At 60.6% G+C, this 51,485-nt stretch carries 41 protein-coding genes; 20 read left to right on the top strand and 21 right to left on the bottom strand.

Annotated elements, in window-relative coordinates; all coding sequences use genetic code 11:
* Nucleotides 1–126: 126 nt before the first annotated feature.
* The 4 genes from AC0L30_RS34370 to pgm form a co-directional block, all read right to left on the bottom strand.
* Nucleotides 127–1,107, bottom strand: a complete 981-nt coding sequence (locus AC0L30_RS34370; protein ID WP_007595256.1) for a PDR/VanB family oxidoreductase — start codon at nucleotides 1,105–1,107, stop codon at nucleotides 127–129.
* A gap of 11 nt (nucleotides 1,108–1,118) precedes the next feature.
* Nucleotides 1,119–1,871: a GntR family transcriptional regulator gene (locus tag AC0L30_RS34365; RefSeq protein ID WP_007595257.1), complete on the bottom strand. Its 753-nt coding sequence runs from the start codon at nucleotides 1,869–1,871 to the stop codon at nucleotides 1,119–1,121.
* Between the two features lie 6 nt (nucleotides 1,872–1,877).
* Entirely contained in the window at nucleotides 1,878–2,927 is a 1,050-nt protein-coding gene (locus AC0L30_RS34360; RefSeq protein WP_198957655.1) for an aromatic ring-hydroxylating dioxygenase subunit alpha, read from the bottom strand.
* Between the two features lie 292 nt (nucleotides 2,928–3,219).
* The gene (pgm, locus tag AC0L30_RS34355) at nucleotides 3,220–4,866 is read right to left on the bottom strand and encodes a phosphoglucomutase (alpha-D-glucose-1,6-bisphosphate-dependent) (RefSeq protein ID WP_473406216.1); all 1,647 of its coding nucleotides are present in this window, start codon (nucleotides 4,864–4,866) and stop codon (nucleotides 3,220–3,222) included.
* A 142-nt stretch (nucleotides 4,867–5,008) separates the two neighbouring features.
* Between pgm and AC0L30_RS34350 the strand changes: the two genes are divergently transcribed.
* Together AC0L30_RS34350 and AC0L30_RS34345 are read left to right on the top strand one after the other, a co-directional pair.
* Nucleotides 5,009–6,136 carry an alpha/beta hydrolase family protein gene (locus AC0L30_RS34350; RefSeq protein WP_473406215.1) on the top strand — a complete coding sequence of 376 codons (1,128 nt, stop codon included), beginning with the start codon at nucleotides 5,009–5,011 and terminating at the stop codon, nucleotides 6,134–6,136.
* A 98-nt stretch (nucleotides 6,137–6,234) separates the two neighbouring features.
* Nucleotides 6,235–7,023: a transglycosylase SLT domain-containing protein gene (locus AC0L30_RS34345; protein ID WP_473365943.1), complete on the top strand. Its 789-nt coding sequence runs from the start codon at nucleotides 6,235–6,237 to the stop codon at nucleotides 7,021–7,023.
* Between the two features lie 226 nt (nucleotides 7,024–7,249).
* On the opposite strand, the gene AC0L30_RS34340 is transcribed toward AC0L30_RS34345, so the two are convergent.
* Nucleotides 7,250–8,062 (bottom strand): response regulator transcription factor, encoded by an 813-nt coding sequence (locus AC0L30_RS34340; RefSeq protein WP_354127428.1) that lies wholly within the window; start codon nucleotides 8,060–8,062, stop codon nucleotides 7,250–7,252.
* A gap of 247 nt (nucleotides 8,063–8,309) precedes the next feature.
* Here AC0L30_RS34340 and AC0L30_RS34335 point away from each other — a divergent pair, with 247 nt between their 5' ends.
* Entirely contained in the window at nucleotides 8,310–9,158 is an 849-nt protein-coding gene (locus tag AC0L30_RS34335) for an MBL fold metallo-hydrolase (RefSeq protein ID WP_473256439.1), read from the top strand.
* Between the two features lie 30 nt (nucleotides 9,159–9,188).
* On the opposite strand, the gene AC0L30_RS34330 is transcribed toward AC0L30_RS34335, so the two are convergent.
* The 3 genes from AC0L30_RS34330 to AC0L30_RS34320 form a co-directional block, all read right to left on the bottom strand.
* Nucleotides 9,189–10,079 (bottom strand): aldose 1-epimerase family protein, encoded by an 891-nt coding sequence (locus AC0L30_RS34330; protein WP_473256440.1) that lies wholly within the window; start codon nucleotides 10,077–10,079, stop codon nucleotides 9,189–9,191.
* 74 nt (nucleotides 10,080–10,153) lie between these two features.
* Nucleotides 10,154–11,566 (bottom strand): mannose-1-phosphate guanylyltransferase/mannose-6-phosphate isomerase, encoded by a 1,413-nt coding sequence (locus AC0L30_RS34325; protein ID WP_473406214.1) that lies wholly within the window; start codon nucleotides 11,564–11,566, stop codon nucleotides 10,154–10,156.
* Nucleotides 11,567–11,590: 24 nt separating this feature from the next.
* On the bottom strand, nucleotides 11,591–12,598 hold the full coding sequence (locus AC0L30_RS34320) for an NAD-dependent epimerase/dehydratase family protein (RefSeq protein ID WP_473255855.1): 1,008 nt from the start codon (nucleotides 12,596–12,598) through the stop codon (nucleotides 11,591–11,593).
* Between the two features lie 379 nt (nucleotides 12,599–12,977).
* Between AC0L30_RS34320 and AC0L30_RS34315 the strand changes: the two genes are divergently transcribed.
* The 7 genes from AC0L30_RS34315 to AC0L30_RS34285 all read left to right on the top strand — a co-directional run bounded on the left by AC0L30_RS34315 (nucleotide 12,978) and on the right by AC0L30_RS34285 (nucleotide 25,342).
* Nucleotides 12,978–14,063, top strand: coding sequence for a glycosyltransferase family 4 protein (locus AC0L30_RS34315; RefSeq protein WP_473255856.1), 1,086 nt, complete (start codon nucleotides 12,978–12,980; stop codon nucleotides 14,061–14,063).
* 224 nt (nucleotides 14,064–14,287) lie between these two features.
* On the top strand, nucleotides 14,288–15,469 hold the full coding sequence (locus AC0L30_RS34310; protein ID WP_473406213.1) for a glycosyltransferase: 1,182 nt from the start codon (nucleotides 14,288–14,290) through the stop codon (nucleotides 15,467–15,469).
* Between the two features lie 223 nt (nucleotides 15,470–15,692).
* Nucleotides 15,693–16,850 carry a cellulase family glycosylhydrolase gene (locus AC0L30_RS34305; RefSeq protein WP_473365940.1) on the top strand — a complete coding sequence of 386 codons (1,158 nt, stop codon included), beginning with the start codon at nucleotides 15,693–15,695 and terminating at the stop codon, nucleotides 16,848–16,850.
* 27 nt (nucleotides 16,851–16,877) lie between these two features.
* The gene (locus AC0L30_RS34300; RefSeq protein ID WP_473255859.1) at nucleotides 16,878–18,152 is read left to right on the top strand and encodes a glycosyltransferase family 4 protein; all 1,275 of its coding nucleotides are present in this window, start codon (nucleotides 16,878–16,880) and stop codon (nucleotides 18,150–18,152) included.
* Nucleotides 18,149–19,540: a hypothetical protein gene (locus AC0L30_RS34295; protein ID WP_473406212.1), complete on the top strand. Its 1,392-nt coding sequence runs from the start codon at nucleotides 18,149–18,151 to the stop codon at nucleotides 19,538–19,540. The genes AC0L30_RS34300 and AC0L30_RS34295 overlap by 4 nt, the downstream gene beginning before the upstream one ends.
* A 517-nt stretch (nucleotides 19,541–20,057) precedes the next feature.
* Entirely contained in the window at nucleotides 20,058–23,969 is a 3,912-nt protein-coding gene (locus AC0L30_RS34290; RefSeq protein WP_473406211.1) for an RHS repeat domain-containing protein, read from the top strand.
* A 215-nt stretch (nucleotides 23,970–24,184) separates the two neighbouring features.
* Nucleotides 24,185–25,342 (top strand): acyltransferase family protein, encoded by a 1,158-nt coding sequence (locus AC0L30_RS34285; RefSeq protein WP_473406210.1) that lies wholly within the window; start codon nucleotides 24,185–24,187, stop codon nucleotides 25,340–25,342.
* A 16-nt stretch (nucleotides 25,343–25,358) separates the two neighbouring features.
* Here AC0L30_RS34285 and AC0L30_RS34280 read toward each other — a convergent pair whose 3' ends face one another.
* Complete coding sequence (locus AC0L30_RS34280; RefSeq protein WP_473406209.1) at nucleotides 25,359–26,501, bottom strand: polysaccharide pyruvyl transferase family protein; 1,143 nt, start codon at nucleotides 26,499–26,501, stop codon at nucleotides 25,359–25,361.
* A gap of 238 nt (nucleotides 26,502–26,739) precedes the next feature.
* Entirely contained in the window at nucleotides 26,740–28,197 is a 1,458-nt protein-coding gene (locus AC0L30_RS34275) for a lipopolysaccharide biosynthesis protein (RefSeq protein WP_473406208.1), read from the bottom strand.
* Between the two features lie 246 nt (nucleotides 28,198–28,443).
* Here AC0L30_RS34275 and AC0L30_RS34270 point away from each other — a divergent pair, with 246 nt between their 5' ends.
* The gene (locus AC0L30_RS34270; protein WP_473406207.1) at nucleotides 28,444–29,589 is read left to right on the top strand and encodes a glycosyltransferase family 4 protein; all 1,146 of its coding nucleotides are present in this window, start codon (nucleotides 28,444–28,446) and stop codon (nucleotides 29,587–29,589) included.
* Nucleotides 29,590–29,611: 22 nt separating this feature from the next.
* Here AC0L30_RS34270 and AC0L30_RS34265 read toward each other — a convergent pair whose 3' ends face one another.
* Genes AC0L30_RS34265 through AC0L30_RS34250 form a run of 4 tightly spaced genes read right to left on the bottom strand, consistent with a single transcriptional unit; the run spans nucleotide 29,612 to nucleotide 34,380 of the window.
* Entirely contained in the window at nucleotides 29,612–30,706 is a 1,095-nt protein-coding gene (locus tag AC0L30_RS34265; RefSeq protein WP_473406206.1) for an acyltransferase family protein, read from the bottom strand.
* Nucleotides 30,703–31,809, bottom strand: a complete 1,107-nt coding sequence (locus AC0L30_RS34260; protein ID WP_473255867.1) for an acyltransferase family protein — start codon at nucleotides 31,807–31,809, stop codon at nucleotides 30,703–30,705. The genes AC0L30_RS34265 and AC0L30_RS34260 overlap by 4 nt, the downstream gene beginning before the upstream one ends.
* An 8-nt stretch (nucleotides 31,810–31,817) precedes the next feature.
* Nucleotides 31,818–33,161 (bottom strand): hypothetical protein, encoded by a 1,344-nt coding sequence (locus AC0L30_RS34255; RefSeq protein WP_473255868.1) that lies wholly within the window; start codon nucleotides 33,159–33,161, stop codon nucleotides 31,818–31,820.
* A gap of 7 nt (nucleotides 33,162–33,168) precedes the next feature.
* Entirely contained in the window at nucleotides 33,169–34,380 is a 1,212-nt protein-coding gene (locus tag AC0L30_RS34250) for an acyltransferase family protein (RefSeq protein ID WP_473406205.1), read from the bottom strand.
* 721 nt (nucleotides 34,381–35,101) lie between these two features.
* Between AC0L30_RS34250 and AC0L30_RS34245 the strand changes: the two genes are divergently transcribed.
* From AC0L30_RS34245 to AC0L30_RS34235, 3 genes are all read left to right on the top strand, one after another.
* Nucleotides 35,102–35,512, top strand: coding sequence for a hypothetical protein (locus AC0L30_RS34245; protein WP_473406204.1), 411 nt, complete (start codon nucleotides 35,102–35,104; stop codon nucleotides 35,510–35,512).
* Between the two features lie 30 nt (nucleotides 35,513–35,542).
* The gene (locus AC0L30_RS34240; RefSeq protein WP_473406217.1) at nucleotides 35,543–37,774 is read left to right on the top strand and encodes a GNVR domain-containing protein; all 2,232 of its coding nucleotides are present in this window, start codon (nucleotides 35,543–35,545) and stop codon (nucleotides 37,772–37,774) included.
* 525 nt (nucleotides 37,775–38,299) lie between these two features.
* Nucleotides 38,300–38,593: a hypothetical protein gene (locus AC0L30_RS34235; RefSeq protein WP_204513783.1), complete on the top strand. Its 294-nt coding sequence runs from the start codon at nucleotides 38,300–38,302 to the stop codon at nucleotides 38,591–38,593.
* Nucleotides 38,594–38,632: 39 nt separating this feature from the next.
* Here AC0L30_RS34235 and AC0L30_RS34230 read toward each other — a convergent pair whose 3' ends face one another.
* Complete coding sequence (locus tag AC0L30_RS34230) at nucleotides 38,633–40,063, bottom strand: undecaprenyl-phosphate glucose phosphotransferase (RefSeq protein ID WP_473255871.1); 1,431 nt, start codon at nucleotides 40,061–40,063, stop codon at nucleotides 38,633–38,635.
* Nucleotides 40,064–40,656: 593 nt separating this feature from the next.
* On the opposite strand from AC0L30_RS34230, the gene AC0L30_RS34225 reads away from it, so the two are divergent.
* On the top strand, nucleotides 40,657–41,394 hold the full coding sequence (locus tag AC0L30_RS34225) for a metallophosphoesterase family protein (protein ID WP_473406203.1): 738 nt from the start codon (nucleotides 40,657–40,659) through the stop codon (nucleotides 41,392–41,394).
* Nucleotides 41,395–41,499: 105 nt separating this feature from the next.
* On the opposite strand, the gene AC0L30_RS34220 is transcribed toward AC0L30_RS34225, so the two are convergent.
* Nucleotides 41,500–41,763: a hypothetical protein gene (locus AC0L30_RS34220; protein WP_473406202.1), complete on the bottom strand. Its 264-nt coding sequence runs from the start codon at nucleotides 41,761–41,763 to the stop codon at nucleotides 41,500–41,502.
* A gap of 561 nt (nucleotides 41,764–42,324) precedes the next feature.
* Here AC0L30_RS34220 and AC0L30_RS34215 point away from each other — a divergent pair.
* Complete coding sequence (locus AC0L30_RS34215) at nucleotides 42,325–42,591, top strand: hypothetical protein (RefSeq protein ID WP_473365929.1); 267 nt, start codon at nucleotides 42,325–42,327, stop codon at nucleotides 42,589–42,591.
* A 773-nt stretch (nucleotides 42,592–43,364) separates the two neighbouring features.
* Here AC0L30_RS34215 and AC0L30_RS34210 read toward each other — a convergent pair.
* The 3 genes from AC0L30_RS34210 to AC0L30_RS34200 form a co-directional block, all read right to left on the bottom strand.
* Nucleotides 43,365–43,760, bottom strand: a complete 396-nt coding sequence (locus AC0L30_RS34210) for a hypothetical protein (RefSeq protein ID WP_473406201.1) — start codon at nucleotides 43,758–43,760, stop codon at nucleotides 43,365–43,367.
* A 504-nt stretch (nucleotides 43,761–44,264) separates the two neighbouring features.
* Complete coding sequence (locus AC0L30_RS34205; RefSeq protein WP_473406200.1) at nucleotides 44,265–45,179, bottom strand: amidohydrolase family protein; 915 nt, start codon at nucleotides 45,177–45,179, stop codon at nucleotides 44,265–44,267.
* A 289-nt stretch (nucleotides 45,180–45,468) separates the two neighbouring features.
* The gene (locus tag AC0L30_RS34200; protein ID WP_354127442.1) at nucleotides 45,469–45,957 is read right to left on the bottom strand and encodes a lipocalin-like domain-containing protein; all 489 of its coding nucleotides are present in this window, start codon (nucleotides 45,955–45,957) and stop codon (nucleotides 45,469–45,471) included.
* 275 nt (nucleotides 45,958–46,232) lie between these two features.
* Here AC0L30_RS34200 and AC0L30_RS34195 point away from each other — a divergent pair, with 275 nt between their 5' ends.
* A complete protein-coding gene (locus AC0L30_RS34195; protein ID WP_473406199.1) occupies nucleotides 46,233–48,023 on the top strand; it encodes an adenylate/guanylate cyclase domain-containing protein in 1,791 nt (596 codons plus the stop codon).
* A 105-nt stretch (nucleotides 48,024–48,128) separates the two neighbouring features.
* On the opposite strand, the gene AC0L30_RS34190 is transcribed toward AC0L30_RS34195, so the two are convergent.
* Entirely contained in the window at nucleotides 48,129–48,332 is a 204-nt protein-coding gene (locus AC0L30_RS34190) for a hypothetical protein (protein WP_473406198.1), read from the bottom strand.
* Between the two features lie 267 nt (nucleotides 48,333–48,599).
* Here AC0L30_RS34190 and AC0L30_RS34185 point away from each other — a divergent pair, with 267 nt between their 5' ends.
* The 3 genes from AC0L30_RS34185 (at nucleotide 48,600) to AC0L30_RS34175 (ending at nucleotide 50,726) form a co-directional block, all read left to right on the top strand.
* The gene (locus tag AC0L30_RS34185) at nucleotides 48,600–49,187 is read left to right on the top strand and encodes a phasin family protein (RefSeq protein ID WP_007595372.1); all 588 of its coding nucleotides are present in this window, start codon (nucleotides 48,600–48,602) and stop codon (nucleotides 49,185–49,187) included.
* A gap of 987 nt (nucleotides 49,188–50,174) precedes the next feature.
* The gene (locus AC0L30_RS34180; RefSeq protein WP_007595373.1) at nucleotides 50,175–50,468 is read left to right on the top strand and encodes a hypothetical protein; all 294 of its coding nucleotides are present in this window, start codon (nucleotides 50,175–50,177) and stop codon (nucleotides 50,466–50,468) included.
* Between the two features lie 27 nt (nucleotides 50,469–50,495).
* On the top strand, nucleotides 50,496–50,726 hold the full coding sequence (locus AC0L30_RS34175) for a hypothetical protein (RefSeq protein ID WP_007595374.1): 231 nt from the start codon (nucleotides 50,496–50,498) through the stop codon (nucleotides 50,724–50,726).
* Nucleotides 50,727–50,896: 170 nt separating this feature from the next.
* On the opposite strand, the gene AC0L30_RS34170 is transcribed toward AC0L30_RS34175, so the two are convergent.
* Nucleotides 50,897–51,328 carry a hypothetical protein gene (locus AC0L30_RS34170; RefSeq protein ID WP_245285917.1) on the bottom strand — a complete coding sequence of 144 codons (432 nt, stop codon included), beginning with the start codon at nucleotides 51,326–51,328 and terminating at the stop codon, nucleotides 50,897–50,899.
* Between the last annotated feature and the right edge of the window lie 157 nt (nucleotides 51,329–51,485).

Here is a 51,485-nt window from a genome sequence, read left to right as displayed (position 1 = left end):
CGCACAAAAAAATACCCCATATCGAGCCTCACTCCCGCTCGGCCAATTAAGCAAAGCCCTCGCAAGCGGGAGAGGTGGAGCCCGCGGCGCCTTCCATTCCGCCAGATGGATCCCGCTGCAATTCGTTTAGACCGGATCCGCACGCAGCAGCGTATCCACCGTGATGGTGCCCCGTGCGCGGGAGACGCAGGCGCAGATCTTCTGGTTGCTTTGCTTCTGATGGTCGCTGAAGAAGACGTCGCGATGGTCGATCTCGCCGTCGATGGCGACCACGTCGATGGCGCACAGGCCGCATTCGCCGCGCTTGCAGTCGTACATCACGTCGTGGCCGCTGGCGTTGAGGACATCAAGCATCGAGCGCTCGCGCGGGATCTCCAGCTCGACATCTGAGCCCTTCAGGCGCACGCGAAATGTCTCGGTCGGCAGCGTGCCGCTCGAACCAAAAGTCTCGTAGCGAAGATCGGGAAGCGGATGGCCGGCGCCGATCCAGGCGTGGCGCGCGGCATCCAGCATTCGCATCGGGCCGCAGAACAGCGCCAGCGCGTCCTTGGGCACCGAGGCGAACAGCGCGTCGAGATCGAGCCGCTTGCCCTCATCGCTGGCGTGAACGACCAGGCGATCACCAAGCACGGCGGCGAGATCGTCGAGATAGGCGGCTTCTTTGCGCGAGCGCACCGCGTAGTGCAGCGTAACATCGGCGCCGCGCCGGGCCAGCGCCTGCGCCGCACCTAGGATCGGCGTGATGCCGATGCCGCCGGCGATCAGGCAATAATGTTGACGCGCCCAATCGACTGCGAGCAGCGAGGCGGGCGTCGTGATGTCGAGCCGCGCGCCCGGCTGCAACGACCACATATAGCGCGAGCCGCCACGCGAATCCTCGGCGCGGCGCACCGCGATCCTTAGACCCTGCGACGACGCTTCCCCGACCAGCGAATAGGACCGCGTCTCCGGCTGCCCGTCGATGGTGACGCTGATATTGATGTGGCTGCCGACCGCATAGGCGGCGCCATCGAACTGGTCCGGCCGGATCAGGAATTCGCGGATACTGGGCGCGAGATCGCGCGTCGAGACGAGCGTCGCCGGAATCCAGGTTTCGATGAAGCGCATGGTGACGGCCCTCAATCGGTTGCGGACTTGATCAGCGCGAGCGCTGGCAGCAGGTCGAGATGGGTCCGGTTGCGCAGTGCGAGCCGCAAATTGCGCACCGCGAGCCGCGCATGCTCGCGCATGACCGCTTCGGCACGGGCGCCTTCGCGATTCTCGATGGCGTCGATCACGACGCGGTGGTGCTCCTGCCCGATGATCAGGATCTGCTGCGCCTCGGGCAGCGCCGACTGCGCCATCACGAAACCGCTTGGGGACGCAAACGGCAGCGACGAGGCGCGGTCGATCTGCCGGATCAGCGGCGGGCTACGCGACAATTCGGTGAGCAGGGCGTGGAAGCGCGCGTTCAGAGTGACATAGGACGAGAACGCATCGACCGAGATCGGGACCTGGCGCAACAACTCGTCGATCGCGGCGAGGCACTCCTTCAGCGGCTCGAGCTCGCGCGCGGAGACGCCGCGCTCGGCGGCAAAGCGCGCGGCGAGCCCTTCCAGCGTGCCGCGCAGCTCGATGGAATCAGAGATGTCGCGCTCGGAGAATGCCTTCACCATGAAGCCGCCGGAGGGAATCGCCTCCAAGAGGCCCTCCTCCTCCAGCCGCACCAGCGCCATGCGCACCGGGGTGCGCGAGGCGCCGGTCGTCTCCACCGCCTGCAGCTCGGAGATGCGCTCGCCGGGGCGCAATGAACCCGACAGGAGCTGGTCGCGCAGCGCGAGCTGCGCCTTCACGGTCTGCGAGACGGAGCGGTCGACCTCACGCTCGGCCATGTCGGCTTACTCCGCGGCCTGGAGATGCTGCGGCGGGTTTTCCTTTGCCACCATCTTGTCGATCAGCTTGCGCGTCCACATCGCACCGGCGTCGATGTTGAGATTGTAGAAGATGCGATCAGGGTTCTCGTCCATTGCGCGCTGCTGCGCCTCGAGGATCAGCTCGTCCTCGTGGAAGATGCCGGAGACGCCCTCGCGGATCTCGGTGGTGATGCGCTGCTCGCCGAGCTGATAATTGCGCACGAAGGCCCAGAAATAGTGGCAGGTCTTCTCGGTCTCCGGCGTGATGGTGTTGAGCACGAAGCCGTTGACGCCTTGCGAGCGGTCGCCTTCCGGCGCACCGGTGCCGGTCGGCGCCACGCCGACGTCGATGGCAATGGTGCACGGCGCCTCGAAGCGGATGATCTGCCAGCGGTCGACGAGCCCGGACTTGCCGAGTTGTTTCGCCCAGAACGGCGGCGCTTCGATGCCGCGCATCCAGCGCGTCACCGTAACAGTCTTCTCGCCATGGGTGACGTCGAACGGCGCCTCCGCGACCGCCTCGTTGCCGATGGACGAGCCGTGCACGAACGTCTCGTGGGTGAGGTCCATGAGATTGTCGAGCACGAGGCGGTAGTCGCAGTTGACGTGGATGGTCTTGCCGTCGCCGGCCCAGGCCGGGTCGTGATTCCAGTGCAGGTCGGGCACGAGCGCAGGATCGGCCAGCGCGGGATCGCCCATCCAGAGCCAGATGTAGCGATGACGCTCGACCACCGGATAGGCGCGCACGCAGGCCGACGGGTTGATGGTCTCCTGCGAGGGCATGAAGGTGCAGCGCCCTTGCGCATTGTATTTCAGGCCGTGATAGCCGCAGACGACCGTGTCGCCTTCGAGCCGGCCCTTGGACAGCGGCACCAGGCGGTGCCAGCAGGCATCCTCCAGCGCGGCGACCGAGCCATCGGCCTTGCGGTACATCACGACGTGCTTGCCGCAGATCGTCCGCGGCAGCAGCGCCGGCTTCACGTCGGCGTCCCAGGCGGCGGCATACCAGGCGTTCATCGGGAAGGGTTTTGTCACCGGTCTCACTCCCAAGGCTTATGAATACGTCATGTATACAATAGCGGAGGAATGGAATCGTTCAAGCGCGAATTGGGCGTATTATAATACCATAATACGGGATCATGTATACATATCTAACTCCGCTGTCATCACCCGCGAAGGCGGGGAATCCGGTACGCCGCGGCCGTCATTGGTTCACTCAACTGGCGCCACGGCGTACTGGATCACCCGCCTTCGCGGGTGATGACAGCTGTTGATGCGGCGAGTCCTCCCTTGGAGGAGCAGTGGCAGCGGCGCTTTGGCTCGTCGGCTATGCCCCGAACACCTTCGCCAACCCTGCCTGAGCCTCCTGCTGAATCGCCTTCAGGTGTTCGGGGCTGCGAAAACTCTCCGCGTAGATCTTGTAGACGTCCTCGGTGCCCGAGGGCCTCGCGGCGAACCATCCGAAATCGGTCTCGACCTTGATGCCACCGAACGGCTGGCCGTTGCCGGGCGCCTTGCTCAGGGTGGCGCGGACGGGATCGCCGGCGAGATCCTTCAGGCCGAGCTGCTCGGGCGTGACGGACTTCAGGATGTTTTTCTGCGGCGTGGTCGCGGCGACATCGATGCGCGCGTAATGGGGCACGCCGAACTCCGCGGTGAGGTCGTGGAAGAGCTGGCTCGGATCGCGGCCGGTCTTCGCCATGATCTCGGCCGCGAGCAGGCCGAGGATGATGCCGTCCTTGTCGGTGGTCCACACCGTGCCATCGCGGCGCAGAAACGAGGCGCCTGCACTCTCCTCGCCGCCGAAGCCGAAGCCGCCCGTGAGGAGACCGTCGACGAACCATTTGAACCCAACCGGCGTCTCGACCAGCTTGCGGCCGAGTTTTTTCGCGACGCGGTCGATGATGGAGCTCGACACCACGGTCTTGCCGATCGCGGCGTCCTTGCCCCAATTCGGGCGATGCGCGAACAGATAGGAGATCGCGGTCGCGAGATAATGGTTCGGATTCATCAGGCCGCCGGTGCGCGTCACGATGCCGTGGCGGTCCGCGTCGGTGTCGTTGGCAAAAGCGACGTCGAAGCGGTCGCGCATCGCGATCAGGCTCGCCATCGCGTAAGGCGAGGAGCAGTCCATGCGGATCTTGCCGTCCCAGTCCACCGTCATGAAGCGGAACGTCGGGTCGATCGCCTCATTCACCACGGTCGCCTTCAGGCCGTAGCGCTCGATGATCGGATGCCAGTAATGTACGGCGGCGCCGCCGAGCGGATCGATGCCGATATTGACGCCGGCGGATTTGACCAGGTCGAGATCGACCACGTTGCCGAGATCGGCGACATAGGGTGTGACGAAGTCATAGGCGTGGACGTTTGCGGATTTGCGTGCCCTGGCGTAGTCGATGCGGTTCACGCCTTTGAGGCCGTCGGCGAGATAGGCATTGGCGCGCCTCTCGATCACGGAGGTCGCGTCGGTGTCGGCCGGCCCACCATGCGGCGGATTGTATTTGTAGCCGCCGTCCTCGGGCGGATTGTGCGAGGGCGTGATGACGACGCCGTCGGCAAGGCCTGAGGTGCGGCCCTTGTTGTAGGTCAGGATCGCATGCGAGATCACCGGCGTCGGCGTGTAGCCGCCGTCCTTGTCGATCATGATGTCGACGCCGTTGGCCGCGAACACCTCGACGGCGCTGACCAGCGCCGGCTCGGCCAGCGCATGGGTGTCGATGCCGATAAAGAGCGGACCGGTCAGCCCCTTTTCACGTCGGTAATCACAGATTGCCTGCGTCGTCGCGAGGATATGGCCCTCGTTGAAGCTGGTCTTGAACGAGGTGCCGCGATGGCCGGAGGTACCGAACGCCACCCGCTGCGCGGGATCCGCGACATCAGGCTTGCCGGCGAAATAGGCCGTCACCAGCCGCGGAACGTTGGTGAGCGCGTCCGGCGAGGCCTGCTTGCCCGCCGCGGGATGAACATCAGCCACTGGATATACCTCGTCCTGTCGTAGAGATTGCGCAATACCATAGCATCGGCCAAGCCCGCGCCAAGAGCACAACACCCGCAATGGGGCGGCCGTTCCTGAGATCATGCTATGGTCTTTCGATCGGGGCTTTTCGAGTCGGGGCATGACGCTGTTTCAGAGGCTCTTGGTCGTTCTGATGGCGGGCATCGCGCCCGATGCGATGGCCGCGGAGTTCTACACCGAGGATTTGCGTATCCCGATGGTCGAGGCCGGACCGCAGGGGCTGGAGGCGTTCCTGGTCCGGCCGGCCGGGACCAGGCGCTATCCGCTCGCGCTGCTCAGCCACGGCTCGCCGCGCAGTTTCGACGATCGCGCGACGATGTCCGCGCACAAATATTATGGCATCGCTCTCGAATATGCCCGGCGCGGCTTTGCCGCGCTGATCGTGATGCGGCGCGGCTACGGCACCTCGCCCGGCGGGCGCGTCGACAGCATCGGCGGCTGCGCCAACGCCGCTTATCTGCCGGCCGCGGCGATCGCGGTGGCGGATTTGCGCGCGTCGATCGAGGCGATGGCGCGGAGGGCCGACGTCACCACGTCAGGCATGATCGCGGCCGGCCATTCCGCCGGCGGGTTCGCCACTGTCGCCTTGACCGCGCAGGCGCCAGCGGGTCTCGTCGCCGCGATCAGCTTTGCCGGCGGGCGCGGCTCGCGCGACGACGACGACGTCTGCAATCCCGACGGGCTGGTGCGGGCCTTCGCCACGTTCGGCAAAACCTCCCGCGTGCCGATGCTGTGGGTCTATGCCAGCAATGATTCCTACTTCGGTCCCGACCTCGCGCGCCGCCTCCATGACGGATTTCGCGCCAATGGCGGCAACGCGAAATTCATCGCGGCGCCGCCTTACGGCGACGATGGCCACTATCTCTATTCGGTCGTGAGCCGTCCGCAATGGACGCCCTATCTCGACGCCTTCCTGCGCGAGCGAGGTCTCGGCCACGATGTCCTGAGCCCGCCCGATCCGCTGCCGCCGCCGGGCCAGCTCAGCGAGGCCGCGCGCGCCGAGTTCGCGCGCTATCTCGCCAGCACGATGCCGCACAAGGCTTTTGCGGTGTCGCCGAACGGCGGTTACGGCTGGCGTTCGGGGCGGGCGACGGCCGACGACGCCCAGCGCGATTCACTTGCCGCCTGCACAAAATGGTCGTCTGCCTGCACCCTCTATGCAGTCGACGACAAATTGGCCGGGGCTGCGCCAAGCACATCAACCGACCAGAGCTCGCGGTCGCGATAGCTTCATTGCGCCGCCTGCCGCTCGCGCCGTCCGAGCCGGGCCGCACCCCGAGCCGCCAGAAAATCGGTTGTTAACTCGAAAGATATAATACGTGGTCCATGCTGCGGGATCGAACACACATCAACGCCCGCGCAACGTGGACACACGTTGCGATCGCTGTGCTTTGGTTGGCATCCACCTCCGTGCACGCCCAGAACGACGTGGAACCGGCGTTGGCGGCGGGCGGTCGCGATGCAGATCTCGGCGCTGGAGAGACGCCGGCGTCGCGGGCGGCGATCCGAAAAATCATCGAAAGAGAAACGGCCAAGACCAATCTGCCCGCCGACATAGCCGAGGCCGTCGTCTTCGTCGAAAGCGGATACAATCCGGGCACCATTGGCGCCGTCGGCGAGATCGGCCTCATGCAGGTTCGGCCCGAAACGGCAGCGATGCTCGGATTTCGGGGAAATAACGCAGAACTCGCAGAGCCCGACATCAACATCCACTACGGCGTTCTCTATCTGAGCCGCGCATGGCGCCTGGCCGGCGGGGACCTTTGCCGAGCCCTGATGAAATATCGAGCCGGTCACGACGAGGAGTCCATGACTCCGCGCTCCCAGGTCTATTGTCACCGCGCCCGCAATCGTCTTGTCTCTATGAACTCGACGAGTGTGGGAAGCCAGGCTGCCGCAATCCCAGATGTGGCACCGGCGCCAACTCCGGCGCCCACCATCTCGAAGTCAGCGCACAATCAAAAAACCCCGGCACAGCCGAAGGACGTTTACGCGCGTTACCGTCAAGGCACGGCGGTCGCGAGCAGGGCATATTGGGCAGCACAGGAAGCCCGGGTCCGCCTCATCAAGGCTCGCGTCGAAGCCAGGTGGAAACGGGTCGCATCACGCCAATAGAATTGCCTGCCCAGAGACGAGCAGCGGTTAGACGAACGACATTTTTGAAACCGAACTTTGAAACCGAACCTGAATAGAGATCATGCACAACAGTTTGAGAGTTTTATTCGCAATCGTCGCGACCGGCGCCGTGGCCTTGTCGGCCTTTCTCGCGATTCGGTTCCTGGTCGGTTTCAGTGGCTGAACCCGCTGGCGCCGCCGGCACCATGTCGTGCTGCGCCTCCGTCTAGAGCCGCTCGCTCAGCGCGAGCTTGTAGCCGACGCCGGTGACCGTGGTGATGACGGGCGTGCCGCTGCCGACGAGCTTGCGGCGCAGCCTCGCCACCAAGGCATCGACAGTGCGGATGTCGACCTCGGCCTGGCGATTGCTGACGACCTCGATCAGATAGTCGCGGCTAAGCGGCCTGCCGTCGGCGCCGACGAGCGCCGCGAGCAGGTCGAATTCGGCGCGTGTCAGCGCCACCGGCTTGCCGTCGCTGCCGAGCAGCTCGCGCCGCGTCAGGTCGATGATCCAGTCGCCGAAGGCGATCGAATTGTGGTTGCGCGCCGCCTTGCGGTCGATCGAGCGCCGCCGCAGCACGCTTCGCGCGCGCGCGAGCAGGTCGCGCAAATTGATCGGCTTGGTGACGTAGTGGTCGCCCGCGACCTCGAGGCCGAGGATGCGATCGACGTCGGTGTCGCGGCGGGTGACGAAGATGATGCCCGCATTGCTGGTCGCCTGGATCTCCTTGGCGAGATCGAAACCGTCGCCGTCGGGCAGTTGCACGTCGAGGAAGACGAGATCGGTCCGCATCCGCAGCGCCTGGCGGCATTCCGCGCAGGAGCCGGCGCCGACCACGTCGAAATTGTTCTCGCTGAAATAACCGACCAGCATCGTCCGCGTCACCGGATCGTCCTCGACGACGATCAGCCGCTCGCGGCCAGCGACACGCAATTCCTGAACTGCGGAATCAGCCACGATGTTGGATGTCCTGTGTGCTTGCGGGCCGACCTGGAAGCTCAGGTCGCCGAGCGCGCCGTCCTGTGAACGTACATTCACGACTGTTCGAGCCCCCTCGAATTGCCTGCTGCAATACTAGGCGCGTTAGCGCGCCCAAACAACATTGGTCACGATCTGGCCGCATTAAGTATGAATTGGCCCACACTTCTCATCCCGAGCATCATGTTCGGGAGCCCCGCACGAGCGGCTGTTGTGCGGGCTGACGCCCATCCCGCGGCCACTTGCCCCGCCAAGAGCTTCAAATCTACTGTGGCGTCCCGAAAAGTCTGCCCCAGGAGGTGGCGCCATGGAAGTCATCCTGCTCGGCACCGGCGGCCCGCGCCCGGACCCGCGCCGCATGGCGACGACCACGCTGATCAGGCTGGGCGAGGAAAACATCCTGATCGATGCAGGCCGCGGCGTCATGGTGCAGCTCAGCAAAGCGGGCGTGCCGCTCGGCTCCATCAACACGGTCTTTCTCACCCATCACCATTTCGACCACATCGGCGACCTCTACGATGTGATGCTCAATTCATGGTTGCACGGGCGCAAGGACGATCTGAGCATCTATGGACCGCCGGATACCGAACGGCTCGTCAATACGCTCGTCACGCAGGTCTACGACAAGGACATCGCCTGGCGCGATCAGGGCGAGCCGAGCTTCGGCGGCTGGAAACCTGTCGTCGCGACCGACATTATACCGGGCCCCGTTCTCGACACCGGGCGCTGGAAGATCAGCGCCGAACTCGTCTCGCATGGCGACGGCCTCGACATGTCGCCGGCCTTCCTCGCACGCTGGATGTGTCTCGGCTATCGCTTCGAGGCCGAGGGCAAGGTCATCGCAATTTCCGGCGACACGGTGCCCTGCCCCGGTCTCGAGCGGTTGGCTGAGGGGGCCGACCTGCTGGTCCAGTGCTGCTTCCTCGCCACGCCGGAGATCGACAACGAGCACCTGCGCCGGCTTGCGAAATTCACGATGGCCTGTGGCGATACGGTCGGCAAAGTCGCGGCCAAGGCCGGCGTCAAGAAGCTCGCGCTGACCCATCACCGGCCTCGCACCGACGATTCCATGCTGAACGCGCTGCTCGTGGACGTCAGGCGGGACTACTCGGGTCCTGTCGTGCTCGGCGAGGACCTCACCCGGATCGAGGTCTGAAAACTCGAGATGCGCGAAGACCGTCCGACTTCAGAACGATCCAACCTCAACCCGAAATGACAATTGCTCTTCCGTCCCAGGCGCGATGTGCATCAGGCCCGGCTTGTCAGTGAATTCGCCGTCGAAGCCGGCCGGACTGGCATAGCCGCGCCAGGGCTCGATGCAGAGGAACTGCGCGCCAGATGGTTTCGACCAGACGCCAAGCTCGCGAAAGCCGCGCCATGACATTTCCAACCACGGCCCGGTGGACGCGCCCCGCTCCGCGGCATAGCGGACCGAATTGCTCGCGATCCGATCGAAGATGATTGCATCGTCGACGAACAGGGATTCGGACAGAGGCAACACGGAGCCTTTGATCGGGCTCGGCTCCGGTGCCGGACGCAGCAGGCCGCCGTCGAGACGGCGGACGGGAGATGGCTCTGCGTTCGCGAAGCTCAGCGCGTAACTCTCCTTCGCCAGTCCCGGTTGGAGCGGCCAGTTGAAAGCGGGATGGCCGCCGAGCGAGGCCGGCAATATCTCCTTGCCGGTGTTCGCGACCACGAGTGAAAGATCGAGACCGGATTCGTCGAGCGCATAGGTTGCCGTCAGGCGGAACGCGAAGGGGTAGAGCGCGCGCGTCGTCTCGCTGTCTTCGAGCACCAGGACACAGCGACTTTCGCCACGTTCCGCCCACGCAAAGCGGCTGTCGCGCGCGAAGCCGTGCTGGGTCATCCGGTAAATCCTGCCCCGGTGCCGCAATTCGTCATTGGCGAGACGCCCGACGATCGGAAACAGCAGCGGCGCATGGCGCGGCCAAGCCGGCTCCGCCTGCCAGACGAACTCGATGCCGGCATCGCTCGCCAGCGAACACATCTCCGCGCCTTGCGCCTTGATGGTCGCGGTGAGCCCGCCGCTGCGGATCGTATGCGTGTCGTCGGTCATAACAGCCTGTTCAGATCATCGCAGTTCGCAGGACAATTTCTAAATGTTCGCGGAATGTTGGAGCGACACTCTGCTCAAGAGCGCTGATAGTCGTCTTCAATCCGGATGATGTCGTCTTCCCCGAGATAGCTTCCCGTCTGGACCTCGATCAGCTCCAGCATGATTTTACCGGGGTTCTCCATCCGGTGCACCGCGCCCATCGGGATATAGATCGACTCGTTCTCGTGCACGCTTTTGACGGTCTCGTTGACGGTGACGCGGGCGGTGCCGCGGACCACGATCCAGTGCTCGGCGCGATGATGGTGCTTCTGCAGCGACAGCCGTCCGCCCGGCTTCACCACGATGCGCTTGACCTGGTGGCGCTCGCCATTGTCGACCGACTGGTAGCTGCCCCAGGGCCGATGCACCTTGAGGTGCTCCTCGGTGACTTTCGGTGCGACCGCCTTGAGTTTTGTGACCAGCCGCTTCAGCCCGTTGGCATCCTTCTGGCGCGAGACGAGCACTGCATCCGCGGTCGCGACCACAATGAGATCGTCGACGCCTTCGAGCGCGACCAGCGCGGCATCGGTGGTGACGTTGCAGTTGCGGCTATCTTCGAACACGGCGGCGCCATGCGAAGCATTGCCTTGGGCGTCCTTGTCCGACAATTCCCACACCGCGTGCCAGGAGCCGACGTCGGACCAGCCGCACGACACCGGCACGACCGCCGCGCGCGCGGTCTTTTCCATCACCGCATAGTCGATCGAAATCGCCTTGGCGGCGCCGAACGCCTCGGGCTCCAGCGTCACGAAGCCGAGATCGCGGCCGGCATTGGTCACGGCATTGGAGATCGCCTCCACGCTTGCCGCGTCGACCTTGCGGTATTCGTCGAGCAGGACGGCGGCCGGGAACATGAAGTTGCCGCTGTTCCAGAGATAGCCCGAATTGACGTAGTCGGCCGCCTTCACCGCATCCGGCTTCTCGACGAAGCGCGCGACCGCGTGTACCTCGCCGGAGATGACCTCGCCCGGACTGATATAGCCGTATTCGGTCGCCGGCCGCTCCGGCTTGACGCCGAAGGTGACGATGCGCCCGGCGCTCGCGGCGGTGAGGCCTTGGCGGCACGCCGCGACGAACGCGGCATTGTCCTGCACCACGTGGTCGGCGGCGAGCGCGAGCACAATGGCTTCACTGGCGCGGTTCTGCGCGAACACCGCGCCGGCTGCGATCGCCGGGCCGGAATCGCGCCGCATCGGCTCGAGGATCACGTCGGCCTCGATGCCGATCTCGGCGAGCTGCTCCAGCACCATGAAGCGGTAGGAGGCATTGGTGATGACGATCGGGCGATCGAACAGCGAGGCCTCCGAGACGCGCAACAGCGTGTCCTGGAAGGTCGAGCGCGTGCCGAACAGCGGCAGGAACTGCTTGGGCCGCACCTCGCGCGAAGCCGGCCACAGCCGCGTTCCGGCACCGCCGCACATGATCAGGGGGATGATTTTTTGGGACACGTGTGAGCTACTCAAGAGAGGGGTTTATACGCGGTGATAATTTCGATACCATTCGACAAAGCGGCCCAAGCCATCCGCCAGCGGCGTCGAGGGCGTGAAGCCGACGTCGCGTTGCAGGGCCGAAATGTCGGCGCGCGTCTCGAGGACGTCGCCAGCTTGCATCGGCAAAAGCGCGCGGATCGCGGGCTTGCCGATGATCTTCTCCAGTGTCTCGACGAACTCAATCAAATTGACCGAGCAATTGTTGCCGATGTTGTAGACGCGATACGGCGCATAGCTCGACGAGATTTCCGGCTGCTCGGCGTTCCACGCGGGATTCGGCGTCGCGGGCCGATCGAGGGTGCGGATCACGCCCTCGACGATGTCGTCGACGTAGGTGAAATCGCGCCACATATTCCCATTATTGAAAAGCTTGATCGGCTCACCCGCAAAGATCGCGCGCGTGAAGAGCCAGGCGGCCATGTCGGGCCGGCCCCATGGACCATAGACAGTGAAGAAGCGAAGACCGGTCACCGGCAGCTTGTGAACATGTGCGAATGTGTGCGCCATCAGCTCGTTGGCCCTCTTGCTCGCGGCATAGAGGCTGACCGGATGATTGACCGAATGCTCGGTCGAATACGGCAAGGTGCGATTGGCGCCATACACGGAGCTCGACGAGGCGTAGACGAGATGCGCCAGACCGTGGCGCCGGCCGGCTTCGAGCACGGTGACGAAGCCATCACAATTGGCGCGGATGCTGGTGATTGGGTCGTCGATCGAGGCGCGCACGCCGGGCTGCGCCGCAAGGTGCACCACGCGGTCGGGCGAGACCTCGTCGAACACACGCGTCACCGCAGCGAAATCTGCAAGGTCGATCTCGTGGAACGTGAAAGCATCATGCTTGAGCATCTCGAGGCGAGCGCGCTTGAGCGCCGGATCATAGTAAGGAGTTACTGCGTCGATGCCGACAACTCGTTCCCCGCGCGCAAGCAAGCGCTCACAGACATGCATGCCGATGAAGCCGGCAGCGCCGGTAACCACCACGGGGGCCAAAATAAACTCCGTTGTCCGTCCTCATATACCGCATTGCCAGACTGAACCGGTAGAGGCAAGGGTTCAGCATTGGAGAACAGCCGCCTCGCATCGGCAAGCTTAATGCCGGGCGCTTCGGATGTCAGCCTTCCCAAGTTAACCAGAAGGGGCGCCCTTTGCCTGCCGACGAAACATCGGATGCGCGCCCATAAAGGGCTCCCGGCTGCCCGGCAAGATTTTCAACAAGTGTTCCCGGAGCGCCGAACGAACAGCGCGATCACACGACCGATGTCGTCATAATTCCGTGCCTTCGGGCTGCTTCTTTCCGTGCTCACATTTGGTTCGAAAGCACAAATCGCGACCCACGCTTTGTGGCATCGACAACCCGAACGGCACAAAATTGAAGCTTTTCATCAACGGCCGCTTTCTCTCGCAAAAGCTGACCGGCGTTCAGCGTTATGCCGCCGAACTGGTCAAAGCGATCGATGCCCTGCTTGCTTCCGACCAATTGCCCGTTGCCCTCAGAGGAGCCGAGTGGCAATTGCTCGTGCCGAGCGAGACGAGCGAAGCGATCAATCTCGCCCACATCAAGGTACGCAAGATCGGACGGTTGAGCGGACATGCCTGGGATCAGATTGAACTTGCGCGCGCTGCCACTGGAGGTCGCCTGATCAGTCTAGCCAATGCCGGACCTGTGTTTCATCGTGATCATATTGTCGTCATCCACGACGCACAGGTCTTCCGCCGGCCCGATTTCTTCAATTGGCGCTATCTGGCCGTCCACCGAACGATGGGGCGCCTGCTTGCGCGCCGGGCCACGATCGCAACCGTATCGGCCTTTTCTCGCAATGAACTGGCTGCAATGCTTGGCCTTTCGAAAACCGATATTCCGATATTCCCCAACAGCGCGGAGCATTTCGCGTCCACAACGCCTGATCCCGGTATTCTCGACCGACTAGGGCTTCAGCCAGGAAAATATTTTCTCTTTGTCGGCTCCAGAACCAAGAACAAGAATCTCGCCGTTGCAATCGAGGCGGCGCGGCTGCTCGAACGAAAGGACGTTCCGCTCGTCATTGTCGGCGGTGACAACAGCAAGGTATTTCAAGACAATCTGGGCGAGAGCGAATCGGGCCTGCTTCTGGCGGGACGTCTGGCGGACGGGGAGATTGCAGCTCTGTATGCACACGCTCTGGCGTTCGTTTTCCCCTCTCTTTACGAGGGCTTTGGTGTACCGCCACTTGAAGCCATGATCTTCGGCTGTCCGGTCATAGCCTCGACGGCTGACGCGGTGATGGAAACGTGCGGCGAAGCAGCTGCTTATTTTTGCGCCAACGACGCTCCAGCGCTGAAACAGCTTATGCTCGAAAGGTTGGCAGTCGGCGCAATCTCTGATCAGGAACGCAGAAAGCAACAGGATCGTCTTGCATTATACTCGTGGCAAGACTCGGCGCGAGCACTGTTGGATTTTCTCGCGTCGCGCGCATAGCGAGGCGCCGCCGGTTTGGCGGAGAGCGCTTAAATTCTGCGCGCGGCTGTCTCAAGCACGCTGCTGACAGCGGTTCGGCGTCCAACGGGTTCCATGCGCACGTTCGACTTCGACGGACGCGAGCTTCAGCATCGCGGCGCAACAACACCACACCGCTGCCCAAATCTCGCTATGGATTGGATGGATTGTGATCGCATCCATTGATGCTCAATTAAGGACGCGCCATGTCGATCTTCCCAACTCAATCCTCCGCAAGGCAGGCGGTGAAGGTGCTGCATGTCGCGGAAACCATCCGGGGTGGGATAGCGAGCTACCTGAACGAATTGCATCCGCAGCAACAAGCGAGCTTCGGCGCGGAGAACGTGCACTATATTGTGCCATCGGATCATCGCCACGACCTCGTTGGAATCGATGATAGCCAGATCACGACCTTCGACAGATCGGGCCGCAGCATCGCCGGACTATTTCAGATGCTGCGGGCGAGCATGCAGGCGCTCGACGCCTTCAAGCCTGACGTCATGCATCTCCATTCGTCGTTTGCCGGACTCGTTCTACGGCCCGCGTTGGCCGCTCGTTCTGAAGGTCCTCGCGTCGTCTATTGCCCGCATGGCTGGGCATTCTCGCGAGAGACCGGCCGCCTGAGCCATCTGGCGGCAAAAGCTGCAGAGACTCTTCTGGCCCGCACGTCGGATCGTATCATCTGCATTTCCGGCGATGAATTCAATGAAGCGGTTCGGGCGGGAATTCCGACTGACCGTCTGACCCTGGTGCACAATGGCATCTCCAAGAGCCGCCCACTGCCGCACGGCGTTGCGACAGATTGGACTTCAAAGAAGGCCAAGGTCCTTTTCATCGGCCGTCTTGATCGACAAAAGGGCTTCGACCTCCTGATCGAGGCCGCACGATCCCTCGAAGATGTCCTGGATGTTCGCATTGTCGGCGCCTCCGTGGTCAATAAGTTCGACGGAGCTGCGGTTCCCGCCAACGTCTCGCTGCTAGGCTGGCTGGATCGTCAGCAAATCGAGGCTCAGCTGGAGGCGGCCGATCTCGTCGTCATCCCGTCACGATGGGAGGCCTTCGGCCTCGTCGCTCTGGAAGCGATGCGCGCGGCCAAGCCCATCCTGGCCTTCCACAGCGGAGCGCTCCCTGAAATCGTCGTTGACGGAGTCACTGGCGTGCTTTGCGAGCCTGTCGCGGTTCAACCTCTCATCGACGGCTTCCGACGGATGCTCGATCTGGATCTCAAGGTCTTGGGACAACGCGGCTACGATCGCTTCAAGCAGTTTTATGACGTTCAGAAGACACACCGCCAATTGCATCAGGTCTATGTCGAACTCCTCGGCGATAACGAGAGTGGGGTCGAGCAGAGCGTGGCACTGCAATCGGACCTCTCGAAGCCTTTTTGAGGTGAGTCGCGGCAGGCCAGAAATGATGACGAGTATGATCTAGGCGATGGCAGACCACAGCACCTTGGGTCGCAACGGGCTGCTCTGGATCGCGAGCCTCATTGCGTCTGTTTCTCTGTCTGTCCCGGCATGCGCTCAACAGGCTCAGACGCTTGAAAGCAGATTCCTGTTGGGTATCGGCACCCACCAGGGACTGGGAGGGCCGGTCAGTTCTCGAGGCTACGTGCCCTCCGTGAACGTCAGCCAGATCAAGCAACTGGGCTTTAACGCCTTTCGCGACGATTTTCCCTGGTCTGATTTCGAATTGCCTGGCCGTCGGATGGGCTTCACGCCGCGGTTGGGCAGGCTCGACGCGCAGGTTCAGTCCGGCATCGCCCGGCCGCTCCTGATCCTTGCATTCGGTCATCACCTCGTGCCGAACTCGTCGCCGCCGACGACGGACGAAGCCCGGCAGCGGTTCGCGGACTATGCGGCAGCGGCCGCGCGATCGGTAGCGCCGCAGCGCCCGATCTTCGAACTCTGGAACGAGTGGAATCTGGCAGCCAAGAAGGACCCTTCATTCTCGGCGGAGAATTACCTGGCCCTCGCCAAGGCGGCGCGACCGGCGGTCAAGCAGGCGGTGCCGAATGCGCCTTTCGTCGTCGGCGCGATCGGCGACGATCCCGGTTGGACGTGGACGGAGAAGATGCTGCAAACCGGCATCCTTCAATACGCAGATGGCGCCTCGATTCATCTTTACAATTTCTGCATGGCGCCGGCGAAGCGCAATTCGACCGAGATTATCGACCGGCTCACGGCGTTCCATCGACTGGTCGGCCAAGCGAGCGGCAATCCCGACTTCCCCATTTACGTGACCGAGACTGGCTGGACCACGGCTTCGAACAAATGTGGTGTCAGCGAGCAGGCCCAGGCCGATAGCACGGCACAGCTCATCCTGTGGGCCTCGACAGCGGCGCGCTGGCTCAAGGGGATGTGGATCTATGAGCTCAAGAACAGTGGCCAGAATCCAGCCGAGCTGGAGGACAATTTTGGCCTCTACGGCTTCGACAATTCGCCCAAACCCGCAGCTTGCGCGGCGCGTGGCGCCTGGGCATTCATCCGTTCCACCCTAACCGCGGAACGTAGAAGCCTTGCCAACGGGGTGATGTCGATCGGAGCATCCTCGACCACCGGCGGCAAAGTCGCGGTCTGGTCCGAGGATCCGGATCGACGCTACGAGGTCCGCATCAGAGGCGATCTGCCGGGCGCGACTTTCGCGGCCCCCTGCGATGCAACCGCAAGGCCAGCCTCCGGGACCTGGCTGCCGGTTTCGAGCACGCCGGTCCTGATCTCCACCAACAATGACACCATTCCCGCACTGGATATACGGCCGGCACGGTAATCGGATCGGCACAAAGAGGTTGACGCGATGAAGATCCTTTTGACATCCACACTTTATCCGACCCCGCAGGCGCCGAAGATCGTCGGCGGAGCAGAGATCTTCGCGCGGAGATTTGCCGAGGGCCTGGCTCAGCGCGGCGACGAGGTCGAGGTGGTACGCGCCGCACCTGCGCCCGAGCAGGGGCGTGAACTATGCAACGGCATCAACGTCTATTCCGCACCGGTGCAAAACGTTTATGCGCCGTTCACGGAACGAAAGAACGTCGTGAAACGAAGCATCTGGCATGCGATCGACGATTGGCAGATCCAGGCCCCGATGATCGCGGAGCGCATTCGCGCCTTCAAGCCGGACGTTCTGCATTCCAATAATTTATCGGGCCTGACCACGGCGATCTGGCGGGTAGCTGCCAAACTCGGAGTTCCGGTCCTGCACACGCTTCATGATTACTATCTGACGTGTCCACGCTGCTCCCGCTTCGACAAGGGGCACTCCTGCGAACGCACATGTACGAGCTGTGGGATCCTGACGTACCACCGCAAGCGGGCCACCCATTGGCTCGATGCCGTGGTCGGCGTCAGCGCGCGCGTCCTTTCCATTCACACCGATATGGGCATGTTTGCCGAGACGCCAATCCGCACCGTCATTCGCAATGCCTCGACCGAGCCGCCGCGCTCACCCTACCCGCGGCCTGTCTGCACGACGGAAGTGACCTTCGGCTTCATCGGACGGATCACCGAGGAGAAGGGCATCGACAATCTCATGCGAGCGCTTGCCATGCTGCCGCCTGATCGGATCCGGATGATGATTGCCGGCCGCTTGAGCGATCAGGAACAACAGCGCCTGAGCGCACTGGCGCCGCATGCACGGGTCGAGTTCATGGGATTCGTATCTCCCGACGAGTTCTACAGGCAGGTCGACGTCGTGGTCGCGCCGTCCATCTGGCACGATCCTGGCCCGCTCGTCGTCGCGGACGCCAAGGCGGCAGGCAGACCGCTGCTCGGTACGCATTTTGGCGGCATGCCGGAGGCGATCGAGCATGGCATAACGGGGTGGTTGACCGAAGCGGATCCACAATCCCTGGCCAGGAGCATGCGCGAAATCGCTGCGGATCCGCACAAGATCGACGAGATCAGCCGTCGGCTTATCGCGGACACGAACAAGTGGATCTTTTCCGACGTATTGTCGTCGTACAAGAACCTGTATGAACAACTGCGTGAGCGACGGATGTCGTCCGTGCGCCCGGCAATAGCCGGGACGCCACAAGCGCATGCGGTGGCAAAGAGTAGCTTCATTCCGAGATGACACGTCTCTTCGCGATCGCCGGCTACGTTTACCAAAGCGCAGCAGCGATCATCCTGATCTTTGTGATCAGTCACCTGTTGCCTGCCGCCGACTACACCAATTATTCTCTCGCAATGGCCTCGAGCCAGTTGCTCTGCGTCCTCATGTTCGAGTGGCTGCAGCTCGCGGGACTGCGGTTTCTTGCGGCCGCCAAGGAGAGCGAGGCTGCTCGATTGAGATCGTCGCTCTTTGCAGCGGCGCTCATGAGCGCCGCTGCGCTCGTTGCAGTCGGGAGCTGCGCCTCCTTGATCAGCGGCCTCACGCCACGGCTGGTCGCCCTCGGCCTGAGCGTGGCCGTTCTTCAGGGCTCGACCGATTTGTATTTCTTGTCGGTACGCCTGTCGAACCGGCTGGGAACCGCCTCCTGCCTTCTTGCCTTGCGTGCGACGGCTCTTTTGGGCGGGGCCGTCTCGGGCGGAATGATCTCGGGCACGGCCGAAGCGACGCTGCTCGGCATCGCATCGGGTCACCTGCTTGGACTCCTTGCCGGTCTCGTCGCATATCGCACGCCGCTGGATCGCGTGTCGCCGCGAACAATGCTGGCTGACTGGAAAGACTTTTCGCGCTACGGCATGCTTGCGGCCGGCGCGTCCGTGATCCATTTGTCCGTGCCAGTTCTGCTCCGTATCATTGTCGTCGGGCGACTGGGCGCCACAGGAGCCGGTGCAGGATTTTCCATTGCGCTCGACCTGCTGCAACGTCCCTTCTGGGTCCTCAACGCGGCGATCCACACCGTGAGTTATCCTGAAGTGGTCAATGATTTCGAGCACGGGAGCGCCACGACATCGAGACAATCGACGCGGCACATGTTCGAGTTCATGATCTGCACAACTCTCGTCCTGCTGGGCGGGCTTGTCGCCTTCATTCCGGACGCGGCCCGCATCCTGGTTCCGCGGGAGAGCGTCGAGGGCTTCCTGGCGACAGGGCCGGCGGTTGCTGCTTTCTACTTCCTCCATACCCATTTGCAGGCAACAATCGCGGTCGTCCCCCACCTGGAAAAGCTCGCGACCAGGCTCGTCCTCATCGCTGCCGGGCAGCTTGCAATGGTTGCGGCGTTCTCCCTGGTTGCCGTCTGGGCCGGCCTGTCGCCACAAGCAGCCGTCACCTGCGCCTCGATCGCCACGCTCGCAGCGATCCTGGCCGGACTTGGACCTACCCTGAGATTCGAGGCGTTCCCGCGCTGGCCCCTGGTGCTTCAGGCGCTCATAGCCGCCATCCTGATCGGATCGTTAAGTCATGCGCCGAGCGAACCGGTGGCGTGGCTTGCCGGAAAAATCGTCATCGCCGCAATTGTCACGGGTGCGGTCGGCTGGCGCGGAAACTTTCTCCTCCTGGCGCGCCCAAGCTGATCTGTCGACCGGTCCCCTGGCAAATCCTCTTTTGGAGCTCAAGGCGCTACTGACGCTCTGCTGGTGTCCACGAAGTTCCTGCTATGGAACTCATCATCTGCTTCGCCCTGCAAAACGACAGACAACCAGCACGAGAATATCAAGCGATATACTCGCTTGTAAGCATAGCGTCCGCCGAAGCTATCGGACTGACCGTCAAAATTCTACTAGCGCATCCCCTCAGCCTGACAACGTCCCACACCGCATCCGCGCCGGCTTCACATGCATCATTGAAGCGCGACATGCGCATATATTCAGCAGTGAAACTCTGCGAATTCTTGGAAGCGCCATGTTCAGGTCATGCTGCGTCGGCACGACATCGTTATTGTCTTGAATCAGAGTCGACCTGTTCCTGCGAGGAACTGCTGATCGCTCTCGATTTGTAGCTCCGATTTTTATCTGAAATTCACACTCGATCGAGAAGGTTGAACGCAAATCCCTGCGAGCAATTTCGTTCGCGTAGAAATTCGAGTGTGAAATGTCGTCAGATCAAACCGTCCTCTCCGCAAGCGGCTTCATCAACTCCATCGGCGTCAACACGCATGCCGGCTTCGGGTGGACCGACTACAATAACCTCGCATTGATGGTCGATGACCTGAAGTACCTCGGCGTCACCCATCTCCGCGACGCGATGGGAACCAGCCCCGCCGCACAACCGGTCGTTGAAGGGCTGGCGGCGGCCGGCTACAAGTTCGACTTCCTGGTGTCATCCGCCCTGCCCCAGCTGGGCACCGCCGGCCTTCAGAAGTATATCGTGTCGCTCGAGAAGTTCGTGGCGAGCCATCCGGGCAGCATCAGCGCCATGGAGGGGCTCAACGAGGCCAATCACCAGCCCTTCAGCTACAATGGCAGCTCGAGCCTTGGCGCCGCGGCCCAGTTCCAAAGCGCGCTCTATCAGGCGGTCAAGGCAGACGGCACGCTTTCCAGCATTCCCGTCTTCAATCTGTCGCTCGCCTACAACGATCCCCAGGGCTACAGCCAGCTCGGCAACATGTCGGGCTCGGTCGATTTCGCCAATGCGCATGCCTATGTCAGCACCAGCTTGACGACCAGCAGCTCACTTGCTGCCACCTTGAGCGCCGTCTCGACCGCGGCGCCGGGAAAGCCCGTCGTGATTACGGAGACCGGCTACACCACCCAAGCCAACACCCAGTATCTCGGCGTCGACGAGACGGTGCAGGCCAAGTCGATCTTGAACACCCTGGTCGATGCCTACAAGGCTGGCGTGAGTGCGACCTATCTCTACGAGATGTTCGACCGCGACTCGTCTGCCAGCAACACCAATCCCGAAGCCAACTTCGGCTTATTCAACTCCGACGGAACGCCGAAGCTCGCCGCGACGGCAATTCACAACCTGACGAGCATTCTGGCCGATGACGGCAAGGGCGGCCTGCAGCCGACTAATCCATTGAACTACACGCTGAGCAACATGCCGGCCTTGGGCACCAGCATGGTGCTCGGCAAGAGCAATGGCGCCTACGAGCTTGTCGTCTGGGCGGAGCCGAAGCTCTGGAATGATGCGGCCGATGCCGAAATCTCCAATCCGACCCAGACGGTCACGGTGAATCTGGGCGGCATGCATCACTCGGTCAAGGTGTACGACACGCTGACCGGGACCACCGCGATCGCGAGCTACACCGACGTCAGCACGATTACGATTCCGGTCAGCGATCACCCGCTGATCATCGAGATCGACGCGCCCGCGACCACCCCGATTCCGCCTGACACCCGAACCAGTGTCAGCGGCACGGCTGCCGAGATCGTGCCGCAACTGTCCGACCTGAGCACGTCGACGGCGCTTAAAACCATTACGCTAACCGACTCGCATGTCCTGCCCGTCGCTTCGAAAGCGACGATGGATTATATGATCGCGCATTACGGTAGTGCGCTGTCCAAGATCCAGGGCGGCCATTCCTTCTCGGTCACGAACTCGGCCGCGACCTGGAGCAGCACGAAGACGTATGACGCCGGCGGCAACCTCCTGTCGAAAGCGGATACCGGCCTGAACGCAAGCGGACTGCCCATCTCGACCACGATCGTCTACACCGACGGGTCCAAAGACGCGATCGGCTACACCGGCGGCGTAAAGACCACCTCCGTCCATTCCGCGACCGACGGGACCAAGACCACCGACACTTACAACACGACCGGCGGGCTTCTCAGCGAAGTCGTGCAAAAGCCGGACGGCTATTATTCGACGACCCTCTACACCAACGGCGTGAAGACCACGGTCTATGTCAAGAACGCCGACCACACCCAGGACAACTATACCTACAACATCAAGGGCCAGAGCTACACGAGCCAGGTCCAGCACCTCGATTCGACCGGCAAGGTCACGTCCGTGGTCCGCAGCCATGCGGACGGCTCGCTCGATTCGACACAGGTCTACAACAGCGACGGCAGTCGCGTGATCACCACCTATAGCGCCACGGGGGTCAAGCTGGTCGAGACCGACTACCATGCTGATCGCAGCAAGGAGGTCTGGACCTACAACATCAAGGGCCAGAACTATGCGACCGAGCACGACGTTTACGATACGACCGGCTTTCTCACGACCCTGACCCGCCTCCACACCGATGGCAGCCTGGCGTTCAAGCTGGTGCAAACGACCGACGGCACCAAGACGACCGATTGGTACAATGCCGCCGGCGGCCTCACCAGTGAAAGCGTACAAAAGGCCAATGGTTTCAGCTCGACGACGCTCTACAGCAACGGCGTCAAGACCAACGCCTATGTCAAGAATGCCGACGGCAGCCAGGACAATTACGCTTATGGCGTCACTGGTCAGAGCTACAGCACGCTGATCCAGCACGTCGATCCATCCGGCAAGGTCACGGCCGTGACCCGCAAGCATGCCGACGGCACGCTCGACTATACGCAGGTCATCAACAATGACGGCAGCAGCGTCGTCACCAACTACGACGCAGCGGGAACGAGGACGAAGGAAACCGACTACAACGCCGATGGCAGCAAGGATATCTGGCTTCTCAACGTAACTGGCCAGACCTACACGACCGAGCACGACATCTACGATGCGGCTGGCTTCCTCACCTCGCTGGTTCGCACGCACGCCGATGGCAGCCTGGCCTTCAAGCTGCAGCAGGGCAGCGACGGCACCAAGGTCTCGGACTGGTACGACGCCAGCGGCATACTCACCAGTGAAGTCCTGGAGAAGACGAGCGGCTACAGCGCAACGACGATCTACACCAACGGCGTGAAGACCGCGGCCTACATCACCAATGCGGACCAGAGCCACGACAATTACAGCTACAATATAACAGGTCAGAGCTATACCACGCAGTACCAGCACCTCGACCCCTCCGGTGTCACGACCGAAGTGGTCCGCACGCATGCCGACGGGTCGCTCGACTACAGCCAGGTCGTCAATAGCGACGGCAGCAGCGTGGTGAGCAACTACAATGCCTCCGGCGTCAAGATGACGGAGACCGATTACCACGCCAACGGCTCGAAGGATGTGTTCCAGCTCAATATCGTGGGGCAGACCTACACGAACGAGCACGACAGCTACGATTCGACCGGCTTCCTCACCAACGTCGTGCGCACCCACGCCGATAGCAGCCTCGCCTTCACGCTTGTCCAGAGCTCAGACGGGACCAAAACCTCGGATTGGTACGACGCCAAGGGCGTTCTGACCAGCGAGGTGACGACGAAGATTGACGGCTATAGCTCCACGACCGCCTACGCCAACGGCGTCAAGACCGCGGCGTACATTACCAACGCCGATGGCACGTCGGACAATTGGAGCTACAACATCAAGGGGCAGTCCTACACCACGCAGCATCAGCACCTCGATGCCTCCGGGCATATCGTCGAGCTTACCCGGACCCACGCCGATGGCACCTTGGACTATACGCAGGTCACCAACAACGACGGCAGCAAGCTGACCGACATCTACGACGGCTCCGGTTCCAAGACCCAGGAGATCGCCAACAACGCCGACGGTTCGAAGGACGTCTTCCTGTTCAACTTCAACGGACAGGCCGGCACGACGCAGCACGAAAACTACAATTCGGCCAATGCACTCCAGTTCTTCGACGACACCAAAACCGACGGCACACACAACGTCACGGCGGTTGCGAGCGGCGTGACGATCCAGGGCGGGGCCAGCAATGACCTGTTCTCGGCGGCGCCGAGCTCGACCACAGTCGTCTACGATCACGGCCAAGACCAGATCGTCAACTTCCAGGCCGGCGACGCCACCACTCACGACGTGATCCAGATCTCGAAGCTCCTCGCCGCGGACTACGGCCATCTGCAAATCACGCAGTCCGGCGCAAACGCCCTGGTCACGCTTTCGACCAGCGACTCGATCCTCCTGAAGAACGTCAACGTCGCCAGCCTGACGAGCCACGATTTCCTGTTCGTCTGACCACGGCGAATTGTCCGCAGGATCGCATCAATATCTCAGGCGCCGGGACCAGCTCAGGCAAGTCCCGGCGCCGTTCAATAATTAGGCGGCTGCCTTGTCGCGAGGCAGAAGCCGCATAGTGGCTATTCGCCTGCCGTCGAACGCCGGCCCAGCGAACTTGCGTCACAATTGACCCGTAGGCAGAAGGTCGCCTCACGCAAGGAATTCGACACGCGATGGAAGCCAATGAAACAAGACGGTTCGTCGTTCTCGACTTCTATCGTTTCGTTGCCGCTCTCGGCGTTTTCATTTTCCATCTGAAGACCATCGACAGCGGCATCGCACCGGTCTGGAACGGATCTTATGGCCTTTTCGTGGACATGTTCTTCATCTTGTCCGGGTTCGTGATCTCCTATTCCTATCCGTCCGACGCGCGTGGTCTCAAAGCATATTCCCGGTTCATGATCCGCCGCATTGCGCGGATCTATCCGCTGCATTTTCTGACTTTACTCGTGTTCGTATTGCTGATCGGGTTCGGCCTGGACCGATCGGGAAGGTCGACGCCGCTGGACTTCCTGTACAACCTCGTGCTGCTTCAAGCCTGGGGCGTTACCGATCATTTGAGCTTCAACTCTCCGTCCTGGTCGATCAGCGCGGAATTCTTCTGCTATCTGATCTTTCCCCTGCTTATGCTGCTTGCACGCAAGGTCCATCCGCTGGTGCTGGCCGCCATCGTCGCGGCGCTCTATCTGGTCCTGGCCCACGGCCATCTGCCGATCTGGCAGGAACGATCGCAGATGTATGGAGCCAATTACGACTACGGGATGCTCCGTGCGCTGCCGAGCTTCTTGAATGGAATCCTGCTCGCCATATTGTTCAGGTTGTCGCATCCGTATCGGCACAAGCCGGTCGTCTTCGCCGGTATCGCCCTGTTCGGGATCTCCGTGCTTGTCCTGAACATCTTCGCCAAGCCGGATCTGGCCATCATTCTGTTCTCCTGCGCGATCCTGCTTACCGCCGTCGGGGAGAGCGCCTTCGTGCAAATTCCCGGTAGCCGCCTCCTCGGGCGACTCGGCAACACCTCATACTCGATCTACATGCTGCACGACGCCGTACTCATCGCCGTATTCAAGCCGTTGTGGACCGCGCTTGGGCTGCGCCCGGATCAATTTGGCCTCTTCGCCCTGGCCTGCTGCGCGATCCTGACCATCATCGCCGATCGCACCTATGCCTATTTCGAGAACCCGGCGCGGCGGCTGATCAATCGTGGGGCCGACATCGGATTTGGATCACCTCGCAAAGTGCAATCGTCCGCCAAGACGTCTGTCACCAACAAGACGTCCGTCACCAAGACGTCCGTGCGTTTCGACGAGACGGAGCAGGCCGCCAACTGACGTCCGCTCGCTTCCCTCAGGCGACCTTACCGCCGGACGCGGCGTCAACCGACATCAAACCATCGCCCCGCAGCGGAGCGATGTTGGCGCGCGACAGCTCCATGACGGCCGGCAACATATTGCGGACCTGCGCGCCAGCCGTCTTGTAGGCGCCAAGGAACCTCAGCAGAAACATCTCAAGATTGTCTCCCGCGAGAAGTTGCTCCGGTGAGAGAAGAAGCGATTCGCTCACACCGAAATGAGCGAACAGGCCCTGGAACTTGTCCTGGTATGTGATCGCCGCAACCGGCGTTCCCTGTCCGAGAGCCGCAATCGCCAGATGCATGCGGCCGGTGACGACGCCGTCCACCAGACCGACGACCGCCTTGATCTCGCTCGCTGACAGAACGTGCTCGACATGATGAATATGGTCGCCCAGCGCCGCGTGCAGCCGACCGGCCAGCGGTCGAAGGCAATTATCGTCGGCGATCCCCGGACGATAGTCGTGCGCGAGCAACACCCAGCTCGCGTTGTGCTCTCGAGACATGCGCCCCATTGCGCTCGCCGCGAGTTCGATCATTCGCTGCAACTTGGTCGGCTCGGATTTCCTGAACAACATCGGATGGATATTGAAGACAAAGACGTTGCGTCCCTGTCTGCGCTGCTCCGCAATCGCGACCCCAATCTGCTTCACGGCCGCAGTCTCTGCCTGCGGCACCAGCATGAACGCGGAATCAGCGACGAGGTGAGCACGATTTGGGGCGAACTCTTTGAAACGCTGAAGAGATAGTGCATCGCGCAGATTCAAGACCACGCCGGGATCGAGCAGCCGAAACACCTCGCGCAATGCCTTGGCCGGACGGGAGTTGAAGCTGAATCCGAGCACGCTGACCTTGGCGCCGCACGCTGCCGTGAGATCGGCAACCAGCAGCATGCGAGCGGCGTCCACGGGGGAATAGTAGCCGTCCAGCACATCTGCCCCCAGAACCATTCCAAAATCCGGCCTGGTGAGAGAAAGCTCCTGCGCCACCGTCGTATAGGAAAACGGTTGCCTCCAAAATTCGAGCGGCTTGAAGCCCATTGCCCGCACATCCGCGCTCGCCGCTGCGGTGGCGGTGACAATGTAGACCTCGATGTTCGGATGGGCCTGCTTCATCTCGCCGACGGCCGCCTCGATCATGGCCTCATCGCCGCGCGACTGATGAATGCTCCAGGGGTCGGACGGGAGCAGGACGAGCCGGCGCGGGTTGTTGCGCGGCGCGGCACTGGCACCGATCGCCTTCCTGGCGATTTGCCACCTGCGCAACTCGAGCAGATCGACCGCAAAGGGCGTGTTCTTCGCGCTGTTGAGCCAGCCTCGGAGATGCTTGCGAACAGGTACCGGAATCAGTTGCTTCACGACGTCTTCCTCGTCTTCATCAGGCGGTCGCACCACGCTTCACGACGAAAGCGATCAGGGAGAACAGTTGCTTCCGCCAGAACAGCAAGATGCTCATCAGATAGGTCGCCCCGAAGCATGACGAGAGCAGTCCTATCCGCAAATAGGGATTCATGTCCGGGGCCGCTTCGCGGCATAGCGCAACTGCGCCATAGGCCAGAAGGATGGCGCAAAGGCAGCCTGCGACGGGCCGGAGAAACTGGTTCCAGCTCAGGCCCAGCAGCCTGAGCGCCAGCGCGAATGTCACGGGCGTAACCACGAGCTGTGCGACAGCGAAGATGGTGGCCAGCTGACCAATGTCGTGCGACGGCAGCAGGAACATTGCGGGCACCACCGTGACGAACTTGAGAATGTTCAGCAGGAAAACGTAGTTGGGCTTGCCCATGGCACCGAAATAGGCGCTGTTCACGAACTGCACAGTCTGAATCGCGCCGATGAGCATCAGCGGCCTCATCACTGCTTCGCTGCCGGCCCATTTTGAGCCGAACAGCAGCAGGGAGAACTCCGGCGCGATCGCCGCCAGGAGCACAAAGACCGGAGAGCCAATCAAAGCTCCGAGGCTGACGCTGCGCAGATAGGCGTCGGCGATACGGTGACGCTCATGCGCGATCTTGGACAATGCGCTCAGCGCGACGTCCATGACCGCCTGTGTCAGCAACTGCATCAGGATGATGTAAACTCGCGCGCCCACCGTGTAGATGCCCAAGGCCGCGACGCCATAGAGCGACAGGATGATCATGTCGATCGTACGCACGATGGCGAAGTCGAGCAGCCTGTTCGACACGACATGGATGCTATAGCCGGAGAGTTCGCGCAGGCTCTTCAGATCGTAGCCGCGCATCGGGAGCCATCTGGGCTGGCTCCAGAGCCACAGGCCGCTAACCGCGCTCTGAACGACCACCTGGATCACGAGGCTGAGAGCGCCGAACCCGGCATAGGCACAGGCGATCCCGACCACTCCGGAGATCGCGGTCGCCACCATGGTCCTGAGCGCAAGCACGCGAAAATCCATCTGACGCTTGTAGAGCGCCTCCTGGAACAGCGTGGCGGTACCGATCGGAAGCGAGAGGCTCGCGGCCGTCACGAGCGGGGCAAGTCCCTTCACGTCGAGCCAACGTTCGATATGGGTCGCCAGCAGGCCGATAAGAACCGCAAGGAGGACCGATGCCGCCAGTGAGCAAAAAAATGGCAGCGTCACGTCCGCAGGCTCGAGCGCGCGTCGCTGGATCAACGCGTCACCGAACCCGAATTCAGAAATGGAGCTCAGGAGCAGCAGGATGAAGCCAACCAGCGCGGCAAGACCGAAATCCGCAGGATTGAGCAGCCGCGCCAATATCAAGAACAGAACAAACGACAGCGCGCGGCCGCCCCAATTCTGCGCCAGCGACCACAACAACGCGACCACGACCTGATGTTGTTTGCCCGGAGTGACGTTCATCAAAAAATCGACCCAATTCCGACAGATCCAATCACAATCGCTCGCTAGATAATGAGGCAATCGATGACCGCGCGTGACGTCGCCATTTCCACTCCGTCCCGATGGCGGCAGCAATCGCGCAGCACTACGACGGCCTTATGGCAATCAGATGAGCGCCATCTATCATCCGATTTAGCGTGGAAGTGAGTTCAAATCGTGGACTACACTCCAACCGGTTCAGCGATGTGATGCAAAATGGATGCCTTGATGATTTCGCCTGCCACTGCCTTCAAACGTGACTCCGGGCGCTTGCGCGTGGCGATCTACGCGCCGCATTTTGCAGAATATTCCTACCGGCTCGCATCAGGGTTGGCACGCCATTGCGATGTTCGCCTCGTCCTCAACCGCAAGGATGCGAACCAGCAGTGGGAACTGGCCGATATCGCGGCGACAACACCTTTCAACACAAGGATTCGCGATCTGAGCCTGCGCCGCGCCGGCGCCATCGGCATTCCGGCTTCATTCGTGGACATAATTTCGTTTCGTCCAGACGTGGTTCATTGTCACGAAGTTCCGGAAGTCTACACATCCAAGCTGATCCAGTTCCTGCGACCGCTCGGAATCCCGCTGGTGCTGACCGTTCACGACGCGATTCCTCATTCGGAGGGCGGTTCTGGTACCTCTCCGCGCGAGGATGGCTGGCGCGCGCGCATGCGCGCGGCAGCGTCAGTCGTCACGACGCACGGCGAGAGCTGCATTGCAGATTTTCGCCGAGCGTCGCCGGAGTTCAATGGAGAAATCGTCTCCAGCATGCACGGGGTGCTCATGGTGCCGCCGACGCGCGCCGCCGCCATCGAACCCGAATCTGCACGAATCCTGTTTTTTGGACGGATGTGGGCTTACAAGGGGTTGGATATCTTCATCGACGCGATCGACCTGCTGGACCGGCGCGGCGTGGCGCACGAAGCGATCGTCGCGGGCCGCGGTCCCGAGATGACGCGACTTGGAGCGCGCATGGAAGCGATGCCGACGGTCAAAACGATCAACGCCTATATCTCGCCCGAGGATACGGGACAATTGTTTCAGTCCGCGACCGTGGTCGCCCTGCCCTATAAGGATGCGACGCAGAGCGGCGTGCTCGCGTCTGCTTACGGGAATTCCCGTCCCGTCGTCGCCAGCGCCACCGGGGGCATCCCTGATGTCGTGACAGACGGAGTGAACGGGCTACTGGTCCCGCCTGGCAATGCTGCCGCATTGGCCGATGCGCTCGAACGCGTCCTGACCTCGAAGTCGCTCACTGCAACGTTGACCGACGGTGCACGACAAACAGCAGCCGGTCCGTTGAACTGGGATCGCATTGCCGAGAGCCTGTTGCCATCCTACCGCAAGCTTGCCGGCCGTACCGTGAGTTGACCGTGGCAGATATTGCGATCTTCTAGGCGGATTGTTCCATCTTGTTCAATGACCGAAAGAACATGCCGCGGACCGCGCCATCCAACAGGCGTCTCAATCTTACCTCGATCAGCTCGTAGCTGATCGCGCTTGCGACCAGCGACATCAACGAGCCCAGCAGGATGAATGCTGCCCACAGCAGCCAACGGTCGACCCCCACAGCGACGAGCTTGAGCCCGATCACCTGCAACGGAAACAGGACAAACGGGTGCACGAGATACAGGCTGTAACTTATCTTGCCGACATACTGCAGGGCCGGCGTGCTGAGGGCCCTGGCGAGACCGGAGTCCGGGGCCAGCACCATGGCGAACAGCAAAAAACCGGGAATAAGACCCACGAACGGGTGAAACAGCACGAGGCTCGCGTACATGGCGATCCCGCAAGTCAGGCCCGCCATCAAACCAAGAGGTCCCGGAATGGAGATGCGCCAACCCGTGGCGCTGAGAAGCATGCCGATGCAGAAGAACGCCGTGATCGGCCAATGCAGGAGACAGGCCACGCCCAGCAAGATCAAGGGCGCCGCCAGCATTCTGCCTCCGATGCGCCAGACCGAGAATGTCAGCGCGAACCAGATGTAGAACGCCCATTCGTAAGTCAAGGTCCAGGCATTCTGCTGGGCGATGGGTAAGCCGAGAGCATCCTGCACGAAGAAGAGATTGGCCGTGAAGATCGCGAGATAACCGGTCAGATCGATCCCGCGGAAGAATTTGTAGCCCACGATCGGGCCGATCACGAACAACGCGAGGTGCAGCACGACGAACACCGGCATGATGCGCAGGATGCGGTCGAAGAAGAACCGTGTCAGCGAGCCGTGCCGCACCAGACTGGCCGGGATCAGGAAGCCACTGATCATGAAAAACAGCTCGACACCGTGGCCGCCGACATTGATCACCGATTGCAGCCAGAGCCAGAGCGGCGGCAGGAAGCCGGGATCCGCAATGTCGTACACGCCTCCCTTTGGCATGTCGTAGAAATGATCCATCAGGACGCTCAGAGCCGCAATGCCACGAAGTCCCTGGACGGAGGGAACGAAAGATCCGTCGTATCCGGCATTCGGCTGGCGCGTTGTTTCGATCACTCAGCTGCCCCCTGCGCGCTGAGCGCTGGTTCGAGAACGACCGCCCTCCTGCGCTTCGACCGGAACCTCTGGCCGAACGAGATGCTGGGCTTCTCGACGAATGCATATGTCGACCAGCTGACCAGGATCGACAGCGCCGCGACCAGCGCAGCGAAGGCGGCCCATCCCAGCGGTCCATCACCGAGCCAGACGAGGCGATGGATCCAGACGATCACGAATGGCGACATCAAATAGACGGAATAGCTGATCGTTCCCACGAACGCCATCGAGCGCCAGGCCATTCTCTCACCGAACGCCGCAAACGCGATGAAGACGAGCGCAGCGCAGACATAAGCCGCCCCGATCGAGTAGCTGTAGAAGAAGTTCTCCTGATAGACGCCGCCGAACCGCCTCTCCGCCAGAGTGATGGCGAAGACCGCATAGAACACCGTGCACACGGCGACGTGCGGCCATCGCAGTTTTCCGCCGATGACGGTGTCGCGGATGACCTTGCCCAGGAACATCGCCGAGAGATTCAGCCCAACCTCCATCAGCGACGACACCGTCCTGCTTTCGACCAGAAGTGCTGCGGCTGTCCCGACCAGCGCCGCAGCAATGACAATCCCGACTGCAGTAAAGCGCCGGTTCAGCAATCCCATCGCGAAAAGAATAGTGCATCCGACATAGAACAGGAGTTCGATCGCCAACGTCCAGTAGAAGACCCAGAGGTTCGGAATGTTCACGAAAGTCTGCAGCATCGTTACGTTCGCGATGACCTGCGACAACGGATAGGCGTTGGACTCCAGCACCTGCATCGTGACGAGCCCGATCACCATCGACGTCCAGTACGCCGGATAGAGCCGAAAGAAGCGGCTGATCGTGAAATCGCGCACGGGGGTCGCGCTGTCCGGAAAACTGAACGGGATGACGAATCCGCTGACGAAGAAGAACAGCACGACTCCGAACCGACCGAAGTTCATGTAGTAGCCGATCGCATCGTGGAAGACCCAATAATACGCGCCGGTGGGGTGCTTCTGGACGATCACCTCGAACACGTGCTGGAACAGCACCGCCAACACCGCAATGCCGCGCAGCGTATCGATGAATGCAAGCCGTCTATGCATCGTTTATCTCACCTGCTCCCACGCGCAGCCGTCCCTGGCATGTCCACGCCGAAACTTTCCAACGAGCGGATCGGCCGCGGCAATTCTATCGGAACGGCATCGGCTGCCCGCGCGGACGTCGCCCGCCGTGAGAATACCTCGCTGAAGCTCAAGGCGATGATCAGGAGTCCTGATGCCGGACCGTAGTTCAAGACCGTGATCGTAAACAGGTTGACGACGAAGAGCAGCGTCAACTTGTAGACGTCGGTCGCTCCGAAGTTGGCCCGGAATACCATCACCATGAATGCGGCGAACGGAAGCCCGAACATCAGGTATGTTCCGATGTAGAAGTTGTCGACCGGTACCCAGTACGCCGCGAGCGGCGAGAAAAGCTTCTGCGGATAGTTGAAGCAACCCGCGCCGCAGCCGGTGATCAGGCCGATCGGCATCAGCTGGCTCATATAGACGAACGGCAGCTGCCAGCTATTGTTGATGCGGTCGAGGATGCTGAACAACGTCGAGTGCGGCACTGCTGCGGTGCCCGATGCGACCACGATCATGAAGAACGGAACGAGGATCGCAGCGAACGACCACAACGCGATCGCGCGGATCGCGGGGAAGCGCGACTTCTCCGGCAGCATTCGCACCATCACCAGCAGCACAAGGTACAGCACAAGAACGATCATGGTCGTCTTGCTGGTGGTCAGACGAATGACGTAAACCGCCAGGGAGCCGTACAGAAGGCACCACAGCGTGCTCTTGCGGATCGACGTGATCGCAAACGACACGAGGATGAAGAATGCGGCCATGGTATTGTCGGCGGCAAAGCCCATCAGGCGCTGATCGTCACCGCCATAGGCCCACCACAGCCGGCCCGCCTCACGCACGGCGCCAAAGGATTCATATTTGTAGCCGACCCAGGGCATGAGGTAATACTTGGTCAACAACACGCCGATGACGGAGAGATAGAAGGTCACAGCGATGACCGACAGCAGCTTTCGGTAGGAACCCAGGCTCGAATCGCAGAAGCAGAATCCGACGAACACCGGCAGCATCATCTTGAAAGCCGAGATCGCGGCGGTCGCAGTGCCCATCATGAAGTAGCCGAGCACCAGCGACAGCATGATCTGCGCGAACACCAGGAGCGCCAGGGTGCTGCGGTTGCGCAAAATGCAATGCACGAAGAACTGGACCAGACACAGAAGCGCGACGCCGTCGGGCAGGTACCAGAGCGTGTCCAGATGAAAGATGCTGGTGTAGTAGCGGATCACGCCGCCGAAAGCGTCCCGGACCAGATAAACCCCGAGCGCGATCGCCTCGATGTTGAGGCTGACCAGCGTGATCTGCGGGCGCTGCAGCGCAAGGGCCGTCATGCTCGCCTCAATTCGTCAGCCGCGCGGATGGCGCGGGAGATCGCGAAAAATCGGGCCGGCTTCCAAGAACATTCCGAAGCAGCTTGCCGCCAAGAATCTCGACGTAGAGATAGCTGAAGTTCGAAACCGCCAGCACAGCGGCCAAGGAGATCACGAGATTCAGCGTGGCCGGCAGCCCGACCCAGATCGAATCGAGCGCCGCGATCGGCCGTGGCCCGAGTGCCCGCACGAAGTACTCCGCGAAGAGCACCACCAGCGCATGCACCATATAGATGGAGTAGGATCTGCGCCCGAGCCACACCAGCGGCCGCGCCACCAGAATCTTCGGCACCAGCAACGCATCCGGAAACGCCAGCAGGCTGCCGAGGAAGGCTGCGAACACAAGCGGCGCCAGGAAGGTGGCCGCCGGATTGGTCTCTGCGAGGCTGACCAGGACGATACTGGCAATCATGGCGATCAGCTGCAGCCCTCCCTGCACGGCAGGGCTCGGCTTGCCTGGCAGGCGACGAACGATCCTGACGGTCAACACACCGAGGAAGAAGCTCACAAAACAGCGCAGGATGCCGAAATCGGTCTGGAGTCCCAGACTCCTCTTGTCGAGCACGAAGACGATGACGACCAGACTTGCGACCGCGACCAGCCCGGAGACGGCGTAGAACCACGACAGCGAACGCATGCGCTGGGCCAGCAGGACGATCAGGCCGAACACCAGGTAGGTGTAGAATTCGACACTTATGCTCCAGCTCGGAGCGTTCCAGCTGAGATAGTCGATCAGCCCCATCGAATGCAGGAGAAAGACGTTAAGCAGGAAGGAATAGGCATTGTTCACCTCGAAAGCGGCGGGCGCGGCAACCACGACGCCTGCGGCGACCAAGCCGATACGTAAGAGGCGGAACAGCAGGTTTGCGATCAGCATGACGATGTGAAGCGGATAGACCCGCGCCAGACGCCGCACCATGAATTCGCGCAACGAGAAGCGCCCGAAGTCGCCCTCGACGTAGCTCAACGACATCACGATGCCACTGAGGACGAAGAACAAGTCGACCAATAGCCACGCGCTTCTGAAGAACGAGCAGTTGATCCATGCATTGTGTGGGAATGCCGCGAGAAAGGTCGGCATCAGCAGGAGATGGTGGATCACCACAGATGTCGCGGCGATACCCCGGATGCTGTCGAGCGGCAGGACATGCGCTTTCTCACGATGAACCAACTCCGTCACATCGACATTCCGTAGCTGTTGCACCGCAGCAGTCTGTATCAGGTCTTTGCGTGCTTTCAATCGTCACGATTGGGGATTCGCGTATGACGCATGACGACCGGCGATAAATTCATCGCTCTCTGTCATTCGAACATGCGCGCGACAACTTTGCGCCATTTTTGCTGATCGAGAAGCATCGCGACGAACGAACTGACTCGTCAGCGAATGGTCGCGAGCATTTGCGAACAAAGTATGCGCGAAACCCGGCGGTGTTGCGATTTAGCCTGTATGGAAGATGTTTCTTCATCCGCGGGCTGCCGCCGCTGGAACAATTGTCGTGTGTCAATTTCGCGACGAGATGATTTCGATCGCCTCATAAATCTTCAATCTGCAAAATTCGCGGGCGGCATTGTGCTGATCTCGCGAGCATTGCAAATCGTAGTTGCACAACCGACGAGAGGTAAGGCACTGATGTGGCAATCGACGGCACACGCGACCGAGTGAAGCCCGCTTTTGCGTCGCACAAAAATTGACACAGTTGACTGCCACTCTTCGTGTGTACTGGTTTTGCAGCAACGACGAAGGGACACGGATGAGCTGCGGAGTGACGCCTCGTACGAAGCCGAGATGGCTACCCGTCATCTTGACGGGATTTGCTCTGATCGCATCGGGCGTCGGTCCCGCCCGAGCTCAATGCGTCGGATTTTCGGACCGCGCCTCACAAACCGAACTCGACGCCTTCGTGAAGGCGCCGTCCTCGCTTCTGGAGCGGCTACGCAACGACAAAGAGAAGCTGAGGTCTCGCCTTTCTTCGTATATCGCGACCAATCCATCGGTGTTGCCGTCGGTGCAGACGCTTATCTCCGAATCGGCTTCTCCCGACCGCTCGACCATCGGCGCAGCGCTGCGGCTCGCAGAAGCGCTGTGTACGTCAACGAAACCGGACGCTGCGCGCAAGATTAGGGATTTCACGCAGCGGGTCGGCGACCTCGCCGTGCAAGCGGGCTATTCCGCGGCGGGAGAAGATGGCTCCAGCACCCAATTGCAGCCGAGTGACAACAAGCCGACGCAGTCTCGGGGCGGAGCGCTCTTGGAGGGCGAATGGAAGACCAAACTGGCCAACCCATTCAAACCTGTTCCCCTCCCGAATTGATCTTTGACCATTAAGGCAGCGAATTTTCAGATGTATCAGCCTAGAGAACACTTCCAATCGGGACACCGGTTCGGCATCGAGTTTGGCGGCGCGGTCCTCAGCTTTGACCGTGTGACCGACGTCCTTCGTCGGCAATGGCCGCTGATCGCTGCGGCAGTTGGCGCTTCGCTGGCTCTGGTGATCGTCTATCTGGTGCTGGCAAAGCCGATGTATACGGCAAACGCCCGCATCATGATGGACACCCGGCAAACCCAGGTTCTCGACAAGGACAGCGGGACCAACAGCGCTCTGATCGACACCGGCTACGTCGACAGCCAAGTCGAAGTCATCAATTCTGACGATCTTATCCTTTCAATCGTTCGCCGCCTGCGGCTCACCGAGGATCCGGAATTCAACGGATCCAATCCAGGACTTCTCGCCGTCATCATGGGCAAGGTCATGTCCGTGTTCGAATCCGGCGAACCGCCCACACAGGAACGGATCGAACATGCCGTGGTCGAATCGATTCAAAAGAGTCTCAGGGTCGAGCGCGTCCTGACCACATACGTCTTGTCGCTCAATTATCGCGCACACAGCCCGGACAAGGCAGTCAAGATCGTAAATGCGATAGCCGATGCCTACATCGTGGGTGCACTGGAAGCAAAATACCAGTCCACGAAACGGGCGACCGAATGGCTCCAGCAGCGAAGCGTCGAGCTCAGCGAGCAAGCGACGGCCAGCGACCGCGCGGTGCAAACCTTCAAGGCAGAGCATAATATCGTCGGAACCAGCCGCGGCCTCATGTCCGAGCAGCAATTGTCGGATTTGAATACACAGCTGGTTCAGGCGCGGGCGGCCACGGCCGAAGCCAAGGCGCGCCTCGATCGGATCGAAGCGATTTCCGACCAGGACCTCGCCCAGCCCACCGTGACGGACGCCCTTAACAATTCGGTCATTACGCGCCTGCGCGCCCAGTACCTCGATTTGCAGGCTCAATATGCCGATTGGTCAAGGCGCTACGGCAAGACTCATCTTGCGGCGGTCAATTTGGCCAACAAGATGGAGGAACTGCGCAAGAATATCGCCGATGAGCTCCATCGGATTGGCGACGCCTATCGCAGCGACTACGAGATCGCAAAAAGCCGAGAGGCATCTCTCGACAAGAACGTGAAAGAGCTGGTCGCCCAGGCGGGTCACACCGGCCAGGCGGAAGTCAAGCTGCGCGATCTCGAAAGCGCGGCCGACACCTATCGCAATCTCTACAATAACTTCCTGGAGAAGCTGCAAAGCGCCACCCAAAACCAGAGCTTCCCGCTCAGCGAGGCACGCCTGATCAGCACCGCGACCAAGCCCGATCGCAAAAGTTCGCCGCGGACGGTTTTGGCCCTGGTGGGCGGCTTGGTCGGCGGCCTCTGTCTCGGCTTCGGCGCCGCCTTTGCGCGCGAGCTCCTCAACGACGTCTTGCGGACCCCCGGGGAGGTCGAGGACGAACTGGGCGTGAAGTGTCTTGGTGTCCTGCCAGATATTCGCCCGCCGACAAAGACACGCGCGTTGCTTTCGGCATCCGCGAAAGCCGACGAAGCGGGACTATCCCGCTACGTCGTCGATCATCCGTTCTCGCGGTTTGCCGAAACGTTGCGCAACATCAAGGTTTCGATCGACGTTGCGCGCATGACCCGAGAGATCAAGGTCATCGGCATTGTATCGTCGCTGCCAAAGGAAGGAAAAACGACGGTCGCGGCCAATTTCGCTCAGTTGATTGCCATGACAGGTCACCGCACCATCCTCATCGACGGCGACTTGCATACGCGCTCACTCACGCGGGAACTCGCACCTGACGCCAACAGCGGACTGGTCGAGGCTCTCAGTGACCCCACCGCCTTCAGCTATCACCTGCAACGAAGCAAGGAGACCGGTCTCGATTTCTTGCCCTCCATCGTTGCTTCGCGCATGGTCAATTCGGCCGACGTCATCGCATCGAGGCCAATGGCCGACCTGCTCGCGATGCTACGGGAACACTACGAATATATCATTATCGATCTTGCCCCTGTGATGCCCGTGGCGGACTCCAAGGCGTTCAGCGTCCTCATCGACGCAATGGTCTATGTGATCGAATGGGGAGCAACCACGCGAGCTGCGCTTCAAGAATCAATTTCGGGATCGGAGATCCTTCAGAAGAAGCTGCTGGGTGCCGTCCTCAATCGCGCCAACCCGAAGATGCTTGGACGCATCGAGGCGTATAAGGGTAAGCACCGCAACAGCTATTACGTCGAACATTCCTAGAGCGAAGGGGGCGCAAGCCGCACAGTCTGCGGCTGCATCCCTCGCGCATGCCCCGCCCTGCTGACGACCGCCGCGGAGCCTTCCGAAGATAGACTGCAGAGGGCACTTTTCGGTCCCGCCGTCTGCAGGAACGGACGGAAACGGCCGTCGAAAGTTCGCAGCCGCGGCGGGACGCCCGGCGAGGCGAAGACCCGTCAGCGGGCTCTATTGAGTTCCGGGGTCACGAAGACTCGGAACCAACCCGCCAAGTGACATTATCGTCGGCTCCGATACGCGTCCGATCTCCGTATTCATCCGGAATCCACAAATGGCGATCTCTGCCATAGCCCAAGGCATGGATTGACGACGGCGATCCGGACGAAAGATAGTAGATAGTGACGTGTTGCCTGCACAAACTTGCCCCCGGCACGAAGGGCTATTGATCGTGACCGCAGCCTGGACTGCCGAATCTTTGAGCACCTTTCCTTCCGAGGTTCAGGAGGCTAACGTGCGCTCATACTCTTCGTACTTTTTCGGCAGGTTCGGATGGTGATTGCTCTTATCGTCCTGAGCATCTGGGTGTTGCTCAATATTCTTTTCGTGTTGATCGTGGTTCCCCCGCGTAAGGCCCGCCGGGAATCCCGGCCGCTGGCGACCACTCTCGCGCCTGCCCCGCTCGATCCGAATCGCCGAGAACTCGAGCATGACGAGCCTTTTTCGCTTCGCCACGTCGTCGCCTCAGTCGCCATGGGAGCATTCTTCGTCCTTGTGCCGCCAATGCTTGCGCTGCGGGACGCCGTCCTTCGCCTCTTCAAGAAGACCCCCGGCAACGGAAGCTAACGGCTCATAGGTGCCGCCGGTCCCCCAAGGCGGATCCTATTAATAGGCCTCCTGGAACAGCACCGTCGAGGCCGTACGTGCCATGATCTTCAGATCCAGCCAGATACTCCAATTGCTGACGTACCAGACGTCGTATTCCACCCTTTTTTCCATCAGATCGATCGTCGGGGTTTCCCCCCGGAAGCCGTTGACCTGAGCCCAGCCTGTGAGGCCCGGTTTCATGTGGTGGCGGTAGACGTATTTGCTGATGAGCTCGTCGTAGTAATTGTCATGGGCGAGCGCATGCGGGCGCGGCCCGACCAGGGACATGTCGCCGCGCAAGACATTCCAAAGCTGCGGCAACTCGTCGATGCTTGTCATGCGAAGGAAACGCCCGATCTTGGTGACCCGAGCATCCCGCTTGGTGGCCTGGGTAATCGTCTGCCCGTCTTCGCAGACCGTCATGGTTCGAAATTTCCATATCTCGAACGGCTTGCCGTTGAACCCTCGGCGCGACTGGCGGAAGATGGCAGCCCCTGGCGATCCGAGCTTGATCAGAACGGCGACTGTCAGCAGCAGCGGTGTAAGCATGACGAGCGCCAACAAGGCTACCCCTACATCGAGGCAGCGCTTTTGGAAACGCTCGAGAACACTGAGCGGCGGCCGCTGAATCTCGACCGCCACGGTCTCGCTGACCGGCAGGAATGGGCGCGACACGAGGTCGGCGAGAGAATCGTCCGGCAGAAGGCGTACCGGTTGGGGCACCGCGCGCAGGTAGGGCCCGATCTTTCGAAGCATCGGCAATTCGTTCCAATCGATCGCCAAAAGATACTCGTCGACGTCCGCCTGGCGAGACTGCCGAATGACATCACGAATCTGTCGCTCCCAATGGCCATCGCCGCTGTCGATCCCAAGCACGAAATGACGCATGACGTCGAAACCGTTCCGGCGCAAATCCTTGAAACGGTTTGAGGTGAAATCGAGCGGCTTCAGGCTCAGCAGGATCACCTTGCGATCGACCAGCCGGCTTCTGGCATAGTTTGTCGCGAGCACGAACTGCCAGACAAAGCGCAGGCTGATCAATCCGGCGCCGCCGATTGCAGCAAAAATAATCACTGTGCCGCGAGACAGATTGTCCGTCGACTTCAGCAGAAAGGCCGCGACAGCGAGGATCGTCAGCGACGCCAACCAGATGAAGACCGCCTTGCGCAGCTGCCAGACCAGATTCAGCAAGCGGTGCGTGGCGTAGACATCCTGGGAATATGCGACCGCGACGAACACAACGCCGACGATCAATCCTGCGCCCATCGATGCGCCGTCGCCAGTGGAGGCAAGCGCGACATTGTAGAGCGCCGCCCCTGCAGCGTAGCTGAGCAGGATGAGCAGCAGGTCAGCAGCGATGATGACGATCTGAAAAGGCCGCTGAAGAGCCGTGCCGCGCGTTGACGACAGTGCACCAGCGCTTTCAGAACCATAAGTTGCAACAGCCATTCGAACCTCTGCTATCGAGAATGCTTGACGCTGATCCGTGATGCTGAAGATCCGTCACTTCCCCGAACGCAAACTGTGAAGTGAACACAGCGATATTGTGGCGCTGCACGCGAAACTTTTGCGATGCATGAATGTATCGCGTTTTGTTGAGATGTCATCGGGCGCGGAAGCCTTGCGTCACAGTGCTGACACACGATCGAAACTCGCTGCCCTATTTTGAATCAAGTTCCACTTCGAATTCGGTCGGGCACTTGCAATGAAGCGCTAGCAGCTCATCTTTGATGCGCCTATTGCCACATTGAGTGGCTCCGCAGCGATACGATTCGATTACTAGAAGTTTGATGATTTGCGATCTAAAGCTGTATCTCCTCAACCGTCTTCAGCGAGACATGCATCTTCCGCGCTGCCGGGCGCGATGCAGCCCATGGCAGAATTGCCTGATTTGCTCAGCGCGCGCCGACAAGCTAAGCAAGCGAGTATCCTCCTTTCCTTCGGCGCAATCAGGCCGTCTGAGAGGCGGCACTCTTCAATAACGTCCGGCCGTGGACCGACTTGGCGAAATTATCCTCACCACCTCACCGAGTGTGCGCGCCATGACATCTCTTGCCCGATCACACCCGCCAATTGACAGACCGCAACTGCCGGACGGCGTTCGAATTTACGCGATCTCGGATATTCACGGCTGCTCGCATTTGCTGCAGCCCATGTTGCGGGTCATCGATGCCGACGTGGCCCACAGTCGGCCACGCTATGCGATCGAGGTGTTCATGGGCGACTACGTCGATCGCGGACCGGACACGCGCGCCACCCTTGACCTCTTGATCGAACGAAGCCGGCGGGGAAATTCGATTTTTCTCAAGGGAAACCACGAGGCATTTCTAGTGAGGGTTTTCGAAGACCCTTCGTTGTTTGAAGACTGGCTTCGCATCGGTGGCGCCCAGACACTCATGTCCTATGGCCTCGCACCGCCAGACCTGAAGCGCGACGACCCGGCGTCGATCATGCGCGACTTGATCCGCGCAATGCCGGGGGAGCATCTGGAGTTCCTGGACGAACTACGGCTTAGCTTTACCTGTGGAGACTTTTTCTTCGTCCACGCCGGCGTTCGCCCGGGTGTCCCCTTGGCCGAGCAAAGCGAAAGCGACCTGCTTTGGATTCGCGAAGAGTTCCTTCAGAGCGAGGAGCAGTTCGGCAAATATATCGTTCATGGTCACACGCCGGTGCGCACCGCCGAAGTCCTGACAAACCGGGTCAACATCGATACGGGCGCCTACGCGACGGGCAATCTAACTCTCATGAGTATACAAGGCAGCCGGATGCTGGCGGTATGACTCGCCCAGGATATGCCTAGCCCAGGAAATGTTTGCCGATCCATCGGGAGATTGTTTTCCTGAAGCGAACGGACGGAATCGGCACTCACGAGTTAACGGCGTCAGCTAGTTGAGCACGAGCGGCACTTCCCGTCCTGCTCGCGTTTTGGCCATCCAATTGCGCCAGGCCCGCTCATGCTTGGCGTAGAGCTCCAGCCATCGTTGTCCGGGCTTGTTCTGATCAAAGCGAAGGCCAGGGTCGAGGGGGGCGTCGGGCTTGTCCAACGTCTCGAACTCGATGGTTTCCGCAATCGTCAAACCGAAAAGGACACGCTGTCCTGTACCATCCACGATGTACCGTCGCGGTGCGTCCCTCATCGGCTGGGTCATGTCATGTGTCGCCTATGGTCATGAGAACAGAGATGTCGCTCGCACGCTGGACGAGGCCTAAAAGGCACGTCGGACGTGTCCGAATGCTGAATTGGGAGTCGATCGGGACGTTCTGCGCGAGGTGCCGGAGGGCTCGTTCGTCGTGGTTCGTTGCGACCGCCGGGTACGCAGCGCATAGACCAACATGACGCCGGCGCAGAACATCAAGGCGAAGACAAATGCAGAAGCCATAGGAGTCGTCCCTGAATAGTGCGGTGCTCATCAAGAGTGAGCAGTGTGTCGACATCATGATTCCCGATGATTCTTGGTGACTCTCCTGGTGCCAAAAGATTGCCCACGCCTGATCTTGTCCTGAGCAACAGCATCTGAGGTGTCTGGTAGCGCGATCTTTTGGCCGGACGCACCGACACGGATGGTCACCTCAAATCTGTTCTGTCCCGTCCAGGTGGATTGGCGCACCTGAAGAGCTGGCTTTCGCAGCCATTCTATGGAACGAAGCGCTTGCAACCTTTCAGACGCCGTCGCATTATTTCTCGCCCATTTTCGAGAGGGATTGATCCGATGAACTTCCGCACCCTTGCTCCATCCATTGCTCTTTCTGTTCTTGGCCTTGCTTTGATAACGACCGCAGCTTCAGCCGCGGAGCTTGCGCTGGCTCCTGCGCATCATCGGTCGGCCTACGTCCGAACCGGTTACGTGTTTTGGGATGATGTCTACCCGCCTGCGATCTATGGCCCCAACCTTCGCCCTGTCGAGGAAGTCGCGGCGCTCAAGGCGGAGGCCCGGCCCGTGTCGCAACGCTGGTGGGGGTATTGGTACGCTCGGTGAACGGCAAACCGTTTAGCGACCAGCCGCGTTCAACCATGAATCGCCGCAACACCGGGCAGCTGGTGGCGGCGATTTTGTTTGGGGCTTGCCTGGCCCATCCAAACATGATCACCGAACGGGCGGATCGTCGGCCCGTCATTTCGCTACCAAGCCCCTCGCGTCCAGGAACTGACCGGTTTCGAATTGCGGTGTCGGGCGAAAATCGCAGGCAGCGCGGATCCTCGGTCATCGCTGTGGAAGTGACCATCAGATAGCGCCGTGCCGACTGGCGAGGAAGCGGAGCGCTCTCGCTGCACGGCTCGATAGAGAAATTGAGGCAGCCTCAGCCCGTGCTGCGTAAACTCAGTTCCGTCGCGGAAGGCTCCTCACGGAAGGCTGCCGATTGCCGGCAGGCTTTCGACGTCCCATCGGGAACGCTGCTACTTTGCCTGCGCACCCCGGTCCCAAGGCCGCTTGCCATCCGCGCCCCTGTCCCACGGGCGCGCCGTTGGGGCGTCCTTCTCCTGTGTGGCTGCCTGCGCACGATCGGCCTGAACCCGTTCGCGATCGGTTAATGGGGCCTTCGGAGTTGCCGGTTCGGGCTGCGCCAATGCCGGCGTCGCGATGAGCAGCATCGCCAAAATGAATTTTCTCATCCCCGGCTTTAACACACCGGCCGCAGGCTGTCCGATCTATTCGGAGCCCTCCAAAGTTCAAAGATCCGCCTAATCTCCAAAGCTCGAAGGAAAAGGCCCGCAACGGTGGACCTTTCGGTGAGAGTTGAAATGGATCGCCTATTTCTGATCTTCGTTGCTGGTGCCCGATCCGGGGCTTCCGATCGGCAAACCATTAGCTGAATGACCAACCCCAGAGTTACGCTCGGCCTGCGCGGCGGCCGGCGTCTTTCCGTTCGCGGTTGGGAGTTGGACGTTCGGATTGTTCTGGCTTGAGTTGGGGTTACTCGTGTTCACGTTAGCGCCGGTGGTGGTGCCTTGAGTCCCCATGCCGGACGGAGCCGAGGGGCCCGAGGTCGCGCTGCTCGACGAGGTGCCTGTCCCAGCACCAGAGCTTGCCGCCGAACCCGCGCCGCCGCCGGCTCCCCCACCCGAGCCGCCGCCACCACCTTGGGCGAGCGCGGTCGACGAGAATGCTATGCAGGCAACGACAACAAATAGAGGTTTGCGGATCATGGATGCGTCTCCCTGAGCTTGAACAGCAATCACGACAGGCGGTGGAAGTTCCTTCGCTGCCGCGGTCCGAATTCCCTGCGAACAGGGAATTTTACAGGGAAAGCGCGCCTGCGGTGAGGCCGCTATCCCATGAAAATGCGAACATTTGCCTTGAAATTCAGCGCATCCGGGGCGCGATCCGCCGAATCCGAACAGGGAATTTATCGGTAGTGAACAGGGAATTTGCGTGCAAACGGCTGGACGAAACAGGCGATGTGCGGGCTACGGGGAATAGCGCAAGCATCGCCTGTGGATCACCGCCAGTGCAGGGGCGGCGTCTGCGCACGGCGAGGAATCGCGAACAGTCGCCGAATTTAACTGGCAGCAGGACCCTCCTAGTCTGTGTACTCATTAAGCAGCTGGCCGCCTTATGTCCGCTCACCCCCTACCAGCGGCGGGAAAGCGGACGTCTGCCGAGGTCGCTGAAGGGCCAACAGCAGACTCGCGCATCGCCGCAAGGTTAGCTCATGCCCAGCGAAGCCGCGCCAAGATCGCCCGGCCCATGACCCAGTCCTTGTCGCTTTCGGTGAGGAATGGAAGCTCCTCCGTAAATTGCGTCACGCGCTGCCGATAGGTGGCCCGGGCGAACGAATTGGTAATATCGGTGCCCCAATAGCAGCGCTCCGGTCCATACGCGTCGAAAAGGCGCTGAATATGCGGAATGGTATCGCGGAATGGATAGGACTCGGTCGAGATCAGTGGCACCGAGGACAGCTCCACCGAAACGTTCGGGTATTTTGCGAGCTCGGCCGCCTCGGCAATAGCTTCCGCCACTTGGTTGTTTTTCCCGGATTGTGATGAATCAGCACGAGGGCGAAGGCCCGCGCCGACGCCCATGTGGTCGAGGATAAGCGTAAGGCCGGGGTGTCGCTCGGCGATACGTGCGAACAGCGACGTCTGGCCCGATGTGAGAAACATCACAGGCAAACGAGCCTTCTGCGCGGCCGGCCAGAACCAGTCCGCGGTCCCGTCAGTCAGCCACGCGGCTTCGTCGGGCCCGAAGTTCAATCTCACGCCCAGAACGCCGGGCTGGTCGCGCCACGTCGCAAGCCGCGCTGCGCCCTCGGGTTTGTTGAGGGTCACACGCGCCATGATCGCGAAGCGGTTCGGATACCGTTTGACGGCCTCTTGGGCATAGTCGACGCGCTCGCCTTCGAGTGATGCCGGCGGAACGATGACGACGCGATCGACGCCGGCCTCGTCCATCAGCGGTATGACCCGCTCGATGGTGAAGGGCTCGGGAAGCTGCGGCTTGGCACCGGGTAGCCAGGGTCGCTCCGGAGTGCTCGCCGGCCAGAGGTGAACCTGCGAATCGACGATCACCCGTTTTGGCTGCGCAAATGTCGTGGCCGGATGAACTGACAGCACGACACCGGTCACGACGGTGCCGGTGAGGAGACGACGGCGTGAAAGCATTCAACCTCCTTGACTGCTTAATGTTGTCACGCGCGGTGGCGGCCGAAGCCCGCGCTATCCAAGCGCTGCGAATTTGCTCGCATTTATGAATGTAAATCAAAGTTGGGACCATAAAGGTTCAAAGGGTGATTGGCATCGCAGCTTTCCTGCGGCGCATATTGGCTCCGTTGGTCCGATAACGGAAGTCGTCGTTTCTTAGTTCATGCCTGATCGACGCGGGGCGGAGCAGAACACAGGTGCCACCCCAGCGCTATTAGCGCTCGCGTTCCCAAGTCAGGCTTCCTACCACTCTCTTTCCGGGAAAAACGGAGCTGACTTGTTCCGCCGTTCGAATGGTCAGCTTATCTCCTTCCAGCTTGAAGAATCGTATTTGGTCCTGTCCGGTCAAAAGCTCATTCCCCGATATATCAACTTTGGTCGTAAACTTGTCTCCTTCGATCATAAATTTTCCGGAGTAGGCGAGGAGTGACTTCAGAAGGACTGCCGACTCCTCATTGCTCGTTGCCGGTTTGCGATTTGCCGCCACGATGACGAATGTCACGTATCCGTCTGCCGCGAAGACCGCCCTGCCTTTGGGATTGGGACCGAAAGGCTCAGTCGCCTCTCCACCGATAATCTGAATTGTCCATGAGCTTAGCTTCCAACTACCTGCGAGTTGCCCCGCTGTATCCTCCGCAAGGGCAAATCCAGCTTGAAAACAGACGCATACAATAGCAGCAGCGAGCACACGGAGAAGTACCATATCTTCCTCCCTCTCAGCAGATGACCGGGTGCGTTCAAACAAATGCCAAGGCTAGCTGTGAGAGAGGAAATCCGCCAGAGCGAGGGGTCCGGGAAGGTCTGCTGTGGGTCAAAAGCAGCTGGCGAGCCACGCGCAGCTCGGCGTCCGGTTTATCCAGCGACAGCGGACGTCAGGGAGGCTGAACCGCTCTTCTTAGAGCCAATAACCGATTGTCCGTCCGGGTGGGCATTCCTTCCGATCCGGCGTAGAATGGCATTCAGATTGGATCGCGGGTCATGGCACAGGAGCGGCTAGGACGGATCGAACGGAGGTTGGCGGCTATATTGGCCGCCGATGTGGCTGGCTATTCGAGGCTCATGCACCATGACGAAGAGACCACGCATACCAAACTGACAGTTCTCTTGGCGGAGGCTGTTGATCCAACAATCGCCGAACACAGCGGCCGGATCGTCAAGAATACCGGCGACGGGTTTCTCGCAGAGTTTCCGAGTGCCGTCGAAGCTCTTCGGGCTGCGATGGTATTCCAAGCGCGCGTTCGCGAACTTACCGCCGGCGCCCCGGAAGACAGGCGCATCGCTTTTCGAGTGGGCATTAATATTGGTGACGTCATCGTCGAGCCCCACGACATCTTTGGCGATGGGGTGAATATCGCCGCACGGCTTGAGAGCGTCGCAGCACCCGGCGGCATCTGCATCTCTTCGGCTGTTTACGATCAGGTCCAGGGCAAGTTTGGCGACAGGTTCGCCGATATTGGTGAACAGAACCTCAAAAACATCGGCCGTCCGGTTCGAGCTTATGCTGTGGTTCTGGATGGGTTCGGCACGGCGGCGCTATCTCCGGGGGCGGGATCAAGCGCACTTTCACCGCCCCGCCTTTCCATCATTGTGTTGCCCTTCGCTAACCTCAGTGACGATCCTGGGCAGGACTACTTTGTCGATGGCGTGACCGAGAGTTTGACCACAGATTTGTCGCGCATCTCCGGCTCGTTCGTTATCGGCCGACACACCGCATTCGCGTACAAGGGCAAAGCGATCGATCTCAAGCAGATTGGCCGAGAACTGAATGTTCGGTACGTGCTAAAGGGTTCTATGCAGGGAGCCGGCGATCGACTTCGCGTAAACGTTCAGCTCGTGGACGCGGAAACTAGCGCGCATCTATGGGCCGACCGCTTTGACAAACCCGTCGCCGATCTTTTTGATATGCAAGACGAGATCGTATCGCGCCTCGCCAACACACTGGACGCCCAACTCACTGAACAAGAGGCCAGGCGATCAGAGCGATCTCCGCATCCCAATTCGATGGACTTGTATTTCCGAGGCAAAGCTTTGTTGCACAAGGGGTGGACGTTGGAAGGTGTGCCACAAGCGCGCGCGATTTTTGAACGGGCGGTGACCCTCGACCCCAAGAATGTCGACGCGATGGTGTGGATGGCTGGCGCCGATCTGATGCTTGGAGCGAGCTACTTGGATGACGCCACGAGCGAGCATTACGCAGTGGCCGAGGCGACATCAATAAGGGCGCTGTGCCTCGCGCCCAACCATGCTTACGCACACTTGGCTTTGGGCTGCGCATTAATGTGCACGAACCGCGCGGCTCAGGGCATCGCTGAGTTCGAGAGGGCGTTGACGTTGGATCACAATTTGGCTGAGGCTCACGCGCAAATTGGCGGCGCTAAGTTGTACATGGGGCGCGGAGCGCAGACAGTGACTCATATCAACGAAGCACTTCGCCTGTCTCCTCGTGATATCTTCGGCCATCGCTGGCTCATGATAGCCGGCTTTGCCAAGCTGCAGCTTAACGAGGATGCTGAAGCAGTCTGCTGGTTCCGCCGCAGCATCGAGGCCAATCGAAATGACGTGAACGCACATTTCGGGTTGGCTGCCGCGCTCGCGTTGCTTGGCTCGCTGGACGAGTCGAAAGCTGCTGCAAAGGCAATATTTGCGCTGGTTCCAAGCTTCACCATCCGCCGCTTCCGAGATGGAGCTTGCAGCGATAACCCAATTTACCTCGCCAAACGCGAGCGTGTGTATCAGGGCCTGCGGCTGGCGGAGGTGCCGGAGGGATGATGTCCGGTTTCCCGCTGAGCGACCGACTTCCGGTCCTCGCCTGCGTCCGGACATGTCGCTGCACTTCGCAACTGGCGCTATGGGTCAACAGCGGAAGTCGCGACGTTACCAAGCATATCGGGCGTAGCTGCGCGTCACGTTGGAGAACTCCCCTTCGAAGGTTGCGGCCGTAGACCAGCCGGTGATCCATTTCACTTCGGCGGACCCGGTCAGCAGCCGCCTGCCGTCCGCCGTTGACCACAAATCTCGTCCCCGGCAGCGTCTGAAACTGGCGTCCATGGCGCTGTGCTCGCGGTTGGTCAGCAGCACGCGCCCGATTCGAGCCTAGGTGAAACGTCAGTTCTCCTGACTGTGGCACGGCAGCGCGCCTATCCACTTGAGGCAATGGTCCATCACACCGGTTGGGTAACCAACTCCACGGATCCATTGGTGCTCCACGCTCGGCCGAGCCGCACGTGAAATCTCATTCCTTCCGGAACGGACGTAAACTGACCACGTTTTTTTTGCTTAGGATGCAGCTCTGATTGGGGAGCCGCAAAGCACCCCGAAAATGCCCGTGAGAGATGGAGAAGGACAATGGCCCACGAACGCCACGAGAACAGGGCTACCCATAATCCAGAGGATAAAGCTTCTCGCGCTGCCGAGAGAGCAACTGAGCAGACCCGGCGCATCGGATTGGCCGCGGCTGAGACAAACGAGCAAGTAGTGAAGACAGGCGCCAATCTTGTACAGCAGAATGCAGAGATGTTCCAGAACACGTGGCGCTTTGGCCTGGATATGATGACGGCGATGATGGGGCGTTCAGCAGATCACATGGGCAGAGCCCTTGGTGTGTCTGGAGATGAAGCTCAGGATGCGACCAAGAGATCTGCCCGGAACGCTGAGAGCATCCTCTATTCGGCCACAGCAATGAGCAAAGGTCTGAACGATGCTTCTCGAGAGTGCCTTGAGCTTGCGCGATATCAGATCGAGAGGAGCATGAAAGGAATGAGCGAACTTTGGCAGTGCCGAACGCCTCACGACTTTGCAGCGATGCAGACTGATTTGCTGCGGGAAAGTTTGGAGCGTACGCTACAGAGCAGTCGCCGGATTGCTGACGTTTCGGTGAAGGCGGTGGATGACGCCGCAACACACATGACCGAGACCATGAAGCGAGCAGCCTGATTTTAATTCGAGCGAAAATCAGCGGCCGAAAATCCCGGCCGCTGATCTGCTCGTTGACCTTAAGTCGGGAGGCGTTCGAGGGCACTGGTCATATTTAGATGTCCCGTCACGAAATTCACGGCAAGGTCGGTCAGCCTTCGCGGTGATCCGCGAGACCATCCGGGAGATGGACAAGGTCGCGAATCGGCTTGAGGCGACGAGCTGCGCCGATGTTAGAGGACCGCTGATCGAGCTCTGTCGCTCAGAATTCCCGGGGCAAGGTTCATGCTCAGGAATTCCACAACACAAGGTCGCGAGGGCGAAGCACGTAGGGCCGGACGACTGGTCTAACACCTGATCTGTAGCGCCCATTGGCGTCAATCCAATTCGGCTCTGAGTTCCGCTCCGGGTCATGAATGTCGATTTGAACCAGCGCCGATAACGTCCGGATTGCCCCGAGAGCCGAGGTCGAGCCAAGCGTCTAGCGCGGACGAAAAGGGCCAATACCAGAAATCATTCCGAACGGTGTTGCTGATCCAATCCGGGTTACCGCGCGGGCGCGTTTGGGCGCTACGTCTCCAATCGTCTGAAAGCCGACGCAGGTTCGGAAGGTTATCGGCTTGAGAATGGCCAACCTCATTAACGAGGAAGTCATCATGATCGATGTCCACGGCGTAAATCCCCCGCTCCGCCCAAAGTTGCGTGTCCTCTCCTTTCGTTCAAGCCGAGATGGGGCCGACTTCGTGATCAATCCGGAAGCCATCGCATTGCGACGTTAACGCCGCGCGAGCGGTAAGTTCTTTGACCTTGTCATTTGCGTTTAAAATCGACAAGGAGATCGCCGGCTTTAGGCGCAACAGAGCGCACGATGACGTGCACACCGCCACTACCACAGCACTGACCTCTTCGCGAAACACCTTGCGGCGCACCTACGGAACAGCATTACATCGGAGAAATTCGCGGAACGAAACGGCTCATCAGTCTTTCTCTGACCTTCGGGAGGTGCCCATGACTTCTCAAGCCATAGAAGGCGCATGTGCGTTCGCCTGGCGGAACTACTTGCTGCGCCATAGTGGTATTAGTGAGAACGATAACAGGCGTTCCGCCCTCTTTCGCTACGTCACCAATCTTCGCGATGCTGGCGAATATGATTTCGATCTCTTGCAGATAGCAGCGGTCGCTTACCTGAAAAAGCTGGACGAACTGCATGACGACCGACATGCGAGACTCGCCGCAGATCAGGCTTTAGCCGAGGGGTTAGCATCACGCAGTGCACAACCTGGCAGGTCGCTTTGGGCTTAATCACCCGAGCAGAAGGAGCAAGCAGCCATGGTAGACAACATCTCTAACTCAGGCCGTTTCGCGCGCGACGCCCAAAAGCGCACAACCGCAGCGACAGAAATCGGTATGATTGCCTTGAAGCCAATTATGCATTTTCAGGTCTCAATTCTGAGGATGTGGGCCGACAGCATCGAAAGGTTTGCGGGCAATTACGAAAAGGGATTCGAAGAAACCGTGACGGCAGTCGAGGAACAGTCCGACAAGGATCGCGTCGCGTAAATCAACGCAATCGTTCGACGGAGTCGGAGTTGGGTCATTCGCGTCGATTTTGCCCGCGTCTTCTCGATGTCCGCTCTGGCCCCGACTGCCGACGTGCCGGACACGATGGCGATCTTCGCCTTCGGGCCATGAGCCGACATCGCTCCAAGCAGCGATACTTGTCAGGCTCCTTAGCGGCCGTAGGGGAAGCAGCGGTGGCGATCGAGCGTGAGACCGAAATGCGCTCCTAGCGCAGCGATGGCCGCATCCTGCTCAGGATAAGGATCGGCATTGCATGCGGCAACGATGATGATCCGGAACCCGCCGCGATCCTTGCCACCCGGTGGCAGCATCGCTGTAGCCAGTGGATTACCCTCCCTGTCACGCAACGTGAGGAAAAGCGGCATCTCTCGCTGTACATGGGCCTCGAGGCCGATGTCGCGCTCGATCGCGTTGGGCTGCTCCGGACGCCAGGATTGGACTGCCTTCTCTCGCTCGCGGCAGAAATATTTCTCGACTGTGTGGCGCATCAGGCGCGACTCCTGCACCGCTTCACCTTCCGTCTCGATACGGAACCAGGTCTTACCCTTCGGCGCGTCGCAAACATACTGCATTTCGCCCATCCTGATCGCCGCAATTCTAGGTCGGCGGGCCCGCAAAGCCAGAATGTCATTCTCGTCGCGTTTCGATCTTTTGCGTTTTTACACATGGGGTAATTCCGGGCTCGGAGCCATACTCAGGCTCTGCGAATCAGCTCTCCAGGACTCGACGAGGCCTACC

The sequence above is a fragment of the Bradyrhizobium sp. MI1.11 genome (genome assembly GCF_055811255.1).
Note: the sequence above shows the minus strand (reverse complement) of the source record. Positions and strands in the feature narration are given on the sequence as shown.

Excerpts from the sequence above, each read along its gene's own strand:
- AC0L30_RS34370 (WP_007595256.1), bottom strand. The coding sequence starts at position 1,107 with ATGCGCTTCATCGAAACCTGGATTCCGGCGACGCTCGTCTCGACGCGC.
- AC0L30_RS34365 (WP_007595257.1), bottom strand. The coding sequence starts at position 1,871 with ATGGCCGAGCGTGAGGTCGACCGCTCCGTCTCGCAGACCGTGAAGGCG.
- AC0L30_RS34350 (WP_473406215.1), top strand. The coding sequence starts at position 5,009 with ATGACGCTGTTTCAGAGGCTCTTGGTCGTTCTGATGGCGGGCATCGCG.
- AC0L30_RS34345 (WP_473365943.1), top strand. The coding sequence starts at position 6,235 with ATGCTGCGGGATCGAACACACATCAACGCCCGCGCAACGTGGACACAC.
- AC0L30_RS34335 (WP_473256439.1), top strand. The coding sequence starts at position 8,310 with ATGGAAGTCATCCTGCTCGGCACCGGCGGCCCGCGCCCGGACCCGCGC.
- AC0L30_RS34330 (WP_473256440.1), bottom strand. The coding sequence starts at position 10,079 with ATGACCGACGACACGCATACGATCCGCAGCGGCGGGCTCACCGCGACC.
- AC0L30_RS34310 (WP_473406213.1), top strand. The coding sequence starts at position 14,288 with ATGTCGATCTTCCCAACTCAATCCTCCGCAAGGCAGGCGGTGAAGGTG.
- AC0L30_RS34300 (WP_473255859.1), top strand. The coding sequence starts at position 16,878 with ATGAAGATCCTTTTGACATCCACACTTTATCCGACCCCGCAGGCGCCG.
- AC0L30_RS34295 (WP_473406212.1), top strand. The coding sequence starts at position 18,149 with ATGACACGTCTCTTCGCGATCGCCGGCTACGTTTACCAAAGCGCAGCA.
- AC0L30_RS34290 (WP_473406211.1), top strand. The coding sequence starts at position 20,058 with ATGTCGTCAGATCAAACCGTCCTCTCCGCAAGCGGCTTCATCAACTCC.
- AC0L30_RS34285 (WP_473406210.1), top strand. The coding sequence starts at position 24,185 with ATGGAAGCCAATGAAACAAGACGGTTCGTCGTTCTCGACTTCTATCGT.
- AC0L30_RS34280 (WP_473406209.1), bottom strand. The coding sequence starts at position 26,501 with ATGATCGAGGCGGCCGTCGGCGAGATGAAGCAGGCCCATCCGAACATC.
- AC0L30_RS34275 (WP_473406208.1), bottom strand. The coding sequence starts at position 28,197 with ATGAACGTCACTCCGGGCAAACAACATCAGGTCGTGGTCGCGTTGTTG.
- AC0L30_RS34270 (WP_473406207.1), top strand. The coding sequence starts at position 28,444 with ATGATTTCGCCTGCCACTGCCTTCAAACGTGACTCCGGGCGCTTGCGC.
- AC0L30_RS34260 (WP_473255867.1), bottom strand. The coding sequence starts at position 31,809 with ATGCATAGACGGCTTGCATTCATCGATACGCTGCGCGGCATTGCGGTG.
- AC0L30_RS34255 (WP_473255868.1), bottom strand. The coding sequence starts at position 33,161 with ATGACGGCCCTTGCGCTGCAGCGCCCGCAGATCACGCTGGTCAGCCTC.
- AC0L30_RS34240 (WP_473406217.1), top strand. The coding sequence starts at position 35,543 with ATGTATCAGCCTAGAGAACACTTCCAATCGGGACACCGGTTCGGCATC.
- AC0L30_RS34235 (WP_204513783.1), top strand. The coding sequence starts at position 38,300 with ATGGTGATTGCTCTTATCGTCCTGAGCATCTGGGTGTTGCTCAATATT.
- AC0L30_RS34230 (WP_473255871.1), bottom strand. The coding sequence starts at position 40,063 with ATGGCTGTTGCAACTTATGGTTCTGAAAGCGCTGGTGCACTGTCGTCA.
- AC0L30_RS34225 (WP_473406203.1), top strand. The coding sequence starts at position 40,657 with ATGACATCTCTTGCCCGATCACACCCGCCAATTGACAGACCGCAACTG.
- AC0L30_RS34220 (WP_473406202.1), bottom strand. The coding sequence starts at position 41,763 with ATGACCCAGCCGATGAGGGACGCACCGCGACGGTACATCGTGGATGGT.
- AC0L30_RS34215 (WP_473365929.1), top strand. The coding sequence starts at position 42,325 with ATGAACTTCCGCACCCTTGCTCCATCCATTGCTCTTTCTGTTCTTGGC.
- AC0L30_RS34210 (WP_473406201.1), bottom strand. The coding sequence starts at position 43,760 with ATGATCCGCAAACCTCTATTTGTTGTCGTTGCCTGCATAGCATTCTCG.
- AC0L30_RS34200 (WP_354127442.1), bottom strand. The coding sequence starts at position 45,957 with ATGGTACTTCTCCGTGTGCTCGCTGCTGCTATTGTATGCGTCTGTTTT.
- AC0L30_RS34195 (WP_473406199.1), top strand. The coding sequence starts at position 46,233 with ATGGCACAGGAGCGGCTAGGACGGATCGAACGGAGGTTGGCGGCTATA.
- AC0L30_RS34185 (WP_007595372.1), top strand. The coding sequence starts at position 48,600 with ATGGCCCACGAACGCCACGAGAACAGGGCTACCCATAATCCAGAGGAT.
- AC0L30_RS34180 (WP_007595373.1), top strand. The coding sequence starts at position 50,175 with ATGACTTCTCAAGCCATAGAAGGCGCATGTGCGTTCGCCTGGCGGAAC.
- AC0L30_RS34175 (WP_007595374.1), top strand. The coding sequence starts at position 50,496 with ATGGTAGACAACATCTCTAACTCAGGCCGTTTCGCGCGCGACGCCCAA.
- AC0L30_RS34170 (WP_245285917.1), bottom strand. The coding sequence starts at position 51,328 with ATGGGCGAAATGCAGTATGTTTGCGACGCGCCGAAGGGTAAGACCTGG.